General features: G+C 67.9%; 59 protein-coding genes and 1 pseudogene (1 of these 60 only partly in view). 28 read left to right on the forward strand and 32 right to left on the reverse strand.

What is annotated here, in order from left to right:
* Position 1: 1 nt before the first annotated feature.
* From ON37_RS23745 to ON37_RS23770, 6 genes are all read right to left on the reverse strand, one after another.
* Positions 2-229 carry a helix-turn-helix domain-containing protein gene (locus tag ON37_RS23745; protein ID WP_030516190.1) on the reverse strand — a complete coding sequence of 76 codons (228 nt, stop codon included), beginning with the start codon at positions 227-229 and terminating at the stop codon, positions 2-4.
* A 202-nt stretch (positions 230-431) separates the two neighbouring features.
* Complete coding sequence (proC, locus tag ON37_RS23750) at positions 432-1,250, reverse strand: pyrroline-5-carboxylate reductase (RefSeq protein ID WP_083893239.1); 819 nt, start codon at positions 1,248-1,250, stop codon at positions 432-434.
* A 72-nt stretch (positions 1,251-1,322) separates the two neighbouring features.
* Positions 1,323-2,150: a thioesterase family protein gene (locus ON37_RS23755; protein ID WP_040722513.1), complete on the reverse strand. Its 828-nt coding sequence runs from the start codon at positions 2,148-2,150 to the stop codon at positions 1,323-1,325.
* A gap of 230 nt (positions 2,151-2,380) precedes the next feature.
* On the reverse strand, positions 2,381-3,244 hold the full coding sequence (locus ON37_RS23760; RefSeq protein WP_051031975.1) for a sugar phosphate isomerase/epimerase family protein: 864 nt from the start codon (positions 3,242-3,244) through the stop codon (positions 2,381-2,383).
* Positions 3,245-3,293: 49 nt separating this feature from the next.
* Positions 3,294-4,886 carry an Rv0497 family membrane protein gene (locus ON37_RS33725; protein WP_051031971.1) on the reverse strand — a complete coding sequence of 531 codons (1,593 nt, stop codon included), beginning with the start codon at positions 4,884-4,886 and terminating at the stop codon, positions 3,294-3,296.
* Positions 4,887-4,923: 37 nt separating this feature from the next.
* A complete protein-coding gene (locus tag ON37_RS23770; RefSeq protein ID WP_051031976.1) occupies positions 4,924-5,919 on the reverse strand; it encodes a Ppx/GppA family phosphatase in 996 nt (331 codons plus the stop codon).
* 213 nt (positions 5,920-6,132) lie between these two features.
* Here ON37_RS23770 and ON37_RS23775 point away from each other — a divergent pair, with 213 nt between their 5' ends.
* From ON37_RS23775 to ON37_RS33730, 3 genes are all read left to right on the forward strand, one after another.
* Entirely contained in the window at positions 6,133-6,972 is an 840-nt protein-coding gene (locus ON37_RS23775) for a DUF3109 family protein (RefSeq protein WP_051031977.1), read from the forward strand.
* 129 nt (positions 6,973-7,101) lie between these two features.
* Positions 7,102-7,656: an NADPH-dependent FMN reductase gene (locus ON37_RS23780; protein ID WP_040722448.1), complete on the forward strand. Its 555-nt coding sequence runs from the start codon at positions 7,102-7,104 to the stop codon at positions 7,654-7,656.
* 63 nt (positions 7,657-7,719) lie between these two features.
* The gene (locus ON37_RS33730) at positions 7,720-8,049 is read left to right on the forward strand and encodes a hypothetical protein (RefSeq protein WP_040722450.1); all 330 of its coding nucleotides are present in this window, start codon (positions 7,720-7,722) and stop codon (positions 8,047-8,049) included.
* A gap of 102 nt (positions 8,050-8,151) precedes the next feature.
* Here ON37_RS33730 and ON37_RS23790 read toward each other — a convergent pair whose 3' ends face one another.
* The 7 genes from ON37_RS23790 to ON37_RS23820 all read right to left on the reverse strand — a co-directional run bounded on the left by ON37_RS23790 (position 8,152) and on the right by ON37_RS23820 (position 15,442).
* Positions 8,152-8,841 carry a response regulator gene (locus ON37_RS23790; RefSeq protein WP_030516181.1) on the reverse strand — a complete coding sequence of 230 codons (690 nt, stop codon included), beginning with the start codon at positions 8,839-8,841 and terminating at the stop codon, positions 8,152-8,154.
* Entirely contained in the window at positions 8,838-10,088 is a 1,251-nt protein-coding gene (locus ON37_RS23795) for a sensor histidine kinase (RefSeq protein ID WP_040722452.1), read from the reverse strand. The genes ON37_RS23790 and ON37_RS23795 overlap by 4 nt, the downstream gene beginning before the upstream one ends.
* Positions 10,089-10,374: 286 nt before the next feature.
* A complete protein-coding gene (locus tag ON37_RS23800) occupies positions 10,375-10,746 on the reverse strand; it encodes a hypothetical protein (RefSeq protein WP_157171565.1) in 372 nt (123 codons plus the stop codon).
* A gap of 131 nt (positions 10,747-10,877) precedes the next feature.
* Entirely contained in the window at positions 10,878-12,929 is a 2,052-nt protein-coding gene (locus ON37_RS23805) for a CocE/NonD family hydrolase (protein WP_040722456.1), read from the reverse strand.
* A 420-nt stretch (positions 12,930-13,349) separates the two neighbouring features.
* Complete coding sequence (locus ON37_RS23810) at positions 13,350-14,087, reverse strand: phosphoglyceromutase (protein WP_040722521.1); 738 nt, start codon at positions 14,085-14,087, stop codon at positions 13,350-13,352.
* A gap of 92 nt (positions 14,088-14,179) precedes the next feature.
* Positions 14,180-14,974 (reverse strand): RES domain-containing protein, encoded by a 795-nt coding sequence (locus tag ON37_RS23815; RefSeq protein ID WP_157171566.1) that lies wholly within the window; start codon positions 14,972-14,974, stop codon positions 14,180-14,182.
* 84 nt (positions 14,975-15,058) lie between these two features.
* Positions 15,059-15,442 carry a hypothetical protein gene (locus ON37_RS23820; protein ID WP_040722458.1) on the reverse strand — a complete coding sequence of 128 codons (384 nt, stop codon included), beginning with the start codon at positions 15,440-15,442 and terminating at the stop codon, positions 15,059-15,061.
* A 146-nt stretch (positions 15,443-15,588) separates the two neighbouring features.
* On the opposite strand from ON37_RS23820, the gene ON37_RS23825 reads away from it, so the two are divergent.
* From ON37_RS23825 to ON37_RS33105, 4 genes are all read left to right on the forward strand, one after another.
* On the forward strand, positions 15,589-16,122 hold the full coding sequence (locus tag ON37_RS23825) for an SLATT domain-containing protein (RefSeq protein WP_040722459.1): 534 nt from the start codon (positions 15,589-15,591) through the stop codon (positions 16,120-16,122).
* A 112-nt stretch (positions 16,123-16,234) separates the two neighbouring features.
* Positions 16,235-16,396 carry a hypothetical protein gene (locus tag ON37_RS33570; RefSeq protein WP_085997377.1) on the forward strand — a complete coding sequence of 54 codons (162 nt, stop codon included), beginning with the start codon at positions 16,235-16,237 and terminating at the stop codon, positions 16,394-16,396.
* Positions 16,397-16,400: 4 nt separating this feature from the next.
* Complete coding sequence (locus ON37_RS23830) at positions 16,401-17,507, forward strand: YeiH family protein (protein ID WP_040722460.1); 1,107 nt, start codon at positions 16,401-16,403, stop codon at positions 17,505-17,507.
* A 34-nt stretch (positions 17,508-17,541) separates the two neighbouring features.
* Positions 17,542-17,691 carry a hypothetical protein gene (locus tag ON37_RS33105; protein WP_157171567.1) on the forward strand — a complete coding sequence of 50 codons (150 nt, stop codon included), beginning with the start codon at positions 17,542-17,544 and terminating at the stop codon, positions 17,689-17,691.
* A gap of 98 nt (positions 17,692-17,789) precedes the next feature.
* Here the strand turns inward: ON37_RS33105 and ON37_RS23835 are convergent, their stop codons facing one another.
* The 4 genes from ON37_RS23835 to ON37_RS23850 all read right to left on the reverse strand — a co-directional run bounded on the left by ON37_RS23835 (position 17,790) and on the right by ON37_RS23850 (position 21,641).
* On the reverse strand, positions 17,790-18,716 hold the full coding sequence (locus ON37_RS23835) for an ROK family protein (RefSeq protein WP_040722522.1): 927 nt from the start codon (positions 18,714-18,716) through the stop codon (positions 17,790-17,792).
* Between the two features lie 85 nt (positions 18,717-18,801).
* A complete protein-coding gene (locus tag ON37_RS23840; RefSeq protein WP_373282080.1) occupies positions 18,802-19,305 on the reverse strand; it encodes a type III secretion system chaperone family protein in 504 nt (167 codons plus the stop codon).
* Complete coding sequence (gene mshA / locus ON37_RS23845) at positions 19,302-20,654, reverse strand: D-inositol-3-phosphate glycosyltransferase (RefSeq protein WP_040722461.1); 1,353 nt, start codon at positions 20,652-20,654, stop codon at positions 19,302-19,304. Before mshA ends, ON37_RS23840 begins: the two co-directional genes overlap by 4 nt.
* A 162-nt stretch (positions 20,655-20,816) precedes the next feature.
* Positions 20,817-21,641 carry an alpha/beta fold hydrolase gene (locus ON37_RS23850; protein ID WP_040722525.1) on the reverse strand — a complete coding sequence of 275 codons (825 nt, stop codon included), beginning with the start codon at positions 21,639-21,641 and terminating at the stop codon, positions 20,817-20,819.
* Positions 21,642-21,845: 204 nt separating this feature from the next.
* On the opposite strand from ON37_RS23850, the gene ON37_RS23855 reads away from it, so the two are divergent.
* On the forward strand, positions 21,846-22,586 hold the full coding sequence (locus ON37_RS23855; protein WP_040722462.1) for an SDR family NAD(P)-dependent oxidoreductase: 741 nt from the start codon (positions 21,846-21,848) through the stop codon (positions 22,584-22,586).
* 10 nt (positions 22,587-22,596) lie between these two features.
* Here ON37_RS23855 and ON37_RS23860 read toward each other — a convergent pair whose 3' ends face one another.
* On the reverse strand, positions 22,597-23,844 hold the full coding sequence (locus ON37_RS23860) for a L,D-transpeptidase (RefSeq protein ID WP_083893242.1): 1,248 nt from the start codon (positions 23,842-23,844) through the stop codon (positions 22,597-22,599).
* A 63-nt stretch (positions 23,845-23,907) separates the two neighbouring features.
* Complete coding sequence (locus tag ON37_RS23865; protein WP_040722528.1) at positions 23,908-24,981, reverse strand: UDP-N-acetylmuramate dehydrogenase; 1,074 nt, start codon at positions 24,979-24,981, stop codon at positions 23,908-23,910.
* A gap of 59 nt (positions 24,982-25,040) precedes the next feature.
* On the opposite strand from ON37_RS23865, the gene ON37_RS23870 reads away from it, so the two are divergent.
* The 3 genes from ON37_RS23870 (at position 25,041) to ON37_RS23880 (ending at position 26,938) form a co-directional block, all read left to right on the forward strand.
* Entirely contained in the window at positions 25,041-25,526 is a 486-nt protein-coding gene (locus ON37_RS23870) for a DUF2505 domain-containing protein (protein WP_040722463.1), read from the forward strand.
* 57 nt (positions 25,527-25,583) lie between these two features.
* Positions 25,584-26,099, forward strand: coding sequence for a DUF2505 domain-containing protein (locus ON37_RS23875; protein WP_040722465.1), 516 nt, complete (start codon positions 25,584-25,586; stop codon positions 26,097-26,099).
* 110 nt (positions 26,100-26,209) lie between these two features.
* A complete protein-coding gene (locus ON37_RS23880; RefSeq protein WP_245553401.1) occupies positions 26,210-26,938 on the forward strand; it encodes a class I SAM-dependent methyltransferase in 729 nt (242 codons plus the stop codon).
* A gap of 11 nt (positions 26,939-26,949) precedes the next feature.
* Here ON37_RS23880 and ON37_RS23885 read toward each other — a convergent pair whose 3' ends face one another.
* Complete coding sequence (locus tag ON37_RS23885) at positions 26,950-27,537, reverse strand: type IV toxin-antitoxin system AbiEi family antitoxin (protein ID WP_051031972.1); 588 nt, start codon at positions 27,535-27,537, stop codon at positions 26,950-26,952.
* A 116-nt stretch (positions 27,538-27,653) separates the two neighbouring features.
* Here ON37_RS23885 and ON37_RS23890 point away from each other — a divergent pair, with 116 nt between their 5' ends.
* Positions 27,654-28,403, forward strand: coding sequence for an LmeA family phospholipid-binding protein (locus ON37_RS23890; protein WP_083893244.1), 750 nt, complete (start codon positions 27,654-27,656; stop codon positions 28,401-28,403).
* Positions 28,404-28,410: 7 nt separating this feature from the next.
* On the opposite strand, the gene deoC is transcribed toward ON37_RS23890, so the two are convergent.
* On the reverse strand, positions 28,411-29,085 hold the full coding sequence (gene deoC / locus ON37_RS23895; RefSeq protein WP_040722535.1) for a deoxyribose-phosphate aldolase: 675 nt from the start codon (positions 29,083-29,085) through the stop codon (positions 28,411-28,413).
* Positions 29,086-29,122: 37 nt separating this feature from the next.
* Between deoC and purU the strand changes: the two genes are divergently transcribed.
* The gene (gene purU / locus ON37_RS23900; protein WP_040722467.1) at positions 29,123-30,010 is read left to right on the forward strand and encodes a formyltetrahydrofolate deformylase; all 888 of its coding nucleotides are present in this window, start codon (positions 29,123-29,125) and stop codon (positions 30,008-30,010) included.
* 217 nt (positions 30,011-30,227) lie between these two features.
* Here purU and ON37_RS23905 read toward each other — a convergent pair whose 3' ends face one another.
* The 6 genes and pseudogenes from ON37_RS23905 to ON37_RS23930 all read right to left on the reverse strand — a co-directional run bounded on the left by ON37_RS23905 (position 30,228) and on the right by ON37_RS23930 (position 35,803).
* Positions 30,228-31,244, reverse strand: coding sequence for an alpha/beta fold hydrolase (locus tag ON37_RS23905; protein ID WP_040722537.1), 1,017 nt, complete (start codon positions 31,242-31,244; stop codon positions 30,228-30,230).
* A gap of 256 nt (positions 31,245-31,500) precedes the next feature.
* Positions 31,501-32,529 carry an alpha/beta fold hydrolase gene (locus ON37_RS23910; protein ID WP_040722469.1) on the reverse strand — a complete coding sequence of 343 codons (1,029 nt, stop codon included), beginning with the start codon at positions 32,527-32,529 and terminating at the stop codon, positions 31,501-31,503.
* An 85-nt stretch (positions 32,530-32,614) separates the two neighbouring features.
* Positions 32,615-32,911 (reverse strand): DUF2516 family protein, encoded by a 297-nt coding sequence (locus ON37_RS23915; RefSeq protein ID WP_040722470.1) that lies wholly within the window; start codon positions 32,909-32,911, stop codon positions 32,615-32,617.
* 118 nt (positions 32,912-33,029) lie between these two features.
* On the reverse strand, positions 33,030-33,704 hold the full coding sequence (locus ON37_RS23920; RefSeq protein ID WP_040722471.1) for a heparin-binding hemagglutinin: 675 nt from the start codon (positions 33,702-33,704) through the stop codon (positions 33,030-33,032).
* A gap of 251 nt (positions 33,705-33,955) precedes the next feature.
* A pseudogene (locus ON37_RS23925) lies at positions 33,956-34,369 on the reverse strand (helix-turn-helix domain-containing protein); the annotation flags it as partial.
* Positions 34,370-34,546: 177 nt separating this feature from the next.
* Positions 34,547-35,803, reverse strand: coding sequence for a DUF445 domain-containing protein (locus tag ON37_RS23930; RefSeq protein WP_040722473.1), 1,257 nt, complete (start codon positions 35,801-35,803; stop codon positions 34,547-34,549).
* A gap of 318 nt (positions 35,804-36,121) precedes the next feature.
* On the opposite strand from ON37_RS23930, the gene ON37_RS23935 reads away from it, so the two are divergent.
* The 3 genes from ON37_RS23935 (at position 36,122) to ON37_RS23945 (ending at position 39,694) form a co-directional block, all read left to right on the forward strand.
* The gene (locus ON37_RS23935) at positions 36,122-36,853 is read left to right on the forward strand and encodes a TetR/AcrR family transcriptional regulator (protein ID WP_040722474.1); all 732 of its coding nucleotides are present in this window, start codon (positions 36,122-36,124) and stop codon (positions 36,851-36,853) included.
* A gap of 127 nt (positions 36,854-36,980) precedes the next feature.
* Positions 36,981-38,426, forward strand: a complete 1,446-nt coding sequence (locus ON37_RS23940; protein ID WP_040722475.1) for an ABC1 kinase family protein — start codon at positions 36,981-36,983, stop codon at positions 38,424-38,426.
* A 26-nt stretch (positions 38,427-38,452) separates the two neighbouring features.
* A complete protein-coding gene (locus tag ON37_RS23945; RefSeq protein WP_040722477.1) occupies positions 38,453-39,694 on the forward strand; it encodes a saccharopine dehydrogenase family protein in 1,242 nt (413 codons plus the stop codon).
* Positions 39,695-39,722: 28 nt separating this feature from the next.
* On the opposite strand, the gene ON37_RS23950 is transcribed toward ON37_RS23945, so the two are convergent.
* Positions 39,723-40,634, reverse strand: a complete 912-nt coding sequence (locus ON37_RS23950; RefSeq protein ID WP_083893248.1) for an AurF N-oxygenase family protein — start codon at positions 40,632-40,634, stop codon at positions 39,723-39,725.
* Between the two features lie 169 nt (positions 40,635-40,803).
* On the opposite strand from ON37_RS23950, the gene ON37_RS23955 reads away from it, so the two are divergent.
* The 7 genes from ON37_RS23955 to ON37_RS23985 all read left to right on the forward strand — a co-directional run bounded on the left by ON37_RS23955 (position 40,804) and on the right by ON37_RS23985 (position 45,471).
* A complete protein-coding gene (locus tag ON37_RS23955) occupies positions 40,804-41,127 on the forward strand; it encodes a DUF4873 domain-containing protein (protein WP_040722481.1) in 324 nt (107 codons plus the stop codon).
* Positions 41,128-41,387: 260 nt separating this feature from the next.
* Positions 41,388-41,780, forward strand: a complete 393-nt coding sequence (locus ON37_RS23960) for a hypothetical protein (RefSeq protein WP_210742417.1) — start codon at positions 41,388-41,390, stop codon at positions 41,778-41,780.
* The gene (locus tag ON37_RS23965; RefSeq protein WP_040722482.1) at positions 41,770-42,333 is read left to right on the forward strand and encodes a hypothetical protein; all 564 of its coding nucleotides are present in this window, start codon (positions 41,770-41,772) and stop codon (positions 42,331-42,333) included. The genes ON37_RS23960 and ON37_RS23965 overlap by 11 nt, the downstream gene beginning before the upstream one ends.
* Positions 42,330-43,055, forward strand: coding sequence for an ESX secretion-associated protein EspG (locus tag ON37_RS23970; RefSeq protein WP_040722483.1), 726 nt, complete (start codon positions 42,330-42,332; stop codon positions 43,053-43,055). Before ON37_RS23965 ends, ON37_RS23970 begins: the two co-directional genes overlap by 4 nt.
* Positions 43,056-43,087: 32 nt before the next feature.
* A complete protein-coding gene (locus ON37_RS23975) occupies positions 43,088-43,936 on the forward strand; it encodes a polyphosphate kinase 2 family protein (protein WP_040722484.1) in 849 nt (282 codons plus the stop codon).
* A gap of 186 nt (positions 43,937-44,122) precedes the next feature.
* Positions 44,123-44,908, forward strand: a complete 786-nt coding sequence (locus ON37_RS23980) for a DsbA family protein (protein WP_245553397.1) — start codon at positions 44,123-44,125, stop codon at positions 44,906-44,908.
* Positions 44,905-45,471: a vitamin K epoxide reductase family protein gene (locus tag ON37_RS23985; RefSeq protein WP_040722487.1), complete on the forward strand. Its 567-nt coding sequence runs from the start codon at positions 44,905-44,907 to the stop codon at positions 45,469-45,471. Before ON37_RS23980 ends, ON37_RS23985 begins: the two co-directional genes overlap by 4 nt.
* A gap of 33 nt (positions 45,472-45,504) precedes the next feature.
* On the opposite strand, the gene ON37_RS23990 is transcribed toward ON37_RS23985, so the two are convergent.
* Positions 45,505-46,617, reverse strand: coding sequence for a S1C family serine protease (locus ON37_RS23990; RefSeq protein WP_040722488.1), 1,113 nt, complete (start codon positions 46,615-46,617; stop codon positions 45,505-45,507).
* 80 nt (positions 46,618-46,697) lie between these two features.
* Entirely contained in the window at positions 46,698-47,429 is a 732-nt protein-coding gene (locus ON37_RS23995) for a ZIP family metal transporter (protein WP_040722541.1), read from the reverse strand.
* A 98-nt stretch (positions 47,430-47,527) separates the two neighbouring features.
* On the opposite strand from ON37_RS23995, the gene ON37_RS24000 reads away from it, so the two are divergent.
* On the forward strand, positions 47,528-48,580 hold the full coding sequence (locus ON37_RS24000; RefSeq protein ID WP_040722490.1) for an NAD(P)-dependent alcohol dehydrogenase: 1,053 nt from the start codon (positions 47,528-47,530) through the stop codon (positions 48,578-48,580).
* On the opposite strand, the gene ON37_RS24005 is transcribed toward ON37_RS24000, so the two are convergent.
* Positions 48,558-49,895, reverse strand: coding sequence for a phthiocerol/phthiodiolone dimycocerosyl transferase family protein (locus ON37_RS24005; RefSeq protein WP_040722492.1), 1,338 nt, complete (start codon positions 49,893-49,895; stop codon positions 48,558-48,560). The two genes, ON37_RS24000 and ON37_RS24005, sit on opposite strands and share 23 nt — an antisense overlap.
* A gap of 115 nt (positions 49,896-50,010) precedes the next feature.
* Between ON37_RS24005 and ON37_RS24010 the strand changes: the two genes are divergently transcribed.
* Together ON37_RS24010 and ON37_RS31970 are read left to right on the forward strand one after the other, a co-directional pair.
* Positions 50,011-50,571, forward strand: coding sequence for a TetR/AcrR family transcriptional regulator (locus ON37_RS24010; RefSeq protein WP_040722493.1), 561 nt, complete (start codon positions 50,011-50,013; stop codon positions 50,569-50,571).
* Between the two features lie 183 nt (positions 50,572-50,754).
* Positions 50,755-51,255: a hypothetical protein gene (locus tag ON37_RS31970; RefSeq protein ID WP_168441326.1), complete on the forward strand. Its 501-nt coding sequence runs from the start codon at positions 50,755-50,757 to the stop codon at positions 51,253-51,255.
* Between the two features lie 226 nt (positions 51,256-51,481).
* Here the strand turns inward: ON37_RS31970 and ON37_RS24020 are convergent, their stop codons facing one another.
* Positions 51,482-52,468 carry an SMP-30/gluconolactonase/LRE family protein gene (locus ON37_RS24020; protein WP_051031974.1) on the reverse strand — a complete coding sequence of 329 codons (987 nt, stop codon included), beginning with the start codon at positions 52,466-52,468 and terminating at the stop codon, positions 51,482-51,484.
* A gap of 428 nt (positions 52,469-52,896) precedes the next feature.
* Between ON37_RS24020 and ON37_RS24025 the strand changes: the two genes are divergently transcribed.
* Together ON37_RS24025 and ON37_RS24030 are read left to right on the forward strand one after the other, a co-directional pair.
* A complete protein-coding gene (locus ON37_RS24025; protein ID WP_040722495.1) occupies positions 52,897-54,528 on the forward strand; it encodes a GMC family oxidoreductase in 1,632 nt (543 codons plus the stop codon).
* Positions 54,525-55,749: the 5' portion of an aldehyde dehydrogenase family protein gene (locus ON37_RS24030; protein WP_040722497.1), read on the forward strand. It continues 275 nt past the right edge of the window; the window shows 1,225 of its 1,500 coding nt (coding positions 1-1,225); its start codon is at positions 54,525-54,527; its stop codon lies off the right edge, out of view. Before ON37_RS24025 ends, ON37_RS24030 begins: the two co-directional genes overlap by 4 nt.

Genomic DNA, 55,749 nt, shown 5'->3' on the forward strand with positions numbered 1-55,749 from the left:
GCTAGCCGGCGTCGAAGTAGGACGTCTGCAGGTAGTCGTGCACCGCCTTGGCGTGCACCCGGAACGACCGACCGACTCTGACAGCGGGTAGTTCTCCCGAATGCACCAGTCGATACACCGTCATCTTGGAAACCCGCATCAAATTCGCCACTTCGGCAACGGTGAGGAACTGTGTTCCTCCTCCGCCGATGACAGGACCGGAACTCGCAGAGCTGTTTCCAGACATCATTGCGCCACTGACCTCCGGCACGTCCGCGCCGCCGGCTTCCCCACCGGCGGAACAGACACGCACGTGCTCCCTCGAGCTTAGCGTGACCAGTGGGATTGCTGCGACGGGTGGGAGAAATAGCAGTGTCACCAGCGGATGTCACGTCACACGCCGGTGCCGCCGCGAGGTCGCACGCAACCGACATCCGGTCGCCACGGCACGGTTACTCGCCGGTCGACCCCTGTTCGACCGAACGGCGCTTGGCCGCGTGCAGCGCCTCCCAGAACGCCGAGCGCACCGCGCCCCGCTCCAGTTCGCGTACCGCCGCCGCTGTGGTACCCGCCGGGGAGGTCACCGCCGCCCGCAGTTCGGCGGCGTCCTGACCGGACTCCTCGAGCAGCGCCGCCGAGCCCAGCATGGTCTGGACCACCAGTTCGGTGGCCACGTCGCGGGTCAGGCCGAGGCCCACACCCGCCTCGACCATCGCCTCGACGACCAGGAAGAAATAGGCGGGGCCGGAACCGGATACGGCGGTCACCGCGTCCATCTGGCTCTCGGCGACGGTGACGACCTTGCCCACCGCGCCCAGCAACTCGGCGACGACATTCAGCTGCTCGGCCTTGGCGTACCGGCCCGCCGCGATCGCGCTCATCCCCTGGCCGACCAGCATCGGGGTATTCGGCATCACCCGCACGACCGGGAAGCCGGCCGGCAGTTTCGACTCCACCCGCGCGGTGGGCACACCGGCGGCCAGTGAAACCAGGATCTGGTCGCGGTCGTTGTCGAGTTCGAGTTTTCCGAGTTCCCCCAGCACGGCATCGACATCGTGCGGCTTCACCGCGACCACCAGCACATCGGATCCGGTGGCCGCCTCGGCCAGACTGTCGGTGACCCGGATACCGAACCGCTCACTCAACACCTGTGCGCGGGCCGGCACCGTCTCGACGACGACCAGATCCTTGGCCGGCCGCCCGGCCTCGAGCAGCCCGGCAATCAACGCCTCGCCGATCCGTCCGCCACCGATCACCGCAATTCTCGTCATGACGCCCAAGGCTATCCGGGCCGGGCGGCGGCTGCGGTGCAGGGGCGACCGGGCGGGCGATCGCCGAGGTAGTCAGCGCGGCAGCGGGATCAGCGCGAGCTGGCGTGTCTGGGCCACCACCGCACCCGTGCTGTCGAGGACCAGCTGATCCTCGTCGAACATGCGCTCACCGATCTCCTGGGCCGTCGCGATCACCCGCAACCAGCCGGGTGCGGGACGACGCCGCAGATAGGTGGTGAGTTGAACCGTCGGAGCCCAGCCGAATCGGCCCAGATTCATCGGAACCGGGGGGCTCATATCGCCGGCCATCATGGCGAAATAGGCGGCGATATCGGGATCGTTCTCGTCCGCGGCCCGCGGGCGAATCCACAGCCGCAGTCGCGGTTCGCCCGTTTCTCCGGCGAGAAAGCGCGCCCAGGACGGGTCGATGGCGACCGATGAGCCCTGAGCGACGTGGACCAGCCGGCCCATCGGCGAATCCGGTTCGTAGACCAGCGCGTCGGCGGGTGGTTCCGCGGGCATGTCGGTGACCTCCACGCGGCGATAGGCCGGTTCGGCATCGTCGAGATGGCCGAAGGTGAACGCGGAATGCACCAGCGTCCGGCCGCCCTGCACCAGATCCGCGTCCACCAGGCAGATCTGCCGGCCGGTCTTGCGGATCCGGACCTCGTATTCGACCGCACCCGGATCCGGAGCGCCCAGGAAATCGGTGCTGGCGGCGATCGCGAACATGTCGGCCAGATCCGGGTGCGCGGCGCGCAAGCGGGTGGTCGCGGCCGCGGCGGAGGTGGCGACCATGGTGCCGCCGTGCAGCTTCTTGCCGATCGTCCAGATCGGGTCGATCACCCCGCGGTACCGCGCGACCTCCCCGGAAACCTCCACCTCGGTGACCGCGCACACCTGGCCGAACGGTGCGTCGTCCAGCTCGGGCCGTCCTGTCTCGACCGCCAGTTCCGTCACCCGCCGCTCCTTCCGTCGTCCCCGACCGTCCCCGCCTCGTACGCCGTACAAGTCTGCCGGACCCGTCCGGGATTCCCTACCGGATGTGACGAACTACCGCCCCGTAACCGCCGCCTTCCATCGGCGGAGCGGAGACACGAGATACAAGGCCCGGCGAGCGGCGGCCGAACCTACTGCACTCCGGTCGGCTCGCGTCCCGGCACCGGCTGCAGGTTGTTCAGATGGGTGCGCGCGAATCGCAGTGCCCGCCCGAGCATGGCCGCGCGATCGGCGGTGGTGCGCGCGTTCTGAGTGTTCACCTCGATCACGGCATGGCCGCGAAAACCGTTGCGCACCAACGATTCGCACACTTCCACACACGGCTGCGCGCCGTCGCCGGGGACCAGGTGTTCGTCGTGGGCGGCACCCCGGCCGTCGGCCAGGTGCAGATGCGCGAGGCCGCTGCCCATCCGGGCCGCCAGCGTCAGCGGATCCATCCCGGCGGTCGCGGTATGCGACAGATCCAGGGTGTAGTGCCGGAATCCGGTATCGGTCGGATCGTAGGACGGGCTGAAGGCGGTCAGCGACAGCCCCGGGCCGCCCCGCCGTTCCAGCCGCCGCGCCGAACCCGAGCGGCGGCCGAACAGCGAATCGGCCCGCATCGGGAACATATTCTCCACCGCCACCACCACGTGACTGTCGTCTTCGAGCTCGGCGACCTGCGTGGCGAAGCCCTCGGCATAGCGGCGCTGCCAGCGGAACGGCGGATGGACGACCACGGTCGCCGCACCGAGTACTTCCGCGGTACGCACACTGCGTTCGAGTTTGGTTACCGGATCGGCGCCCCACACCCGCTGCGAGATCAGCAGACACGGCGCGTGCACGGCCAGTACCGGCACCGCGTAGCGGCGCACGTAGCCCTGGACGGTGGCGATGCTCTGGCTGGCCGGTTCGGCCCAAACCATCAATTCCACACCGTCGTAACCCAGGTCGGCCGCATACCGGAACGCCGCCTCGGTGTTCTCCGGATAGACCGATGCCGTCGACAAACCCACCTGAACGGTGGTCCCCACCTGACCGCTGTGCCCCACTGCTGCTCCCTGCTCAGTTCGTGCTGAGAAGAAAGGCTAGCGGCCCGAGCGTCACGAAGATGCCCACAACGACCGCGATCACAGTGCTGAGAATGTCGTCGGTGCGGCGCAGGACTCGCACCAAGGCCACCAATCCGAGGATGACCACCATCGCCAGCACCAGGGCGACGAACGGCATGATGTCCCACATCTGTTCGAAGCCCTTGAACAGCAACATTCCCGCGACCGCCGCGCCGACGGCCTGGCCGCCGAGGATCAGCCACTGCCGCCGGTTGATGTCCTCGACGCTGCGGCTCGCGGACGGGCGCGGCAGCGACAGCCGGCCGGCGAGCGGGAACTTACCGCTCAGGGCGAGCCGACGGGGTGCGGCCCGGCGCCGACGTGGCGCGCGGACCTCCTCCTCCTCGAATTCCTCGTCGTCGTACTCGTCCTCGGGTTCGTCGAGCTCGACCGGCGCGTAGTATTCGGTCCGCGCTTCGGCCGGGTCGAGCAGATCGATCACGCCGCGCCGCGGCAGATGATCACGGCGCGCATCCGCCCCGCGCCGTTCCGCGCGTTCGTCGGCGTCACGTAGCAGATCTCCGGCAACGGTCTGCCCGGAGAGCAGTTGTTGATCCCGCCCGGCAAGCGACCAGCCCGGCGATCGATCCTCGGCGGGTTCGTCCGAACGATCGTCGCGGGGAGAATCGTCGAAATCTCGGGGAGCAGAAGTAGGCGCCGGCGGCCGGCGGCGCGCAGACCAGGCGGGCAAACCGTTGCGAGCCGGCATATCTGTCGCATTGCGACCCAGAACTTCGGTGGCATGTGGTCCCGGGCGATCGAATCCGCTGCCGTCGGGGCCCGGCGGATAGCCCGGCGCGCCGAATTCGCGATCGACCGGAGCGCCGAATTCCCTTCGCGCAGAAGGCGATTCGGGCGGCACCCAGGCTGCCGTCGGCGGCATCGGATCGGCCGACGGCGCCGGCGCACCCGGATACGGCGGCACCATCATGGTGTTCTGCTCGTCGGGCTCGGGCCGGTGCCGACGGCCGGTCCGTCCCGAATCGATCGGCGCCTCGGGAGCGGCGAACGATCCGCCCGCCTCCCGTTCGGCCAGCGCCTCTCGCAGTTCTCGGCGGGCGCGGCGTCCCGAGGGGGCGGGGGCGGAATCGAGCCCGAACGGAGTCGGAGCACCGTCCGGCGCGGCATGCCGGGTCGCATCGGGGTCGAATGCGGGAGCTCCGCCGTAACCGCCGGCGGGTTCGAACGAGGACGGCCGGAAGGTGTTCGGCTCGTACCCCGGGGGCTCCCAGGACGTCGGCGCGCTCGGCGGCTCCGGGGCGGCTGCCAACGGATCGTAGAAGCTGATCGGCCCGGAGATCGGCGATTCGGTTTCGTATCCCGGCACCGAGAGCTGGAAGTCCGGCATCGGTTCCGGCGCCGGATCCGGCTCGGGCGCGGCATGCGAGGACGCGCCCTCGCGGACCGCCGGTAAGTCGCCGGTCAGGTCGGTTACCGCGATGCCGCGTCCGCCGCGTCGCCGCCGCCCACCGCCGGAAGCCGGAACACCCTGGCCGTTACGCGCCAGCAGTTCGGCGACCGACAGCTGCGTCGAATCCTCACTCATGCTGGGTCCTTTCCCACATGACCGGCTGCCGCATCGATCATCGCGATACGGATTCGGTCGGGCCCGGCACACCGATGGGCCGAGTACTACCCGCACCCGGGTCACTGCCCAGGTCGGTATCCAGTTTGCGCAGGATCAGTCCCTCGCGCAGCGCCCACGGGCAGATTTCGAGCGTATCCAGGGACAGCGCCCGCATACTCGCCTCCGCTACCAGTGCACCGGCCACCAATTGTTGTGACCTGTCGGAACTGACACCTTCCAATTCTGCGCGGTCGGCCGCGGTCATCCGGGAGATGAAGGCGATCAGCTGCCGCAGACCGGAACCGGTGAGGGTACGCCGCACCCGCGGACCGGCCGCCGATGGGGCGGCGCCGGTCAGCCGGGCCAGCGACCGGAAGGTTTTCGAGGTTCCCACCGCCAGGTCCGGGCGGCCGACTTCGAGTAGTTGTTTGGCCGGGACCACCAACTCCGCGTCGAGCCAGTCGCGCAACACCGCGACCCGCCGCTTGCCCGGCGGATCGTCGTGTAACCAGTCCCTTGTCAATCGCCCGGCACCGAGTTGCAAAGACAGTGCCGCGTCGGGAGCTTCGTCGCAGCCGTTGCTCATCTCGAGCGAACCGCCGCCGATATCCAGGTTGAGAATCCGTCCCGCGCTCCACCCGTACCAGCGACGCACGGCCAGGAAGGTCAGCCGCGCCTCGTCCACGCCCGAGAGCACCCGCAGATCGACGCCCGCCCGGTCCCGGATCTGTGCCAGCACGGCATCGGAATTGGCGGCCTCCCGCAGCGCCGAGGTGGCGAAGGGCATCAACTCCACGCAGCCGGAAGTCTTTGCGATGCTGGCGAATTCGCTGATCGTCTTGGTGAGCTTGGCCGCGCCCTCGGCAGTGATGCAACCGGCGTCGTCCATGTTCTCCGACAGCCGCAGGGTGGCTTTGGTAGAGCTCATCGGCATCGGGTGCCCACCCCGATGCGCGTCCACCACGAGCAGGTGGACGGTATTACTTCCCACATCGAGGACACCGAGCCGCACATGAATACGGTACCGGGGTCGGTCGCGACACCGGAGGACGAACCGGAACATCCCTGATCGACGGCGCCCGGCAACGGCCACGAATCCTCGTCCCGAGGGCTCGTCACCCGGCCCGGGACTGGGCCGCGACCGGGCGAACTGTTAGCGTCTGGCGATGTGACCGCAGGAGCATCCGCGCACGTCCCGCCCGCGCCCGAGACGGCCCCCGCCGGGCTGCGACCGGCTGCGAAGATCGATCCGGCGCCGGAGGTCGATCTCGACTTCCCGCGGGAGTGGATCGAATTCGTCGATCCGGCAAATGCCGAGCATGTGATCGCGGCCGATCTGACCTGGCTGCTGTCGCGCTGGACCTGTGTCTTCGGCACGCCCGCCTGTCAAGGGATCATCGAGGGCCGCCCGGACGACGGCTGCTGTTCGCACGGCGCGTTCCTCTGCGACGACGACGATCGCAAGAAGCTGGCCAAGGCCGTGAAGATGCTGACGCCGCAGGATTGGCAGCTGATGGACGAGGCGCGCGACCGCGACGGCAAGGTGCGCAAGAAGCTGTATCTGGAGGAGGACGAACTCGACGACGAGCCCGCCATCCGGACCCGCCGCTACGAGGGCGCGTGCATCTTCCTCAACCGCCCCGGCTTCGCCGGCGGCATCGGCTGTGCCCTGCACACGATGGCCCTGCGCAAGGGCATCGAGCCGCTCACGGTGAAGCCGGAGGTCTGCTGGCAGCTGCCGATCCGGCGCACCCAGGATTGGGTCGATCGCCCGGACGGGGAACAGATCCTGCGCACCACGATCACCGAATACGACCGGCGGGGCTGGGGTCCCGGCGGACTGGATCTGCACTGGTACTGCTCGGGTTCGCCCGATGCGCATGTCGGCAGCCGTCCGGTGTGGCAGTCCTACGCACCGGAGTTGATCGAGCTGATCGGACAGCCGGCCTACGACGAACTGGCCCGGCACTGCCGGCGCCGCGAAGGGCTGGGCTTGATCGCGGTGCATCCGGCCACCACCGCCGCCCGCGAGCGGACCGAGAACGATCCGGCCGGGAATATCTGATCCGCCAACCCATTTCGTAGGTTTATGGATATCACGCCGGGCACACCGGCATCGGAGCCCCCTGCCGGCGCGCGCGGGGGCACCCCGGGAACAACAGCCGAACCCTCCGGACCGGATTCCGGTCCCGCCTTGCGCACCACCCGGATCCTACTCGTCTCCGGCAGTACCCGGCCGGGTTCCACCAATACCGCCGCCTTGCGTACCTTCGCCGACATCACCGGACCGACCGTCGCGGCGGAATTGTTCACCGGGTTGGCCGATATCCCGGCTTTCGTCCCCGGAGATCAGCCGGCCCCACCGGCGGTCGGTGAGCTGCGCGAACGGCTCGCGGCCGCCGATGCCGTCGTGTTCTGCGCACCCGAATACGCGGGTTTGCTGCCCGGCAGTCTGAAGAATCTGCTGGAGTGGACGGTCGGCAACGCCGATCTGCACGAGAAACCGGTGGCCTGGATTTCGGTGGCGGCGCCGGGCCGCGGTGAGGGCGCCGTGCAGTCGTTGCGCACGGTCCTCGGATACGTCGGCGCGGTGGAAATCGAATCCGCCTGCCGCTGGATCCCGGTCACGGGCGCGATGGTCGAAGCCGACGGGACGGTCGCCGATGCGGCGGTGCGGGCGGCGCTGGCCGAATCGGCGACCGCGATCAGCACATATCTGGCGACGGCCGGATCGTCGCCGGGATTGTGAAGCGCCGATGTACGGTCACCGGCTCGCCATGCGCGCTTCACGTACCCGTGATAGGTGTAAGTCATGATGAGGAAACTCTTGGCTACCGCAGCTCTCGCCGCCGGCGCGGCCCTGGCCCTGGCTCCCGCCGCTCAGGCCGATCCGGCCACCGATCCCGCTCACTACTCGCTGCAGAACGATCAGTTCGTCGTGTACACCGACCCGGCCGCCCTGCAGGCGCAGCAGAACGGCAAGCAGGTCATCGTGAGCCCCTACGGCACGTCCAAGCCGATCGCCTGCCGCGACAACACCGCGCCGCTGGACGACTGCTGGCAGCGCGACGATTTCGGCTGGTTCCCGCTGCAGAAGCAGGAACTGCCCCAGATCGGCACCGCATGGGTGCACGTCGTCTGACCGAATCGTTTCCCAGGCCTCTCCGGTATCGAAAGAAGAGCAGATATCGAAAAAGCCGCGAAGTCCGCTCGGACCTCGCGGCTTTTTGCTGCCCGGACTCCGTCAGGCCTCGAGCTTGTAGCCCAATCCGCGGACGGTGACCAGGTGCTCCGGCTTGGCCGGATCGGCCTCGATCTTCGAGCGCAACCGCTTGACGTGCACGTCGAGGGTTTTGGTGTCACCGACGTAATCGGCGCCCCACACCCGATCGATCAACTGGCCGCGGGTGAGGACCCGGCCGGAATTGCGCAGCAGATATTCGAGCAGATCGAATTCCTTCAACGGCAGCGTCACCGACTTCCCGTTGACCTGAACGGTGTGGCGATCCACATCCATCCGCACCGGGCCGGCCTCGAGCACACCGCTCTCGCCGGAGCCGTCCATCTCCTCACCGGCGCCGCGGCGCAGCACCGCGCGGATGCGGGCGATCAGCTCGCGTGAGGAATAGGGCTTCGTGACATAGTCGTCGGCGCCCAGTTCCAGCCCGACGACCTTGTCGATTTCGCTGTCGCGTGCGGTCACCATGATCACCGGCACACTGCTGCGGGTGCGCAGTTGTTTGCACACGTCGGTGCCGCTCATTCCGGGCAGCATCAGATCCAGCAGCACGATGTCGGCGCCGGAGCGGTCGAACTCCGACAGCGCGGATGGCCCGTCGCCGACGACCGTTACCTCGAAGCCCTCCTTGCGCAGCAGGAATGCGAGCGGATCGGCCAGCGACTCCTCGTCCTCGACGATCAACACACTGGTCATCGGGTTGCCTCCACACCGTTTTGTCCGGCCCGCCGGCGCGGACCGTCGTCGTTCCTACCCACCCCGATTGCGGTGGGGTTCTTCCTCTCCGCCGCGGGGGCGGAATTCTGGTTGCCGGATTCGACCGCAGGAATGCGCAGGGTGAAGGTGGAGCCGGTACCCAATTTGCTCCACAGCGTGATTTCCCCGTTGTGATTGGCGGCAACATGTTTGACGATAGCCAGCCCCAGTCCCGTTCCGCCGGTGGCGCGCGAGCGCGCCTTGTCGGCTCGGAAGAACCGCTCGAAGACCCGTTCCTGGTCTTCCTTCGCGATTCCGATTCCGCGGTCGGTGACGGCGATGTTGACGTGGCCGTTGCGCAGCGACCGGCTCACCGAGACGTGCGAGCCCTTCGGCGAGTAGTTGATCGCGTTCTCGACCAGATTCGACAGCGCCGTCACCAGCAGAGTCTCATCCCCCAGGATTTCCAGCCCGCTGTTGGCATCGGTGCTGACCGTGATGCCGGCGGCCTCGGCGGCGGTCCGGGACCGTTCGATGGCCGCGTTGACCACGGTGTCGACATCGACCGCCTCGAGCTGTGGCAGCTTCTCCGCACCTTGTAGCCGGGACAGGGCGATCAATTCGGTGACCATCTTGCCCATCCGGTTCGACTCGGCGAGCAGACGGCGACCGAAGTGCCGCACCGAGTCGGGGTCGTCGGCCGATTCCAGCATCGCCTCGGCCAGCAGGCTCATCGCCCCGACGGGGGTTTTGAGTTCGTGGCTGACATTGGCGACGAAATCGCGGCGGGTGGCCTCCATGCGGGCCTGTTCGGAATCGTCGTCGGCGAACAGCACCACGAAGTTGGATTCGCCGCGCGAGAGCGGGCGGGCCACGCCGCGCACGGCGATCCGGCTCCGGCCCGGCAGGGGATTCTTCAAGGTCTGATCGAATTCGACGTCCTCACCGGTGGCGATCACCTTCTCCACCGCCGCCCAGGCGCGCTCGTCGAGCAGCCGGTTGCGGACCAGACCCAGTTCCTCGGCGCGGGGATTCACCAGGACGACGTCGCGGTACTCGTCGACCACCGCGATGCCACTTTCCGAGGCCAGCACGATCAGGTCCAGCACCTGGGACATGGTGAGCCCCGATTCGGCCTGCCGGCGCTGCGCCTGCCGGGCGTTCACATAGGGGATGACCAACCCGCCCACGGCCAGACCGACGACGGCCGCGAGGACTGCCAGCAGCACGGCCTGGGGAACGCTCACATCAAGAATCGTACGGTCGCGCGCACGTACACCAAACCCGGGTTGACGAAGTTTCGCGCAGGTCACGGGTGATTCCGCGGTCGTTGGCCGGGTGTTCACACAAAGTTGGCCGGCACGAGGATTGGTTCCGAACGGCGGTTTTCGGCCGTCCGACCGGGGGTGTTCGTCCACATTTCGTTGCGCCGCCGGGCATCTGGAGAGACCGCGCGGTCCGTGTTCGCGCCGCGCGCCGCCCCGGTGGAATATGTCGCATCAACAGTTCCGGACGGCAGATGTGAACTCCGCCTCAACGCCGGGCCGCGCGGATCCGCCGGAACGCGAATGCCACCGCCAGGGTCCCGACGTATGCCAGGCACAGCGCGATCACCGCGATGAACACGCGGGTGCAGAACTCCTGGAACCCGCCGTGGTCACCGCCCTCGTAGAGCGTGGCGCCCAACAGCGACCAGAACCAGCCCTGCGCCGCCAACGAGGTGAACACGATCGCGGGCGGGATGTCGGAGAACTTGTCGGCGGCGAACGATTCGTTCCGCGGCCCGGTCAGGTTCGGCTCGATCCGGCCGAGCAGCACCCCGAGCCAGTAGAACAGCACCGCGATCAGGCCGAGGGTGAACAGCACGGTCGGGAAAGCGATTGTGGCCCTGACGAATCCGCTCATCCGATACCCCTCCCTGACATTCTCGGGCCAGTGTATCGCCGTCCGTCCGGGCCGGCCTTCGCCGGGAACGAAAAGTCCCGGGTACGTACGCCGTTGTACGTTCCCGGGACAGTCGGGGAGCACCTACTGGGTCACCAGCCGGAATCTCCCTTGACCGGGATGTTCACGAAGCTCGGGGCATTCGGGTCCAGTTGCACATGTTCGGGCTTCAGGCCGGTGTCGACGAGCATGGGCGCGATCGGCAGCCCCTTGGGGAAGTTGCCGGCGTAGACGTCGACCCGCAGCCGGTGACCGGGGGCGAGGACCGCCTGCGTGGCGGGTAGCGCGATGTTCAGCTCGGTCGCCTCGCCGGGAACCGTCGGCTGCCGCTTGTCCAGCGAGGTGTAGGCGCGTGGATCGGTGTAGTCGCCGTTCTCGGACCGGCTGCTGTTCGCCTCGTCGACCTCGCGCAGCGAGGCCATCAGCTGTCCGGAGGACAGGACGGTCGACTGCCCGTCCGGCGCGACATCGTTCACGGTCACGGTCCAGTAGCCGTCGGCGGCGTCCTGAACGGTGTTGAGCCGCACCGCGATCGGGCCGGAGATCGTGGTCTCCCCCGCGACCGGTGCGCTGGTGAAGGTCAGCGCGTTGGTCTCCGCGACGCGCGAATCCTTACCGCACCCGTCGATGATCGCCAGCACACCGGCGGTGGCCTGCGCGGCATCGTTCGAGCACACCGTGGTCAACCCGGGCGCCACCGTCAACCGGGCCGGCGCACCGGTGAATTCGGCGGTCAACGACCCGTCGTAGACACTGGTGGCGGTACCGCTGCGATCGGCGGACAGATACATGCGCCGGTACTTCGCCGCCTCCTCGGCGGGCGCCGACGGCCCGAATCCGCCCTGGGTGATCCAGCCACCGCCCTGCTGTCGCAGTGTCACCGGGCCGTAGGTGTCGATCCCGTTGTCGATTCCCTTGAGCCACTTGTCGAACCACGCGCGCTGCAGCACATCCAGCCGCGGCGGCAGGCCCGGCTTGCCGTATTCGTTGCCCGAGTTGAGGTGGTAGGTGTTGCCCATGAACAGCTGCTTCTGCCCGGGCGGCAGCGGAATGGCGTTGTAGATCTTGGATTCCGAATAGGTGAACAGATCGTGCCAGCCGCCGGTGACGAAGGTCGGCACCTGAATGCGACTCGGATCGCCGAGCCAGGCCTGCCGCTCCGACGACATGTCGTTCAGCATGTTCTTCACCCGCGGATCCAGGGTGTTCATATCGGTATTGGTGTAGGCGTTCAGCAGAACGTCCATGTAGGTGTACGGGTCGCTGATCCGGTCGTCCAGCCATCGGTTGTCGAACTTGCCGGTCAGGATCGACTGCACGTCCGGCACCCATTTCAAGGTGTTGATCGCGGTCAGCCACAGCGGAATGAAATTGAAGCCGAAGCCGCCGCCGGGCGCGAGCACATCGTCGACCAGATCACTGCCGGGCACCACCGGGAAGATGGCCTTCAGCGCGGCCGGCCGCTTTTCCGCGGCCTGCACCTGATTGATTCCGGAGTAGGAAATGCCGGTCATGCCGACCTTGCCGTCCGACCACGGCTGCTGCGCGGCCCAGTCGATCACCTCGACGGTGTCCTGTTGTTCGCGCTGCCGCAACATATCCCATTCACCCTGGGAGAAGCCGGTACCGCGCACATCGACCACGACCTGGGTGTAACCGCTCTTCACCAATTGCCGGTCGACGGAGAAGTTGCGCAGTTCGCCGCCGCCGAACGCTTTGGTCAGGTCGGTCACTCCGGACAGCGGGGTACCGCTCAAGTCGATCTGGCGGAACAGGTTCAGCAGTGCGTCGGACAGGCCCGGAATCGATCCGGCGTGATCGGCCAGATTCGACACCAGTTTGGTGTACGGGGTCATGTTCACGATGACCGGCGTGCGGGTGTCGACCGGACGACTCGCGGCGTCGGCGGGCCGATACACATTGCCCTTCAGCACCGTGCCGTCGCTCATCGTGATCGGCACATCCCAGTCGATGTGGATGTTCGGATACTGCTGCGGGCCGTCTTCGGTGGCGGTCCACGCGGCACCCGCGGTGCCGCCGTCCGGGCCGGCCGCCACGGGCCCGGCCTGCGCCGGGGTGGCGAAGAATGGAACTGTCACCGCGGCGGCGACGGCCGCAACTGTGGCGCGCAACGCGTACTTCATCGGACGTGATCCGCCTCTCGAAATGGTCGAACGACCGAGAGTGTATCTACCGCCGAGTAAGTTGCAAACCATCGGTTACAACTTCTGCAAGGAAAATCTCTCAACTTCTCAGCCTCTCGCCCGGCTCGGATGACCAGCAGAAAACCGACCGATTCACCTACCGAAAGTTATCCACACCACTCCCCACCGGCCCGAACGCCACTACCGCGGACACCCCACGGATGCGGCACCCCGGGTAGAGCAATTCCATAGCAATACCGAGATGGGAGAGATGTAGGTCACAAAATGCAGAGTATGGCACAGCGAGAGCCGATTCCGGCCGAACCCGCGATATCGGAATCCGCTCCCGCCCAGCATGTTCGAGAGACGAAAAACGCGCCGCGGTCGACGACCGCGGCGCGCAGGATTTTCGGATTCGGTTTATTTCCCGCCCTGGCTCGCCACCGCGGCCGCACCCGCCGCGGCGGCCTCCGGATCCAGATACGCCGCCGGACCGACCGGACGCAGGTTCTCGTCCAGTTCGTACCGCAACGGAATTCCGGTGGGAATGTTCAGTCCGGCGATATCCTCGTCGGAGATTCCGTCCAGATGCTTCACCAGTGCGCGCAGCGAATTACCGTGCGCCGCAACGAGAACGGTCTTGCCGGCCAGCAGGTCGCGCGAAATCGTCGACTCCCAATACGGAACCATGCGGGCGACGACATCCTTCAGGCATTCCGTCGCCGGCACGTCGATCCCCGCATACCGCGGATCACCGTTCTGGCTGTATTCGCTGTCGGCCTCGATCGGCGGGGGCGGGGTGTCGTAGCTGCGGCGCCACATCATGAATTGGTCGTCGCCGTACCGGTCGCGGATCTGCGCCTTGTTCTTACCCTGTAGCGCACCGTAGTGCCGCTCGTTGAGCCGCCAGTCCCGAACCACCGGAATCCAATGCCGATCCGCGGCGTCGAGGGCGATATTCGCGGTGCTGATCGCCCGGCGCAGCAGCGAGGTGTAGACGATATCCGGCAGAATGCCGTGCTCGGCCAGCAGTTCACCGGCCCGCTTGCCCTCGGCGACACCCTTGTCGGTCAGGTGCACATCCACCCAGCCGGTGAACAGATTGAGAGCATTCCATTCGCTTTCGCCGTGGCGCAGCAACACGAGGGTGTACGTCATGCGGGCCATGCTAGTAGTTGCCCACTTTCCCACCGTGTGCGCGCTCCCGGTGGGCGAGCGGCCACGCCCCCGCCGATGAACGCGCGCGGGACCTACCAGCTCACGGTCAGGTCGTAGGCGGTCAGGATTTCCTGCAGCGCGGGGTTGATCTCGGGCGGCAGGACCTCCACCCCGGCATCGGCGGAGGTGGCCAGGCCGTTGGCGGTGTGGGCGGGTCCGGTCCGGCGCAGCCAGACGGCCCAGCAATCCCATTCACTGCCGTGGCGTGACCCGTAGAGGATGCCGTGCGCCAGGGTGTCGTCGTCGAGGGTCAGCTGCCAGATCCGGGTGGCGATCGCCGTGGTGAGCCAGCGCTGATCGCCGCGGAGCTCGGCCACGGTGATCTCTTGTAAACCCCGCTCCACCAGTGCGATCGGAGCAGCCTTCGCGATGGCCGACAGACTCGCCGCCGCCTCGATATCGACGAACCACCCGCGGGCCGGCAGGGTCAGGTGGTAGAGCCGATATTCGCTGAGCCACATCATGTTCAGCTCACGTGGTGGCCGATGCCCGGCGTTGCGCCACTCCTCCTTGATCAGTGATTCGAGTTCGTCGTCGGAGGCCACATCGTCGAAGAACAGCGATGCGCGCACGGGGAGTTTCGGTTTGAGCGGGGCGAGCAGCTCGCCGTAGGCGCCCTGTTCGGTACTGGCGGCGTACACGGTCTTCTGACCGGCGACGTCGTAGCGATTCCACTCGTCGCGCGGCTCCTCGCTGGACAGCCCACGCTGGAGCGGATTGAGCGGACCGTACGAGGGTTTCGCCAAACGGTAGACCTCGCGGCAGGCGGCGGGGACGAGCGCGAATCCGGTTTTGGCGCAACGCCGAGCACTTCGGGTCTTGCGCACGGACACGGATCTCCCTCTTCCGACGGCTCAGCGTGGAAGAAGCTTATCGAAAGAGGGAGTAACGCCGAAGACGGGTACCGCCGGTCAGTTGTCGCTGCTGTCGACGAATGCTACTGCGGCAGCGATGGTCTCGCGGAAACGGTCCGCCCGGATGGCCAGCGCCGGCGACTCCTCGCCCAACCGCGGGTTCGCCCCGATGAACCACGACCGCGCGATATCGCTGCCCTCGGAGGTGGCGAGAATGATCCAGCAGCGATGCGCGACCTGCAACCGGGCCAGCGCCGCGTCGCGCGGTGTCGGACCCTCGGCATGTGACCACTTGTGCGGCAGCTTGCGGTCGCGCACCCCGGCGATCAACGCCACCAGGGTCGGCCCCAGATGCTGAACGAGCTGCCGCGCCAACTCGGCGGGGCGTAGCCGCGCGGTATCGATATGGCTGGTGATGGCGACGTCGTTCACAGCGGTCATCACTTCACACCTCCTGCGCACGAGTCTGCCACTGCAGAGCAGATAACCAAGTGTAGCTGCTTATGCCACCAAAATGCAACCGTTTCTGCTACCGTAACCATCCGTCCGGAATGTCGATCGCCTGGTAGGAAGCCTGCTCCTTGCGAATGCCCCGCCGCCCGAACGGAAGCCGCTCCTCCGGCCTGCACAGCCCGCCGTCCCCGGCCGCGGACGCCGATGCCCTGACCGTCAGCCTGCACTACCTGGTCTACTACCGGGACGAATACGAACGCGCCCGCCTCGTCGTCAAGACCCGAGCCAAGCGGGTCGTGGTCTGGACGGCGGTCGCGAACGGTGTGATCGCGGTTCTGGGTACCGCGGTGGCGGTCTTCCAGGCGCCGTGGATCGGATTGCTCAGCACCGCGCTGGCGGCGTCCATCGGGGTGGTCACCGCGTGGGACGGTCTGTACCGGCATCGCGAGATGTGGATTCAGCGCAGCGTCGTCCTCGGCCAATTGCAGGCACTGTTACGCGGGGTGGAATTACGCCGGGCCCAGCACGAGGACCCCGAACTGCTCGCTCGCGAGACCATGATCCAGCTCAACGCGCTGCTGGAGGAAGATCTGGAGGCGTGGACATCGCTGCGCCGCACCCAACCGCTGGCCCGGGACAGCGGCGAGGCGAACACCGAGGACGGATAGCGCACCCCCTCGAATCAGGCTGATCCGATTGATTCCCCGCCGGCGCGGCCGACCCGACAATGGCGCTGACCGCCGGATCGCACGGTGGCCAGCCGCGATGAGGGAGTCGGCCATGACCGAAACGGGCGCAGCGCCCAATCCACAGGACCCGGGGACGACGCCCCCGGAAACCTCGATATTCCGGCGCGTCGGTGTCGACTGGTGGGCGGTGATCGTCGCGGGCATCTTCGTCCTGCTCGCCGTCGCCGATGCCCTGCCGAAGATTTCGTGGTGATCCGATGGCTACCGAAACCACCACCGCGGCAACCGAACCCGCCGAGTCGCGGAACGCGCTGACCTACCTGCCGGGTATCGCACTGCTGATCGCGGTCGGGCTCCTCGGCAAATACACCCAGATCTGGGTGAACGACCTGGCCCACGATCACCACTGGCGTTTCCCCGATATCGAATACGTGCTCTGGGCCATCGTTTTCGGCCTGATCATCGCCAATACAGTTGGGGTGCCGAAGATCTTCCGGCCGGGCATCGGCACCTACGAATTCTGGCTGAAGGTCGGCATCGTGGCGCTGGGATCCCGATTCGTCCTCGGCGACGTCGCGAAACTGGGCGGGACCAGCTTCGTGTTGATCCTGATCGATATGACGGTGGCCGGCGCGATCATTCTCACCGTGGCACGGCTGCTCGGTCTGTCCGGCAAGCTGGGTTCGCTCCTGGCCGTGGGTACTTCGATCTGCGGTGTGTCGGCGATCGTGGCCGCGCGTGGCGCGATCCGGGCTCGCAATGCGGAGGTCGGCTACGCGATCGCGGCGATTCTCACTCTCGGCGCGGTTTCGCTGTTCGCCCTGCCGGCGATCGGACACGGCTTGGGGCTGACCGATCACGAATTCGGCCTCTGGGCGGGCCTGGCGGTGGACAACACCGCCGAAACCACCGCCACCGGCTACGCCTACTCCGATCCGGCCGGCAAGCTGGCGGTGCTGGTCAAATCGACGCGCAATGCCCTGATCGGATTCGTGGTGCTTGGCTTCGGCCTGTACTGGGCCGCGCGCGGCGAGGCCGACACCATCGCTCCCGGCCTGCGCGCCAAGGCGGCCTTCGTCTGGGCGAAGTTTCCCAAGTTCGTCCTCGGCTTCCTCGCGGTCTCCGCGCTGGCGACCGCGCATTGGATCGACAAGGCGCAGTTGACGAATCTGGCCAACCTGTCGAAATGGGCCTTTCTGCTCACCTTCGCCGGGGTCGGCCTCAACACCGATTTCCGCGAACTCGGGCGCAACGGATGGCGTCCGCTGGCGGTCGCGGTGATCGGGCTGGTCGCGGTCGCCACCGTCTCCCTGGGGCTGGTGCTGTTCACCGTGCGCGTGCTGCATTGGGGAGTGGTCGACTGAGTAGTACTGCGGACGCACCACCCATCCGAATCTCGTGTCGGCGCCGAATAACCAGGGCTCGGTATCGGAACGCACTGCTCGAGAGAAAGGAACGCCGGTGGTCAACGGAATCATCGCGGTTGTCGGAACCCTCGCCTCGAACCTCGGCACGATCATCACGGGCCTGATCAACCTGCTGCTCTGAGCGATATCGGCCCCGGCACAGCCGAACGGACGCGCCGGGGCCTGCCGCTTCCCTCGGCACCAGGACGCATCGGCCCGGATCGGCGGAACGCGAAAGCCTCACTCGGTGGCCAGCGCCGCCGCGCCCACCAGGGTGGCGCCCGCGGTGATCGGTGATTTCAGTACCCGCAGGTCGCGGATGAAGCCGAGACGCGCATGCTTGTCCACTGCCGCGAGCAGCGGATCCCAGAGCGGAGCTCCGGATTCGGCGAAGCCGCCGCCGATCACCACCCGATCGATGTCCAGCGTCGCGGCCGCCGACGAAATAGCCTGTCCCAGTGCGGTTCCCGCGCGCGCCAGCGCCGCCGAGGCGATCGGGTCACCGGCTGCGGCGGACCGGGCCAGATCCACTCCGGAGGCACCCTGCCAGCCTTGTTCGCGCGCCCAGCGGACCGACGACATACCGCTCGCAACGGCCTCCACACAGCCGACTCCGCCGCAGGCACACGGCACATCCCACCCCGGCACCACGATATGTCCGACGTGACCGGCATTTCCGGTCCGCCCGACCACGACCCGGCCGTCACTGACGATGCCGCCGCCGATGCCGGAGGAGACCGTCATCGCCAGACCCGAACGCACACCGCGCAAGCCACCGACTCGATACTCGGCCAACGCCAACGCGGCGCCATCGATGGCGAATCGGATATCGGCGCGCGGGAACAGCTCCCGGACGGCGGCCACGATCGGAAAGCCCGCCCGCCACTCCGGGATGTTCAACGGGGCGGTCGTCCCCGCATGCACGTCGACCGGACCCGCTGCCGCGATACCGAGCGCCGACACCTCGAATCCGGCACCGCCCGCAGCCGTGACCACCTCTGCCAGAAGCCCCCGGCAAACCTCCCACACCCCGCTCGCCGGCACCTCGGCCCGGCGGATATGCCGTAGGGGCAGCGAATCCGACTCCGCGGTGGGGCGGGCGTCCCGATTCGGTGATACCGCCGCCGCGAACTTGGTGGCACCGATATCCAGCGCGAGCACTCCCACGTCGACACCGCCTTCTCGGACATCCAGCTCGGGCGCGGTGAACGCTACCGCGTCGGGCGCGCTCGAGCATCGCACCCGCGGCCGCTCAGGAGTCCTCGGTGTCCACCAGATGTTCGAAGGCGCGCAGATTCTTCAACGACTCGCCGCGCGAGACCCGCCACTTCCATTCGCGCCGAATGGATTCCGCGAAACCGAGCTCCAGCAGAACATTGAAATCGCCGTCGACGGCTTCGAGGATCTGACCGAAGACGCGATCCAGTTCGTCCGGCGTGACGGCGTGCGTGGCGATGCGCCCGACCAGGTAGATGTCGCCGACGCGATCCAGCGTGTAAGCCACCCCGTAGAGGCGACGGTTGCGGCGCAACAGATATTTGTACACACCCTCGAAGTTCTCGTCGGGCTTGCGGCAGACGAAACATTCGAACCGGACGCCGTGCTTGCCGACGGTCAACATCACCGTCGTCTTCAGCTTCCGCTCACCGGGCAACACCACGACGAAGGTATCGACACCCTCACGGGTGTAATCGATCTCCCGCTCGCGGACGGTGTCGTCGATCAACTGCGCGGTCTCGGCGATGGTGTCACTCACCGGCGTACCACTCCCATCCGGCGCCGCCACAGCGCCCGCGACCTGGCCTGACTGCCCTCTGTCAGCAACGTACCCGGCATCCGCGACCGCACACCTCGCTGTCCGCTCACAGCCTCGGCGTAGCAGTCCAGCAAGCCCTCGGCGGTGTGTTCCCAGGAGAATCCGGCCGCATGGTCCACAGCGGCGGCCCCCATCCGGCGCAGCCGCTCCGGATCGTCGAGTAGAGCGCGTAACGCCGCCGCCCACTCGTCGGCCCGATGCCCCGACACCAACGTGCCCGAAACCCCGTCCCGCACAGCGGTACTCAAGCCGCCGACATCGGCGGCCAGTACCGGGGTGCCACTGGCCTGCGCCTCGATCGCGACCAACCCGAACGATTCGTTGTAGCTGGGCACCGCGACCAGATCCGCCGCCCGATACACCTGGACCAGGCGATGCGGCGGCTGCGGCGGCAGGAAGGTCACCCGCTCGGAGATGCCGAGTGTGGCGGCCAATTCGATCAGGGCGTCGGGCCGCTCCAGACCGGTACCGGACGGGCCGCCGACGATCAGCACCCGCAGCTTCCGATCCGGCTCGGCGCGCAACACCTCCGCGGCCGCGAATATCAGCACATCCGGCGCCTTCAACGGCTGGATCCGGCCGACGAAGGCGACCACCTGCTCATCGGGCGCGATCCCGAATTCGGCCCGCGCCGCAGCGCGATCACCGGGACGGTAGCGGGCCAGATCCGCGCCGGGCGGCACCACATCGATGCGATCCGAATCCGCGCCGTACAGTTCGACCAGCTGGCGGGCCTCCTCGGCGGTATTGGCGACCAGCCGATCCGATTCCGCGATGATCTGCTTCTCCCCCACCACCCGCGACAGCGGCTCCGGCGTATCGCCCTCGGCCAGGAAGGCGTTCTTCACCGCCGCCAGGGTGTGCGCGGTATGCACCAGCGGCACCCGCCAGCGGTCCCGGGCCAGCCATCCGACCTGTCCCGACAACCAGTAGTGGGAATGGATCAGGTCGTAGTAACCCGGCTGCTGGCGGGCCTCCTGACGCAGCACCTCCGCCGCGAAGGGACACAACTGGGTCGGCAGATCGTGCTTGTCCAAACCCTCGAACGGGCCGGCCACCACGTGCCGCACCAACACCCCCGGCGCGGCCTCGACCACTGGCTCATCGTTCGACGACGTCGCTCGGGTGAAGATCTCCACCTCCACGCCCCGGCGCGCCAGCTGGACCGCCGACTGCAGCACGTAGACGTTCATTCCGCCCGCATCGCCGGTACCCGGCTGCGCGAGCGGAGAGGTGTGCACCGACAACACCGCGATCCGATGCGGACGTTGTTCCGGGCGATAACTCACACACTCCAGTGTGCACGCACAGGTCTCCGGGGCGGCACGCGCTCCGTCGACGAGTGAGCGCTCTCACAGTGCCGTCGACGGCCCCTCGCCGCGGCGGATCTCGGCGTTCGTCGAGATCCAGCGGGAGAGCTCCGCGGTGCTCGAGGGGACCAGTTCCGGGAATCAGTTCAGCGAGTCGACGAATTCGGTGAGTTCGGCGGCGAAGCGGTCCGGGTCCTCCACGAACAGGCCGTGCTGGGCGCCCTCCCAGTACGAGGTGCGGGCGGTCGGCGCCTGGGCGGCAATGTAGCGGCCGTTGTCCACGGGGACGACCGGGTCCGCGGTCCCGTGCATGACGAACACCGGAACATCCAGGGCGCGAAGGGTTTCCGTGTTGTCCACGGTGCGGTAGAACAGCGCTTTGCGGACCCGGGGCGGGGTGGCCAGACTGCCGCCGAACAGGCGCTGGGCATCCTCGCCCTTGTCCCGGCCGGGGCCGGTGTTGGCGTTGCCGAAGGCGGCGAACCCGCGCATCGCCCAGCCCGCACTCTCCTCGAAGACGTCGGGAATCGCCTGCTGCATCGCCGGGCCCGGCTGGGCGCCCGCCACCTCGCGGCCGATACCGGCCTGCGATCCGCAGTAGACGACCCCGGCCAGGGCGCCGGTACCGTAGGCGGTCAGATAGTCGCTGAGCACGATGCCGCCGTAGGACCAGCCCAGCAACACCGCGCCGGCGGAAATACTCTCCGCCGCCAGCACCGCGGCCACATCGGCGGCCCAGTTCGCGGGATCGTCGTATCCCTGCTCGGGGGCATCGGAGTACCCGTGCCCGCGCAGATCCACGGCGATCACCCGGAAGCGCTCGGCCAGAATCTCCGCCGCCCGACCCCAACACCGCAACGTGCCCGCCCAGCCGTGCAACAACACCAGCGGCCGTCCCTGCTCCGGCCCCGAGACCCGATACACGATGGTGGTGCCGTCCTTGCTGACTACTTCCCGAATCGCCATGTTCGCCAGGCTAACGGTCGGCGACATGGGCACGTCGCGGCCGGTAGCTCCGATGGCGATGTCCGCACGCCCCTGCGCGGTTACGCAAGCTGCCGTCTCCGGGCCGTGCTCCCACCGCTGTGCCGATGGCGGTGTCCGCACACCCCTGCGCGGTTACGCAAGCTGCCGTCTCCGGGCCGTGCTCCCACCGCTAGGCTCGGGCGCATGAGCACTCGTCATGCCGTCGTCACCGGAGCGAGCTCGGGAATCGGCGAAGCGACCGCCCGTGAGCTCGCGAAGCAGGGCTATCACGTGTATGTGGGGGCGCGCCGGGTGGATCGGCTGCGGGCACTGGCCGACGAGATCGGCGGTACCGCAATCGAACTCGACGTCACCGACGAGGATTCGGTGCGGCGGTTCACCGATGCGGTCGAGCGGGTCGACGTGCTGGTCAACAATGCCGGCGGGGCCAAGGGCCTGGCTCCGGTCGCGGAGGCCGACCTCGACGACTGGCGCTGGATGTGGGAAACCAACGTGCTGGGCACGTTGCGCGTCACCAAGGCGCTGCTGCCGAAACTGATCGACTCCGGCGACGGCCTGATCGTCACCATCACCTCGGTCGCGGCCTTCACCGCCTACGACAACGGCTCCGGCTACACCTCGGCCAAACACGCCCAGGCGGTGCTGCACCGCACGCTGCGCGGCGAGCTGCTCGGTAAGCCGGTGCGGCTCACCGAGATCGCACCGGGTGCGGTGGAGACCGAATTCTCCCTGGTCCGCTTCGCCGGCGATGCCGAGCGCGCGGCGAAGGTCTACGAGGGTATCGACCCGCTGGTGGCCGCCGATATCGCCGAAATCGTCGGCTTCGTCGCGAGCCGCCCCCCGCACGTCAACCTGGACACGATCGTCGTGAAGCCGCGCGACCAGGCCGATGCCGGCCGCTTCGCGCGCCGGACCGCACAGTGAACCGATCGAGCTAACTTCCGCCGCGCACCGGGCCGGGCGGCACCGGCGTCGCCGACACGACCGGGGACGGCTGTCCGTGGAGGGCCGACATGGTCTTCCAGGTTTCCCAGTCGATGGTCCAGTCGTAGATGTCGCCGTCGGCGGCGGACAGGGCGATGGACGTGCCGGTCACCTCGACCGGGTCGCCGTAGAGTGCCGTCGGGAAGTACTGCTGGGCGTCGCTGGTGCTCAGGTTGATGCAGCCGTTGGTGACGTTCGTATTGCCCTGTGCCGATGCCGATTCCGGGTTCGCGTGGATGAATTCGCCGTTGTTGGAGATGCGTACGGCCCAGCGTTCGCGAACGTTGGTGTAGTACGGCGGATTCGACATCAGGAAGTCCTCGTACTTCTCGGTCACCACGTGAATGCCCGAACGAGTCACGTTCCGCGCCTCGTTGCCCTCGCCGTAACTGCACGGGAAGTCGAACAGCGTCGAACCGTCGCGGATCACCTGCACCCGGTGGCTGGGCGCGTACCCCTTCACGATCTGACTGCGACCGATGGTGAACTGCGAGGACAGATCGGAATTGCCGTAGGCGCCGTCGCCGAGCTCGAGTCCGTACAGCTTCGCGGTGAAATGGACCGCCGTGCCCGGGGCCCAGTAGTTGCGTGGCCGCCAGTGCGCGCGGGAACCGCCGTTCTCGTCCGGCAACCAGGCCCAGCCACCCTCCGTCTCCGGCGTGGTGGTGACCGTCAGCGCCTTCTCGACCGCTTCCTTGTTCTCGATGTGCTTCTTGAACTGCAGAATGATCGGCGCCGCGATACCGACCTCCTGCCCGTCGCCGATATTGACGGTGGCGGGCACGGTCTGCTTGGGCGCGAGCGTGGTGAACTTGCCGTCGATCGGAACCGGCTTGCCGTCGGTGCCGACCGCGGTCCCCGACCAGGTGTAGGTGACGCCGTAGCCGAGCGGCTCGTTGATCGTGAAGCTGCTCTTGTCGGGCGACAGCGTGCCGGTGACCTGCTTGCCGTCCGGATTGGTCAGGGCCACCTGGTCGATGCGGCCGCTGGTGACGGTCACCGATATCGGGGCGACCGGGTTGATGTCGGCGGCGCCGTTACCGGGCTCGAATTTCACCTTCGCCACGGGTCCGGAATCCTTCGGCGCGGCCGTACCGCTCCCGCCGCCGTTGGAACATCCGGCCACCAGCGCGGCCACCGCCAGCTGGCCGGCCCCGACCAGTACGGCTCGGCGGCCGGTAATTCCTCGAATGCTCACTTCCGCGAATTTACCGCGCGGCTCGGACCCGACGAACCGATCGAGACGTGGCGCCCGCCACCTCTACAGCTCGAGGCCGACCGTCACCGGCTCGGGTTCCAGGTGGATTCCGAAGCGCTGTTCCACACCGGCTCGGACCGTGCGGGCGAGCTCGACCAGATCGGCGGCGGTGGCCGCACCCCTGTTGGTCAGGGCCAGCGTATGTTTCGTGGACAACCGGACCGGGGACTCCGGACCGGGGAATCCCTTGCCGAAACCCGCACGCTCGATCAACCATCCCGCGGAGAACTTCACCCCGCCGACCGCAGGATAGGTCGGAATAGTGATATCTCCCACATGTTCCCGGATCGCCGCCGTCACCTCCGGCACCCGCTCGTCGGCGACCACCGGATTGGTGAAGAAGGAACCGGCACTCCAGGTGTCGTGATCGGCCGGGTCGAGCACCATGCCCTTACCGGCCCGCAGTCGCAGCACCGCGGCGCGCACGGCGGCGGCGGGGCGCGATTCACCCTCGGCCGCATCGAAGGCGCGGGCCAATTCCCCGTAGCGCAGCGGCGCGCTGGAACCGTCGGCACGGACCCCGAATTCCACCGCCAGCACCACGGCCCGATCGGAATGTTTGAGAATCGAGGTGCGGTAACCGAAGCCGAGCTCTTGCGGTGCGGCCCAACGGATTTCACCGCTGCGGCGATCCAGCAGGCGTACCCGGCGCAGCACCTGGGCCACCTCCACACCGTAGGCGCCGACGTTCTGCACCGGCGTCGCCCCGGCGGAACCGGGGATGCCGGACAGACATTCCAGGCCGCCGAGACCGGCGGCGACCGTCGCCGCCACCACTCCGTCCCAGTCCGCACCCGCCTCGGCGGTGACCAGATCCGACCCGATCGCCACCTCGCCGGTGGCGATGCGGACCACGACCCCCTCGAAGCCCGCGTCGGCGACCAGCAGATTCGAACCACCGGCGAGCAGCAGCACCGGAACCCCGGCAGCATCGAGGGTGCGCACCGTCGCGACGAGCGATTCGGTGGTGGTGCACTCGGCCACGGTCGCGGGACCGCCCACCCGCAGCGTGGTCAGCTCCGCCAGCGGCACGGCGTCCCGGACGCGCGCGCCGGTCGCGCTCAGCAACTCACGCACGTTGTCGAATGCCACCACTCGAGAAGTCTGCACATCGAAAGACGGTAGCGTGTCACACCATGGCGACACCCCTGGCGTACACAGCTCACTACGCGCATCCCGCTGCCGCGGTGCGTGCGGCGCTCGCCGACGAGCAGTACTGGAAGGACCGCATCGCGGAGGTCGGTGGCCCCGGTGCGCGACTGGACGGGTTCACTGCCGACGGAGACCGGCTGCGCGCCGAGATGGTACAGACCATTCCCGCCTCGGAACTGCCCGCAGCGATCACCTCGGTGCGCCCGGGTGACCTGATCATCCCGCGCACGGAAACCTACGAGGGTTTCGCGGGCATCTTCGAAGCGCATGTCGAGGGCGCGCCGGCGAAGGTGCGCGGCACGGTGACCCTGACCGGGAACGACACCTCCGCACAGGCCGTCGTGGACGGGACGGTCGAGGTCGCGGTTCCGTTGTTCGGCAAGAAGATCGAGGCCGTCGTCGCGGAGAAGCTGCTCGAGCTGCTGGCCGCCGAAACCGATTTCACCAACACCTGGATCTCGAATCACTGACCGGCGCGACCGGGCGAGCGATCGGGCGCCGAGCGGCGACCAGTAACCTGGTCCCCCATGGCCCGCCGACTCGACTACTCAGCTCGATACCCGCTGCACACCACGAAAGAGGTGTACGCGGCGCTGTCCGACCGCGCCTACTGGGACGCGCGGATGGAGGAGATGCGCAAGCACTCGCCGAACGAAGTGGTCCACCTGCAGGCCGACGGCAACGGTATCGAGTTGGAGGTCCGGCACATCCTGCCGCGCGACATGTTGCCCGAGATCGCGCAGACGGTGATCCGCAAGGACATGGTGATCACCCGTAAGGAGAGCTACGGCCCGTTCGGACCGGAGGTGGAGGGCGAGTTCAGCGCCTCGATCCCGGCCGGGCCGGGCACCCTCACCGGCACCATGCGGCTGTTTCCCACCGACACCGGGTGCACCCTGCGCACCTCGCCGGTGGCCAAGGTATTCATTCCGATGCTCGGCCCCAAGCTCGAGCAGATGATGTTGATCAATCTCGTGGACCTGTTCCGCGCCGAAGCGGAATTCACCCAGCAGTGGCTGGAACAGCAGCACCCGACCGCCTGACCGGCGGTGCCGCCGTGCGGGCGGGCGGCACCGGAATCACGCATCGAAGCGTCGTTTCCCGGCCGGGCCCGGTCAAGCCGCTGGGCACCATCACGCGCGGAAGGACGGGCATCAATCGGCTGCGTCGCAGCGACCGCTGGCTGAGCCACGACGCGCTGGTGGTCGACCGGCTGCGGGCGGCCGCCGACCCCCTCGTGGTCGACCTCGGCTACGGCGCGAGCCCGGTCACCACGCTCGAACTGGCGGGCCGGCTGCGGCGGATCCGAGCCGACCTCCGGGTGGTCGGACTGGAGATCGATCCCGCGCGGGTGGTACCCGATCGGGACGGAGTGCGTTTCGCCCGCGGCGGGTTCGAATTGGCGGGTCTGCGTCCGATCCTGGTGCGGGCCTTCAACGTGCTGCGGCAGTACGACGAGAGCCGGGTCGCGCAGGCGTGGTCGACGATGCTGTCCGGACTGGCGCCCGAGGGCCTGCTGGTCGACGGCACCTGTGATGAGCTGGGCCGTCGTTGCGCGTGGATTCTGCTCGACCGCACCGGCCCCCGCTCGCTCACCCTGGCCTGGGATCCCTTCACCGTCGACCGGCCATCGGATATCGCCGAGCGACTGCCGAAAGCGTTGATCCACCGCAACATTCCCGGCGAACGGGTGCACACGTTGCTCACCGCCGCCGACCGCGCCTGGGCGCATGCCGCACCGCTGGCCGTGTACGGGCCACGGATGCGCTGGCGAGTCGCCGCGGATCTGTTGCGGGAGCAGGGTTTTCCGGTCCGGCAGTATAGGCGCCGGATGCGCGACTGCGTGCTGTCGGTGCCGTGGGAGTGCGTGCGGCCGAACTGACCGGGAACCGGTCAGGCCGCGGCCAGCGCCCGGCGCACCCGGGCGGCCGTGCGGGGCGGCAGAGTCGCGGTGGCCGAAGCGATTTCGTGCGGAATGCAGCGATGGATCGCGACCGCGTCGGCGACCACCTCGTCCAGGGCGCCCTGGCCGATCCCGGTCTCGGCGAGGTCGAGAACGGTCCGCACCGGGGTGGTGACCAGGAACGCCCCGGCCGATTCGACATCGTCGCGGCGGAGGTCGCGACGCAACACCACCAACCGCGGCGCGCTGGGCGGTCGCCCGGCACCGGCCGACAGATGGAGATAACGCGGTCGCAGCCGCCCCAACCCGTGCAATTCCGCGGCGCTGTGATGCGAGACCGCGGCCGCCCCGTCGAACCAGGCCGACCACATGGCGTACTCGTCGAGCGGGCCGTCCGGCCAATCGGCCATGCGCAGAATGCCGAGGCCCGCGCGGATCACCGATCCGTCGGCGAGCGCACCGCGGATGCGCCGCTCACAGCCCGCACGCAACACCACCCGGGTGGTGAAATATCCGGCGTGCCGATCGGCCAGCTGCCGCAACACCCACCAGCCCTGTTCCGAATCGTGCGCGGACATGGGAACCAGGCTACGCCGAGTGACTGTGCCACATGTCACAATCGAGCTCGTCTTTGCATGACAAGCCTCACCGGCTCCACAGAGCGGGCTCAGAAAGCTCGGGAAGAATCGGTGCCATGAGTTCTCCAGACATCGCGGCCCCCGCCCCCGCTCCCGCGGGTCCGCCGAAACGCCGCAACGGGCGGCGGATCGCGCTGATCGTCGGACTCGTCGTCCTGTTGGCGCTGGTCGGCACCGCGGCCGGGGCGGAAACCTACGTCCGGCACAAGAACCAGCAGTGCATCGCCTCACAGGTGGAAAAGGAGCTGGGTTCCAAGGTCGACGTCGGCTTCGGCCCGAAACCGTTGCTGCTCACCGCGGTCGACCACGAGGTCCAATACGTGACCGTGGACAGCGACGACACCAAATTCGGACCGGCCGTGGATATGAAGGTCCACGCCAAGCTCAACGACATCGAACTGATCGACGGCGGGCGTGGCGGCGCCAAGATCGGCAGCAGTTCGGCGGACGCGACCTGGAGCAACGAGGGCATCGCCCAGACCCTGCAGGGTCTGGTCTCCGGAGTGGAGTCCGATCCCGCGAGCAGCACCCTGGACGTGAAGGTGCTGGGTGGACTGGCCGATCTGAGGTTGCAGCCGCATATCGTCGACGGCCGGATCGAGGTCAGCACCCAGTCGGCGCAGCTGCTCGGCCTGGGCCTGCCCACCGATCTCGTCGACGGCATCGTGCAGATGATGACCGAAAGCCTGCAGAACTACCCGATGGGGCTGCAGCCCACCGACGTCAAGGTCACCGACAACGGCATCGCGGTCGCGCTGCGCGGCGGTCCGACCACCCTCCAGGGCGGCGGCGAGGCCACCTGCTGAGCCGGACCTACTCCGGGAAGCCCGCGAGGACCTCGGCCGACCGGGACAGCCCGAGCCGGGTCGCCCCCGCGGCGATGAGCTCGGCCGCCGCGGCCGCGGTGCGGATGCCGCCGCTCGCCTTGATCCCCAATCGCCCGCCGACGGTCTCGGCCATCAGCCGTACCGCGCGCACATCGGCGCCACCGGCCGGATGAAAACCGGTGGAGGTCTTCACGAAATCGGCCCCGGCGCGTTCGGCGACCCGGCACACCTCGACGATCGTGTCGTCGGACAGGGCCGCCGATTCGATGATCACCTTGAGCACCGCGCGGTCCTCGATCGCCTCGCGCACGGTCACGATATCGGCCAGCACGGCGTTGTAATCGCCGGCCACGGCCGCGCCGATATCGATGACCATATCGATCTCGGCGGCGCCCTGATCGACCGCGAACCGGGCCTCGGTGCCCTTGACCAGCGAATGGTGTTTACCGGAGGGGAAACCCGCAACAGTGGCGACAGCCAGACCGGGCGCGCGCACCGGCAGCATGGACGGGGACAGGCAGACGGCGTAGACGCCGAGCTCACGCGCCGTCTCGACAGTCGCCGCGACATCCGCCGGCGTGGCCTCCGGGGCGAGCAGGGTGTGGTCGATCATCGACGCCACCTGGGCGCGGGACAGCGATGCGGGAACGGTGTCAGCCATGATCACACAGTCTGGCACGCATGGAAGGATCGTCGCCATGAGTGGTACTGCGTCGGACGACGATCGTCGCTTCGTCCTGAGTCTGGGTTGTCCCGACCGGCCGGGCATCATCGCCCGCATCACCTCGTTCATCGCCGAATTCGGCGGCTCGATCATGGAGGCCGGTTATCACTCGGACCCCGATTCCGGCTGGTTCTTCACCCGCCAGGCGATCAAGGCGGCCACCGTGCCGTTCGGACTGGACGAACTGCGGCAGCGGTTCACCGCGGTGACCGACGAGCTGGGGCCGCAGACCGACTGGCAGCTGTTGGATTCCGGACATCGCCGCCGCGCGGTGCTACTGGTCAGCCGGGACGGTCACTGCCTGCACGATCTGCTCGGCCGCGCGGCCAGCGGTGAACTGCCCGCCACCATCGAGGCGGTGATCGGCAATCATCCCGATCTCGGCGAGATGACCCGGGCACACGGCATTCCGTTCCATCACGTCCCGTTTCCCGCCGATCCCGCCGACCGCGGCCCCGCCTTCGAGAAGGTGCGTGAACTCACCGACGCCTTCGATCCGCATGCGGTGGTGCTGGCGCGATTCATGCAGGTGCTACCCGCCGAACTGTGCGAGCACTGGGCCGGCCGGGCGATCAACATCCATCACAGCTTCCTGCCCTCGTTCGTCGGCGCCCGGCCCTATCACCAGGCCTTCGCGCGCGGGGTCAAGTTGATCGGGGCGACCTGCCATTACGTCACACCGGAATTGGATGCCGGACCGATCATCGAGCAGGACGTGATCCGCATCGACCACGCGGATACCGTGCACGACATGGTGCGTCAGGGCCGCGATATCGAACGGGTGGTCCTCGCGCGCGGTCTGCGCTGGCATCTGGAGGGGCGGGTGCTCGTCCACGGACGCCGCACCGTGGTGTTCTCCTGATCGCGATCATGCGGCGGGCCAAGACCGGGCGCCCTTGACCGGCCTTGGCGGACAACACGATTCAGCGTCGTGTTGCCGTCCTCACCGCGCGGGAGCCGAGCGGGCGGCTCCGCGGCGACAGGTCTCGATGGCGACTCCCCGATCCGAACGTGGGTCATCAGGATGCACCCGCGATCGCGGGTACGTCCAGACCTCGGCGCGGGTTGCCGCGTGCCGCTCAGCCGGCGGCGGCGCGGCGGCCGCGCCGGGCGACCTCGATCAGCCTGCGAAGTTCGGCGTTGAATTCCGCACTGGCCTCGATATTCGCCAGATGTCCGGTGGCGAAGACCGAGTACCGATCCAGATTGCCCGCTGCCTCGAGTTCGTCGGCGATCTTGCGGGACATGCTCTCCGGCAGCAGGTTGTCGTAGGCGCCGGCGACCACGCTGGTCGGGACACAGAGATCGGCTGCGGCGCCGTGAATTTCGAGCTCGATCAGGGCGAGCGCGTATTTGGCGCGCACCAGCGGCCGGCAGGAACGCACGATGGACAGCCCGAAGTCGACCTGATCGGGCGTGGCGTGCCGATTCATGATGCGCGCCTTGAAGATTCCCCGGACCGGCGAACCGGCCGGGAACGGGACCGGCTGACCGAACAATGCGCGCCCGAGCCAGTTGGGGGCGGGAATGATGTCGTTGAAGATCGGCAGCACGCGGGTTTCGGCGGCGATATCGCCCGCGGTCGTGGTGAGCAGCAACGCCGCGCTCGCCCGCCGAGCGACCTGCTCCGGATGGAACTTCGCCCAGGCCTGAATCGTGATGCCGCCCATGCTGTGCCCGACCAGTACGGCCTTGCGCCCCACCGGCACCACGGCATCGAGAACCGCGCACAGATCGTCGGCGAGTTGTTCGGCGTCGAACCGCCCGCTACCCAGCGTGCTGGCGCCGTGGCCGCGCTGATCGTAGGCGACCACCCGATGATCGCGAGCGAACGTGTTGATCTGCGGGTTCCAGTATTCGAGACAGCAGGACCAGCCGTGCACGAAAACGATGATGTCGCCGTCGGCCGGGCCGTAGGCGTGTACTCGCAACCGTGCACCATCGGTGGTCGTGACCGAGACGACCTCGGGATCCGGCGCGCAGTTCAGTTCGGCCGTGCGGTATGTGCGCGAACGCATCTTCGCGCGATAGCCGCCGGTCAGCGCCCCGACGCCGGTCCGCAGATCGGCGATGTTCTCGGGCAGGTTCACCAGCATGAGCACTCCTTTGTGTCCTACCGCACGTTACCGCGCTAGCAGCGGTGCTTGCTAGTGCAAGCAGTGAAGAATTTCCGGATTCGCACCCACTTCTCCACGATGCGCGCCTGCGCGCCGCCCACCTCCCCGCATCGGACGAATACCCATTCCGCCCAACGATATTCGGATTCGTCGACGGCGACGTCTCACTATCAGTGCTATCGTCCGGCGGCGCCGAAGTGCTACGGAAGATTTGCCGAATGATTGCCGGGCCGCGTCAGGCGCTTGCTTCCCGCCACCGCGGCGCCGCATAGGTCTCGGCCAGGACCTCGGCTAGTTCGGCGTTGAAGGCCTCGGATGCCTCGACATTGCCGAGATGCCCAGTCGGGAGTTCGACCAACTTGCGGAACGCACCGACCGCGCGCAGCTCCTCGGCCAGTCGCTCGGAGTGCACCGGCGGTGTCATATCGTCCGCGGAACCGGCGATCACCGTGGTCGGGACGGTCACACAGCGAGTGCAGCTCTGCAACGCCAGCTCCGCCAGCAGGAAACCGAAGCGGGAACGAACCATCGCCGGGCAGGACCGGACGATCGCGAGCGCGAAATCGACGACCTCACCGGTGGCGGCGAGACTCATGATCTGGCGCCGGAAAAGCCACTTCACCGGCGCGATCGGCGGGAACACCACCGGCATGCCGAGACCGAGCCGGCCGACCGGGAAGGGCAGCGCCATCGGCCCTCGGTTGAAGCGCGGCACCACCGTGGTCTCGGCGATGAGGTCCCCGGAGGCGGTATTGGCGAGCACCACCGCGTCGGCGCGCTGGGCAACCTGTTTCGGATACCGCCCGGCCCAGGCCTGAATGGTCATCCCGCCCAGGCTGTGGCCCACCAGCACCGCGCGCTGGCCCGGCCGCAGCGTCGCGTCGAGCACGGCGGCGAGGTCGTCGGCGAGGAGGTCGGTGGTGAGCGGGGCGGTACCGGATTCGCTCTCGCCGTGACCGCGCTGGTCGTAGGCGATGACCCGGAAGTCACCGGCGAACGCGTTGATCTGCGGGTTCCAGTACTCGATGCAGCAGGTCCAGCCGTGCGCCAGCACGATCGCCTCGCCGTCGGCGGGGCCGTAGCTGTGCACCCGCAGCCGGGCGCCGTCGGAGGCGGTCACGGTGGTCACCTCACACGGCACCGCGGGGCGATTCAGCGCGGGCAGCTGGTACGACCGGTTGCGCAGTGCGGCGCGGTGAGCAGCCGGCAGCCCGCGGATCCGCTCCACGATCCCCGCCACCGAGCCGGGCAACGTTGCCTGCATAGGAACCACTCCTTTGTGTGTTACTGATCGATACAGTAACCCGAAGGAGGGGGTGCTTGCTAGTGCAAGCGCTCGGCGTGTGCGCCTACCAGCGCGGACCGCGTTGGATCTCGTCGACCTTCGGCCGGACATCGGCCAGATAGACGCCGGTGGCGATCACCGCGGCGATACCCAGCAGCCCGACCGGCGTGCGGGCCAGCAGCAGAAATCCGAGCGCGACCGCGAGGATCGACACCCAGATCGGTTTGGTGAGCTTGTCCACGGCCGTGAACGCGTCGGCACGCTGGCGAATCGCGTGCACCAGCGCGAAGATGGTCGCTGCCATCGCGGCGAGCCAGAGCAGCCACAGGATTGCACTAGTCAGCTGGTACACAGCACCCATGATAGGAGCAACGCCCGCATGCGGCAGTGCGCATGCAGGCGTTGCGGGGTTTCCGGTTCACCCGGATCCGCCGGGCGGATCGGAGTACCCCTCGGCCGGATTCTTCCCTCCGGCCGGATTACTTCTTGGCCGGAGTGGTCTTCTTCGCGGCGGCCGGCTTCGCCGGCGCCTTCTTGGCGGGAGCCTTCTTCGCCGGCGCCTTCTTGGCCGGTGCGGCGGACTCCTCGGAGGTGGCTTCGGTGGTCACGGCGACCACCTCGGCGTCGACCACGGCGGCGGCCTGCTCGGCCTCGTCGGCGGCCTTGCCCAGCAGGCCGCGGGCCTGGCCGGACACCTTGTTCAACACATCCTCGGCGCGGGTGACGACATCGCTGTAGATGCCCTCGACCTTGTCGAAACGCTCGTCGAAGCCCGGGTTGGAACGCAGGCGGTCGACGGTCTCCTCACCGCGAACGGCGAGATCGGAGTACAGATCCACCAGCTGGCGGTAGTACTGGTCGACCAGCTTGCGCAGTTCCTCGGGGGTGAACTTCTCGCGCAGCTCGGCCAGGTCGTCCGGCAGTTCGGACGGCAGGCCGGAGAGGCGGCCGCGCAGCGTCTCGATCTGGTCCTGCACATCGGCCGGCAGATTCGACAGGCGCTCGCGAGCCTCCTCCACCCGGGCGTTCACATCGACAGTGGCGGCGCGATCGCGGACGCGGTCGACGATGTCGTTGACCGCGGCGTAGAGCGCGTCACCGGCTCCGACGGTCGCGTAGATCGGCTTGGTGACAGTGACGTTGGGCTGGGTCATATTTGTTCGTTCTCCTGGCGTGGCGGAACTTCGGTAGTGCTGCCATCGGTGGCATGGTGCGGAACCTCGTTGTCCCTGGAGTTCGAATTCGTGCCGTTCGAACTCCTGGGCCCGATGTCTCCGACGGAGACTCCGGGCTCGGAAACGCTGCCCCGACTCGCGGGTGCACCGCCCCTGCTCCCCCCGGGAACGCCCCCCTCGGATTCCCCCTGAACGGATTCCGAGACGTCCCCTCCGAGGTCGTTCCCCCCGTTTTCCCGGCGGAACGATTCGTAGATGTCCAGGAGCACCTGCTTCTGCCGCTCGGTGATACCGGTATCGGCCAGCAATGCATCCCGGACCGGGCTGTGCTCCCTCTGTTCGAGGTAGCCGGCCCGGACGTACAAGACCTCCGAGGAAACCCGCAGACCCTTCGCGATCTGAGCGAGCACCTCGGCGGACGGGTTACGCAACCCGCGCTCGATCTGACTCAGGTACGGGTTGCTCACCCCCGCCAGCTGTGCGAGCTGACGCAGGGAGACCTGAGCGGCCTCGCGCTGCGCCCGGATGAAGCCTCCGATGTCGTGCGCCGCGTTGGCTACGCGGCCCACCCGGTCTCCGGGACCCGCAGACGTCTCTGCGGTTTCCCCGGTGTTCTGGTCGGAAACCTCTGGTTCCTGTGCCATCACACTGCTCACCTTCCGGCGGTTGTACGGTCGATTCTAAATGAGGGTGCTAACTCTTGCAAGCACCCTGTTAGCACCATTTGCTGTAAAAATTCCGGCATTCGCGTGCCCACCCACGGTGACGCACCCTGCGGTCAGCGCGCTCGCGAATGTCGGGCTAACTTCCGGCAGCAGCCGTCAGAAGCCAGGGAACAGTAAATGCGATACGGCGTAAATCGCCAGGCCGGCGAGCGATCCGACCACGGTTCCATTGATGCGGATGAATTGCAGATCGCGCCCCGCCTGCAATTCGATCTTGCGACTCGCCTCGTCGGCGTCCCACCGGGCAACCGTATCGCTGATCAGCGCCGCGATCTCCGAGCCGTAGTTGGCGACGAGATATCGCACCCCGCGTTCAACCCAAGCGTCCACTTGTTTTCTGAGTTGCGGCTCGTCGACCAGACGCTGACCGAGCTGCTGCACATTCTCGGAGATCTTGCGGCGCAACGTGCTGTTCGGATCGTCGGCCGATTCCAGGATCATCCGCTTGGCCGCACGCCAGGTCGCCTGTGCCATTCCGGTTATTTCCTCGCGGCCCATGATCTCGGCCTTGACCCGCTCCGCCTTGGCGATCATGGCGTCGTCGTACTGCAGGTCCCGGGCGAAATCCTCGAGAAAACGGTTCGCGGCCAGCCGCACCTCGTGATCGGGCTGGGAACGAATCTTCCAGGTGAATTCCACCAATTCCCGGTAGATCTTCTCCGAAAGCAGGATGTTGGCGAATTTCGGCGCCCACGACGGCGCATCCCGCATGACGATGCGGTCCAGGGTCTCCTGACTGCCGAGCGCCCACTGGTGCGCACGTTCGGCCAGTAGGTCCAGCAGCGGCGCCTGCCGGTTCTCGGCCAGCAGCTCGGCCAGCACCCGCCCGATCGGCGGACCCCACTGCGGTTCGGCGATCCGCTTCACGATCGTCTGATCGATGACCTGTTCCACATCCGCGTCGCGCAACGCGCCGATCACCGCGCGCAGAATCGTCGACGACTCCTCCGACACCCGCGCGGCATGCTGCGGATCGGCCATCCAGGTACCCAGGCGCAGCGATATCTGCGCCGAATTCACCTTGGTCGCCACCGTATCGGGGGACAGGAAATTGGTGCGGACGAAATCGCCGAGGCTGGTGCCCAGCTGATCCTTCTTCTTCCGGATGATCGCCGTGTGCGGAATCGGCAGGCCGAGCGGATGCCGGAACAGCGCGGTGACCGCGAACCAGTCCGCCAGCGCGCCCACCATTCCGGCCTCCGAGGCCGCTCGCACGTAGCCGACCCAACCGCCCCCCAGCTCGCGCGAACCGAGCCAGCAACAGACGAGATAGACGATCGTGGCGGCCACCAGGAACCCGGTCGCGACCATCTTCATCTTGCGCAGGTCGCGCCGTTTCCCGGATTCGTCCATCAGGTCGGCGAACGAGGACGGCGGTTGGGGTGCGCCCCGGGCCGGTGAGCCTGTGGTATTTCCCACTCCCGCTGGTGTCACGGGACGGGCGTTCGCTTCCGCCAGGACGGGGGCGCTGCCGGCAGATTGCTCCATAAACCCATTCTGGCTGGAATATCGGCGTTGCCACCGTGCCGCCGCTCACCCCGGCCTCGCCACGCGCCCGCCGCGCGGCACGCGCCGGGTGGGGCCGCCGCCTCGACGAACCGCGACCATCACCTCGGCGAAGGACTTAAGCTGGGGGTGCCATTGTCCCCAAAATCAGGAGTCCACTCGAGCATGACCACACATCGTGCCGCGAGCGCTGCCGTCGACACCCCCGCGGTGCGCCCCGGCCGGGTGGACGGTCGCAAGCGGCGCTGGCACCAGCACAAGATCGATCGGCGGGAAGAACTCGTCGACGGCACCCTCGCCGCCATTCGCAAACGCGGCGGGGATGTCGGAATGGACGAGATCGCCGCCGAGATCGGCGTCTCCAAAACCGTCCTGTACCGATATTTCTCGGATAAATCCGATCTGACGCGCGCCACCATGGAGCGCTTCATCGAGACCACGCTGATGCCGCGCATCTACGAGGCGATCAGCGATGACGCCGACGAATATCAGCTGGTCCGCAACACCCTCGCCGCCTATGTGCACACCGTCGACGCCGATATCGACGTCTACCGCTTCATCATGGGCAACGGGTCGACCACGGACAAGTCCAGCCTCGCCGATTTCGAGAAGCTGTTCGCCGACGTGGTGTCGGTGGTGGTGCAGACCAAGGCATTCGACCGCGGCGTCGACACCGAGGGTGTGCTGCTGTATTCCTACGTGATCGTCGGCGGTGTCCAACTGGCCACCGACTGGTGGATCAGCAACCGCTCGATGACGGCCGATCGCATGCTCGACCACCTGGCCATGATGGTCTGGAGCGCGATCGAGGGCATGGTCCGCGCAGGCGGTTCGCCGGAGAAGTTCAACTCCGTGCCGCACGAACTTCCCGAACCTCCCGAGCCCGGCCTGGGCTGACACCCCCGCGGTGGATCGTCCACCGCGGCACCTGTGCCCCCGGGCCCGGCTTGGTTACTCTGAAGACCGGCCAGGCGGGGTGGGCGCCCGCAGCTGCCGTGTGTGCCGGCACCAACGGAGGTCATCAATGGCGAAAGAGCTGCCGACATCGCGGCTGGCGCGGGGGACGAAGTTGGGCGTGGCCGTCGCCGGCAACGTGATTCGCGCCCAGAAGACCCGCCGCTCGATGCGCGGACGCTCCGAGGCGGTGCGGGAGCGGATGGCCGAGGAATCGATGATCCGCGCCACCGAGCAGATGGTCATGGTGCTGGGCACCATGAAGGGCGTCGCGATGAAGCTCGGCCAGATGCTGTCGGTGCTGGATCTCGATCTGGTTCCGCCGGAACATCGGGAACGGTTCCAGCGCCGGCTCGCGGTGCTGCGCGACAGCGCACCGAAGGTCTCCTTCGACACCATGCGCGGGGTCATCGAAAAGGACTTCGGCCGCGGCCTCGCGGAACTGTTCGCCGAATTCGATCCCGAACCGATTGCCGCGGCCTCCATCGGCCAGGTGTACCGGGCGCGCTTGCACGACGGCCGGGAGGTCGCGGTGAAGGTGCAGTATCCGGGTATCGACACCGCCGTACGCGCCGATCTGAAGAATCTGGCGATGTTCCGCCGCGTCCTGCAGTCGGCCATGCCGTGGGTGACGCCCGCGGTCCTCGACGAACTGCGCCTGAACCTGGAGAGCGAACTCGACTACGTGGCCGAGGCGCTGACCCAGCGCGAGGTCGCGGAGCTGTTCGCCGACCACCCGTTCATCGTGGTACCGGCCACCATGCCGGAGTTGTCGAGTACCCATGTGCTGGTCAGCGAGTTCTTCCCCGGGCGGGGCTTCGAGGAGATCCGGCAGCTGCCCGAGGCCGAACGCAACCGGGTCGGCGAGATCATCTACCGCTTCTACGTCGGTTCGCTGTTCACGTTCAACGAGTTCTGCGGTGATCCGCATCCGGGAAATCTGTTGCTGGGGGCGGACGGCCGGGTGGCCTTCCTCGATTTCGGCCTGTTCAACCGGATGGATCCGGAGCATGTCCGGTTCGAGGCGACCTGCATCCGCGCCGCCGCCGAGGAACGCGCGGAAGATCTGCGGCAGTTGATGATCGAGCACGGCATCATCGAATCGCCGGAGGAGATCACCCCCGAGGATTGCCTCGAGTATGTGCTCGCAGCCTGCGAATGGGCACTGATCGACCAGGAACTGACGATCACTCCCGAACTGGCCAGCGGCGCCTTCGTGCTGGCGGTCGATCCGCGCGCCAGTGAGTACGCCGGGATGAAACAACAGAACCTGCCGCCGGAGCACCTGTTCTCCCGGCGCGCGGATTTTCTGACCTTCGGGGTACTCGGGCAGTTGGAAGCCACCGCGAACTGGCATCGGATCGCGCGCGAATGGCTCTACGGCGACGAACCGGTGACCGAACTCGGCAAACAGCACCACGCCTGGCTGGCCCGGCGCGGCCTGCCCGGCAAGCCCGCCCGGCGCACCCCGCGGCGGAAGCAGACGACCACCGGAAAACGCTCCGGCGCACGGTAATTCGTGCCGTACAAGATGGGAATGGCATGGCAGACAGGGAATTCGACCTCGTACTGTTCGGCGCGACGGGTTTCGTCGGCAGGCTGACCGCGCAGTATCTGGCCGAGGCCGCTCCGGCGGGCGCACGCATCGCGCTCGCGGGCCGATCGCTGGAGAAGCTGACCGCGGTGCGCGACGAACTCGATGGGGCCGCGGCGATCTGGCCGTTGCTGGTCGCCGACTCCTCCGATCAGGCGGCACTGGATGCGCTGGCGGCCCGCACCAAGGTCGTGGTCACGACCGTCGGCCCGTACCTGCGCTACGGCCTGCCGCTGGTGCAGGCCTGCGCGGAGAACGGCACCCACTACGCGGATCTGACCGGTGAGCCGCTGTTCATCCGGGAATGCATCGATCGGTACGGCGAGCGGGCCGCCGAAACCGGCGCGAAGATCGTGAATTCCTGTGGCTACGACTCGATTCCGTCGGATCTGAGCGTGTATCAGCTGTACCGCCGGTCGGTCGCGGACAACACCGGCGAACTGACCGACACCACGCTGGTGGCCTCGCTGTCCGGTGGTGTCAGCGGCGGCACGATCGATTCCGGCCGCGCCATGATGGAGGCTATCGCCGCCGATCCGGCGAAGGGTTCGGTGCTGTCGCACCCGTATTCGCTGAGCCCGGACAAGACGATGGAACCCGATGTCGGCCGGCAGTCCGACCAGGCGCTCTCCCGGGCCTCGGCCATCGATCCGAGTCTCGACGGCTGGGTCGCCACCTTCGTCATGGCCGCGCACAACACCAAGATCGTGCGCCGCAGCAACGGCCTGCTGGGCTGGGTCTACGGAAAGAACTTCCGCTACCGCGAGGTGATGAGCGCCGGTAAGTCGGCGGTGGCGCCGCTGGTCGCGGCCGGAATGGCGGGCGGCATCGTCGCCACCATGACCGCCGGCGCGCTGCTGTCCCGGGTTTCGGCCGGACGTCGGCTGCTCGATCGGGTGCTGCCCAAGCCCGGGACCGGGCCCAGCGAACAGTCCCGCCGCAACGGCTGGTTCACGATGAAGACCTTCGCCCACACCACCTCGGGCGCGAAATACGTCTGCACCTTCGCCGGCCAGGGCGATCCCGGCTACCAGGCCACCTCCGTGATGCTCGGCGAGGCGGGGTTGTGCCTGGCCTTCGACGATCTGCCGGAGCTGGCGGGCATTCTCACCCCGGCCTCGGCCATGGGTGATCCGCTCACCGAACGGCTGCGCCGGGCGGGGCTGACGATCGAGGTCGAGCGCGCCTGAGCGATGCCCAGCGCCGGCGTCGGCCGGTTCACAGATCCTCGGGCAGTGATCGGGTCAACCGCCACAGCGCGTGCACAGCCGCACCGTCGAGCATGCCCACCTCGTCGAAATAGCGCAGCATCGGCTCGGACAGGAACCGGATGGTCTCCCGGTACTGCGGGCCGGTGAAGGCGGCCGCGAACCCGCGCCGCGGGTCGATGCCGACCGCGCGATACACCTGCGGATTGATCAGCATCGGGTAGACGACCAGCGCGAAGTAGGCCAACAGCAGTTGATGCGGCAGCCGCTGCCATCGCGAGCGCCGAGCCATCCCCCGCGCCAGGGCATCACGGGCGAAGCTGATGTGGCGGGCCTCCTCCAGCACGTGAATGCGCATCAGCTGACGCACGTGCGGCTGAATGCGACTGTCCGCCATCGCTTCTCGCTGTCCGCGGTCCAGAATCTCCTCGATCAGCAGGGTGCCGGCGTAGACGACCGGGCCGATCGGGAAGTGTTCGGCGACGCGCAGTTGCGCCCGGTTGAGCAGTATCGGGCGGTAGGGCGGGATCCCGGTCTTGTCGATCAGCCGCGCGAACATCGTCGAGTGGCGTGCCTCTTCGGCCAGTTCGGTCAGTGCGTACATGGCGTGCTGCGAGGTCGGATCCCGCTCCACGATGCGCAGCAGATATTTGCTGAGCAGGCCCTCCGCGACGATGCCGAACGAGAGCAGGCTCACCAGTTCATGTTTGCCGAGGTCGATCCGCTGCTGCGGGGCAAGCCGATCCCACAGCGGTGTGCCGTAGAGCGAGATGCGGTGCTCGGGCAACCAGGCCTTGTCCGGCTGCCACGGCTGCTCCCAGTCGATATCGATGTCGGCATCGTAGAAATGTTCGGCCGAGGAGCGCAGCAAGCGCTGCGCGACGCGTTCGCGTCCTTCCCGGCCGTCGATGTGATGCGTCATCGCACTCACCGTCCCTGCCGTCCCGGTCGCGACGCGGCCGGTGTCGATCCGGTTCGCTCACACCGCGCAGTTGCCGGGCGGTGTGAGCGGTGGCACACTCGATATTACCTATAACTCTTCGTCACGGCTACGGCGTTCACCAGCCGAGGCGATACCGGCAGGTACGACCATGAGACACCCCGAAGCGGACTATCACGGACCGGCGGTCGTCGTGCTCGCCGGCCACGAATATCCGGTACACGTCCGGCTCAACGGCCATCACCAGCCGATCGACGGCGTCTACCGCTGGTACGGCCGGATCGACCCGGACCCGGCGCTCGATGCCGCAACCGGCTCCCGCAAACATCGCGTGGAAATTCGCACCCCCGAAGGGAAGGCCGCGGCGGCTCTGGGTGATCGCGACTTCTGGGGACGACTACGCATCACCGGCCGTAGTGTCCCGCCGTACCGGATCCCGACGGCCGAGGACGTCGAGCCGAGGGCAGCGCGGTGAATCCGACGCGCGGCATCAGGTATCCGAGCCACCGACCGCGGCGGCGAAGACGACCCGGTGCGCGAATCACGATCACCACCAGCCCTCGCCCCGGCCCGCTCCGACCCGCTAGCCCGGATGGGACGAAAGTTGCCACGCCCCAGGGAATTACAAGTTTTTCAGGTCTCGAGATGTGCGGATTCACAACGTCGGCGTCGCTTGCGCTCCGGTAAAGTTCTGCGGGGGGACTTTTCGGGCGGAAGGGGATCATCGAGGTGCCGATGCCGGATACCGGTCAGCGCGTCGCCCGCGAATTGTACGCCGCGGCAACAGGTTCCGACCGCACTTCCTTCTCGATCGCCGAGGACACCGCGCGCAATCTCGCCGCCGCCTGCGATCGACTGGTCGAGGACCTGCACGCCGCGCACGCCGCCTCGGCGCCGTTGGCCGAGGTACGCGGCTTCGGCGAATTGCCCTCCGGACAGGCGCTGGCCCGCGGATTCTCCGCCAAGGGCAGGGAATTCGCCGACACCGTCGCCTCGTTCCAGCAGACCGCGCTGCTGTTCAAGGCCGCCTACCTTGCCGCGGGCAAACACTTCGAGGAGGCCGAGGCGGCCAATCGCGCGGCCCTGGCGCTCGATCGCCCCGACCCGGAAACCCCCGATGGGCACTGAGCCGCAGTTCGATCCGCCCTATGTCGCCGATCGTGAGGTCTACGGTTCGTACAGCCATCGCGACCTCTGGGAACAGGTGCACGAGACCCTCGACCCGACCGCGCTCGGCGACGCCGCGGCGGCGTGGCGACAGCAGGCGACCATGGTGGCCGCGGCCTTTCGCACCTTCGCCGATGCCGCGCGCGTGGAATTCGAAGCCTGGTCCGGGCAGGCCCGTGCCGCCGCCGTCGCCGCGACCGAGGCCTTCGTCGACCGGGGCGCCGCGGTGGCCGAGACCTGCCTCGAACTGCACCGGCTTCTGGACGCCGATGCCGAAGCGGCACAATCGATTCGGGATGCACTGCCCGAGCCGCTCGAGTACGTCCCGCTGGCGGATCCGGTGGCCGAAGTCGTCCACGGCGGCGCCCGCCGGATGAGCCACGACATCGCCGCGGCCGCGGCGTTGGCCGAGGCCCGCGACGTGCTGACCTTCCGGTACAACACCACCCTCGCCGCCTCCGGCGACCGGGTGCCACGCTTCGCCCCGGATTCGGGTGGGGGTCGCCGGTTGTGAAGTGGGTGCTGACTCCCGACGAGTTCGCCCACGTCTGGGCCACCGAAACCGATCTCGACCGCCGCCCCTATCCGGTGAACATGATTCCGGAATCGACCGTGCGCACCGAATCCCAATATGCCGCACTGCGATTGCCGTCCCGCTACGCCCGCAACACCGATCCCGATCTCACCGCGGCCCTGCTGCTGTGCACTCGGCCCGATGCCACCACCTTCACCGTCTCCGGCCGGCGCGGACTACCCGGAACCGAGGCCGAACAGATCCTGGCCTTCGCCGCGGTCGTCCACCGGCATGCCGCGCTGCTGGTCGCGCGTCCCGACGCGGTCAGCGTGACCGTCTGCCACGCCCGCGGGGTGGGCGAGCGCCTGGTCGCCGCGATCGGGTCGGCTCCTGCCGGAAAGGCCGGTCCGATGCGTGAACCCCAGGACGCGGTGCTGGACCCGGCCACCGATGCCGGAACCGACGGCGATATCACCGCGCCCCGGCGCCCGGGTGCGGCCCGGTTCCGCCGCACATTGCGCGCGCCCGTCGATTCGCGCGGTTTCATCACCGTCACCGTCGCTCCCGACAATCCGATGTCGCCGCCGACCCGCCACCGCACCTGGCTCGACATCACCGGTGACGGACGCTATCTGCTGAGCACCGCGGCCGAACTGACCCTGACGCCGGTCGGCGACGCCGAATTCGCCGCCGTCCTGCTGCGGCTGGCCGGAATCGGCTGACATCCGGCCGCGCGGGACCATACTCGACGGTTATGGCGAAATCTCCGTGGGCCGAACCGGCCGGCACCGCATTACGAGCCGCGGGAGTCCGGCTCGACTCCTACGATCCCGCGGCCACCCCCGGCTTCACCGGCGGCAAGAAGCTCGGCGAGCAACTGCTCGGCAAGCGGGGCCGGGTGCTCTCGGAACTCCAGGAGATGCTGTTCGCCAACGGCCGCTCCGGTGATCACCGCAATCTGCTGCTGGTGCTGCAGGGCATGGACACCGCCGGCAAGGGCGGAGTGGTCCGACATGTGATCGGCATGGTCGATCCCCAGGGTGTCCGGCACGCCGCCTTCGGCGTCCCGACCGAGGAGGAACGCCGCCATCACTATCTGTGGCGGGTCCGGCGCCGACTGCCCGGTGCCGGCCAGATCGGCGTCTTCGACCGCTCCCACTACGAGGACGTGCTGGTGGTGCGAGTGCAGAAACTGGTTCCGCAAGCGGAGTGGGAGCAGCGCTTCGACGAGATCAACCGATTCGAGCGCGAGGTCGTCGACGCGGGTACGACGATCGTCAAGGTCGCGATGTTCGTCTCCCTCGAGGAACAGAAGCGCAGGCTCGCCGAACGGCTCGAGCGACCGGACAAGTACTGGAAATACGATCCCAGCGATATCGACGACCGCGCCCGCTGGCCGGAATATCAGCAGGCCTATCAGGATGTGCTCGATCGCACCGACACCGACCACGCGCCCTGGTACGTGGTACCGGCCGATCGCAAGTGGTTCGCCCGCCTGGCCATCACCGAACTGCTCGTCGACGCGCTGACCGGCCTGAAGCTGACCTGGCCCGCCCCGCATTTCGACATCGAGACCGAGAAGGCCAAGCTGGCCGCCGGCTGATCGCGGCTGCGACCGAGGTCACCGATACCGGCGATTTCCGTCCCGGTCTCGGGGATCTCTCAGGTTCACCGGGAATCATGTGGGCCGAATGTGCCGTCGGCGGCGTCGCGACGGCGCACCGGGCGGCCCGTACGATCGCAAGCGGCGTCGATATCGCTTGTCCACACGAAACACAGGAAAGGCGTGGTGAACTCCGAGGTGAGCAAGAATCCGCGTGGGAAGAACTCGCTGACGGCGGTGCGTGGCGGAGACCGCACGCGCACGATCCTGATTCAGGTGGGCGTCGCAGCCGTGCTGATCGCGCTCATCGCGGCCATCGGCATCAGCATCGCGGTCAAACAGTCGAAGAAGAACGACGTCGGCCCGGTGCCCTCGGTCACCGCGCAGCCGGCCTCCGCCGACGCGGTGACCGGTTCGATCACCGATCAGGGTGAGATCAAGATCGGCAAGCCCGGCGCCAAGGCCGACATCCGAGTTGTCGCCGACCTGCAGTGCCCCGCCTGCAAGATGTTCGAAGGCGCCAACACCAAGGCCATCGAGGATGCGGTGAACGCCGGCACCGCGAGCGTGCGCTACAACATCATCGCGTTCCTGGACCAGTCCTCGGGCGGGACCCGCTACTCCTCGCGCGCGGCCAACGCCGCCTACTGCGTCGCCGATTCCGACCCGACGAAATTCCTGCCGTGGCTGAGCAGCATGTACGAGCAGCAGCCGCCGGAGGGCGGCACCGGCCTGCCGGACGAGAAGCTGGTCCAGATCGCACAGGCCGCCGGCTACACCGACCCCGCCGTGGCCGAGTGCATCACCTCGGACAAGTACGACAAGTACGTGCAGAAGACCACCAAGGACGTGCTGAACAGCGGCATCAAGTCCACCCCGACCGTCTTCGTGAACGGTAAGCAGATCACCGGCTCGCAGCAGCTGATGCAGCCCGACGGCCTGCGCGCCACGATCGAGGCCGCGGCGAAGTGATCACCGCACGACCGCGCGCGGCGTGGCTGCTGCTGGCCGGCACCCTGCTGGGCTGGCTGGCGGCGGTCACCCTGACCATCGACGACTTCAAACTGCTGAAGGATCCCTCCTACCGCCCGTCGTGCAGTATCAACCCGATCCTGTCCTGCGGTTCGGTGATGGCGACCCATCAGGCCTCGGTCTTCGGATTCCCCAATCCGATCATCGGCGTGGTGGGGTTCTCGGTGGCGGTCACGATCGCGGTGCTCGCGGTGGCGGGCATCGCGCTGCCGCGATGGTTCTGGGGCGGGCTGTGGATCGGCCTGATCGCCGGGATGGGTTTCGTCTTCTGGCTCATCTTCCAGAGCCTCTACCGGATCGGCGCGCTGTGCCCCTACTGCATGGTGGTGTGGGCGTTCACCCCGGTCTGCCTGGCGGTAGTCACCGATCAGTTGTGGGGCGGTGCCCGCGGCATCCTCGGCATCATCGCGCAATGGCGCTGGACCGTCGTGGTCGTCTATTACGCGGTCGTGCTGCTGCTGGTGTTCCTGCGCTTCCAGGACTACTGGCTGTCGCTGTTCTGACCGGGTCACCGGGCCCGGCGGCCCGGTCCCGGCTCAATTCGGCGGACCACTGGCCAGGGTGACGGCCACGTGCCGGTGGGACCCGTCGGGCGCGAGCAGCTCGAGATGGACCACATCGTCGGGCTTGCGCACATTGAGCGCGGCCTTCAGGTTCTGCGCCGAACCGATCGGCCGGCCGTCGACGGCGACGATGACCTCACCGGAATCGACACCGGCGGCGAAGGCCGGCATCCCGTACACCGCCACGTCCACGCGCGCGCCGGTCGGCTTGGCGTCGGAGGTCAGCACGCCCAGGGTGGCGGTCGGGCCGACGTGCACGGTGTCGGTCGGCACTCCGGCTCGAATCTGGCGCACCACCGCCAGCGCGCGGTCGATCGGGACCGCGTAGCCGCTGGCCCGCCCCTCCGATCGGGACAGCTCACCGGATGCGGCGGTGACCACGCCGATCACGGCACCGGCCCGGTCGACGAGGGCGCCGCCGGACTGTCCGGAGACCACCGGCGCCGCGACCTCGATCATTCCGATCAGCGCCTTGCGGGTGAGGTCGGCGGTATCGCGCGCCACGATCGAGGCGTCCAACGCGGTCACCGTGCCGGGCGTCGCCGTCGGTGAACCGGTGCCGCCGGCGTTGCCGATGGCCAGCACCTGATCACCGATCCGCACGCCGGCCGAACTTCCGATCCGCGCCACCGCCAGCGCCGCGGCACCGGTGAGCGACAACAGCGCGATATCGGCCTCGGAGTCGTAACCGAGCACGGTTGCCGGATAGCGCGACCCGTTGCCGATATCGCCGACCGTAATGGTCTCGGCTCCCTTCACCACGTGGTGGCTGGTGAGGATTTCGCCGTCCGGGCTCAGCACGATGCCCGATCCGGCGGCGCCCATCCCGCTCGGCCGGATCGAGACGTTGATGTTGACCAGTTCGGGTTCGACCGCCGCGGCGACCGCCGTCGGATCCATCGGGGGCAGCGGCGGCCCGAACAATGCCGAGGAGGTCCGGCTCGCCGGCAGTGCCCAGCGGGGCAGATCACCGTGATATCCGAGGAATGCGGTCCCCACCAGGGCCATGACGAGCACGAACACGGCCGTCGACAGCCATCCCCCGCGAGCCGCACGCGGATGCCGGCCCGGATGCTGGTCGTCCATCGCCGCTCCCGATTCTGCGTGCCCGGTGGGCTGGCGGAGTTCGTGATCTCATGTGTACCAAATCGGCGTGGCGCGCGACATCAGTCCTGCAGAGCCGCGACCCCGAACATCGCCGCCGCCCCGGCGATCGTGCAGAACAGCACCGTGCGCGAGGGCCGGCCCGAATGTGCTTCCGGCAGAATGTCACTCGTCGCCAGATACAGCAGGAAGCCGGCGAAATATCCCAGGTACAACCCGGCCACGTGCGGGGGCACCCGGATCACGGTCCCGATCACGGCACCGGCCACCGGCGCCAGCGCGTCCAGGATCAGCAGGGTCAGTGCCCGGCGCCGGGCACTGCCGTAGAGGGTCGGGATCGTGAAGGCGTTGAATCCGTCGGCGAAATCGTGCGAAATCACCGCGATCGCGACCGAGATCCCGAGCGCGGATCCGGCCTGGAAGCCGACGCCGATACTGAGCCCGTCCAGCATGCTGTGGAAAATCAGCCCGGCGGTGGCGAGCAGTCCGACCGATTGGAAATCGTGCGTGTGGCGGCCGAAGTCCTGTTCGTGGCCGACGTGGATCGCCATTTCCCGTTCGATGATGTGGATGGTGAAGAAGCCGATCACCGCGGCCACCAGCGCTCCCGGCACCCCGGCGACGACCTGATCGGATTCGGCCAGCGCGTCGGGGATCAGGTCGAAGGCGACCACGCCGAGCATGATCCCGGCGGCCAGGCCGAGTACCAGCCGCTTGCGCTCACCGATTCGTGCGGCGACCAAACCGCCCACCAGCGTCGAACACATGGATATCAGCGCCAGCACGATCGCCACCGGATCAGCATCCGGTATCGGCACCACAGCGGCACGCACATCCGATCGGCGAGTCACCGCGTTTGCGTCCGCAACCATGCGGGAGTAGGCATGAACGCATGACCACAGCTGCCGCGTATTCCGTTTCCGCACCCGACGGCCGGTTCACCAAAACCACCATCGAGCGTCGCGAGCTCGGCCCGCACGACGTGCTGATCGACATCAAGTACGCCGGCATCTGCCACTCCGACATCCACACCGCCCGCAACGAATGGCACGGCACCGCCTATCCGTGCGTCCCGGGCCACGAGATCGCCGGACTGGTCGCCGCCGTCGGTTCCGAAGTGAAGAAGTTCCGGGTGGGCGATCGGGTCGGTGTCGGCTGTATGGTCGATTCCTGCGGCGAATGCGAGCCCTGTCTGGCCGGTGAGCAACAGTACTGCGAACGCGGGGCGACCATGACCTACAACGGCCGGGTGCCCGAGGAGATCCAGGCCGGCGGCTACACCTTCGGCGGATACTCCACGCAGATCGTGGTGACCGAGGGTTTCGTGGTCGGCATTCCGGAGGGCATCGGCCTCGACGAGGCAGCGCCGCTCCTGTGCGCGGGCATCACCCTCTATTCGCCGCTGCGGCACTGGAATGCCGGACCCGGCAAGCAGGTGGCCATCATCGGAATGGGTGGGCTCGGCCACGTCGGGGTGAAGATCGCCGCGGCCCTGGGAGCCGAGGTGACGGTGCTGAGCCATTCCCTGAGCAAGCAGGACGACGGCCGCCGCTTCGGCGCACACCACTACTACGCCACCAGCGACCGGGAGATTTTCCGGCAACTGCGCAACCGTTTCGATCTGATCATCAACACCGTCTCGGCCGATCTGCCGATCGACACCTACATGCGGCTGCTGAAGCTCGACGGGACGCTGGTCATGCTGGGTCTGCCGGACCAGCCGCTGGCGGTGCGGCCGTTCACTCTGACGGGAAACCGGCGATCGCTGGCGGGTTCCAATATCGGCGGCATTCCGCAAACCCAGGAGATGCTCGATTTCTGCGCCGAGCACGGCATCGGCGCCGAAATCGAGGTCATCTCCGCCGACCGGATCGACGAGGCCTACGAGCGCGTGGTCGCCAGCGATGTGCGCTACCGCTTCGTCATCGACGCCGCCACCATGTGAATTTCGCCGCGTCCCCGGCCGGTGCCCCCACCGGGTCGGGTAGGCGCGCGTCGGCCGCGCTGCGCCGCAGCAGCTCGGCCAGATGCCGGCGAATCCGGCCCATCTGCGCGCGGCTGTGGTCCCGGGTGTCGTATTCGACCTGCACCGTGAGCCGGTCGCCCAGGGTGAAGGCGGTCACCTTGGGCGGCATGCCGGGCCCCATCGCGAGCAGATTGTCGCGAATCGGCCGAAGCTCCGCCGGGAGAACGTGAGCGGGCACCCGGCCGATATTCGACAGCGCGATACTCGGCTGCCCGGCGAGCAGGGCCGCGGTGGTCTCGTCGCGAATATGCCTGCCCGCCAAGGAAAGCCGCGCCGGATCGCCGCGATCCAGTGCCGCCCGCACGTCGTCGTGCACGACCCGGCCGAGTTCGAACGGATCCGCGGCCGGGGATACCGTGAGCAGGGTGCCCCACCCCGAGGCGCAGTTGAGGACGATGTCCTCCGACAACCACGGTTGCACCGCCGCGCGCAGATCGGCCGCGTACCCGCACACCATCGGCAGCGGGTCGGCCCCGCCCAGTTCGGCCCGTACCGCTACCAGCGCACACCCGCTCAGCAGGCCGTTGACCCCGATACCGGCGGCCCGCGCGGCCGCGGCGAAGCCGGCGGTCGTCGCCGCGTCCAGTTCGATGCGCTCCGCGGCGAACAGCCCACGCTCGGCGCCGGCAGCGCCATCGCACACCAGCCGGGCCGGGGCCTGCGTCATCATGGCGCGCATACGATCCAGCAGGTCGAGGACCTCGGCCTCGGCGACGGACCGGGCCAGGCGTTCGTCGATCGCCTGCGGTAGTTCCCGATTCGCGGCCACCGACATGGGCGCACCGCGCCGGTGCGCGGTGTAGCGCCGCCACATCCGATCCAGGAGCGCGAAACCCGAACGGCCATCGGCTATTCCGTGGTGAACGACGAGGACGATCCGGCTCTCGGCACCGTCGCGGAACACGTGCCCGAAGAACAGTCCGCGCCGCCAATCCTGTGGGCGGTTGACGAAGTCGACGTATTCGATTTCGCCGCCGGGACTTTCGGTGAGTTCGGGCCGGTGGTCGTCGACCCGGCGCAGCATCGGCACCTCGCCGTCGACGGGCAGACAGCTGAGTAGCGGGTGTTCGGCGGCCAATTCGGCCAGCACCGTGCGCAGCACGTCGACGTCGAGCTCACCCTCGACCGTCGACCCGATGAACAGCGCCATGCCGCCGACCGGCACGGACCCGAAACTGGCGCCGACCCGGAAGTAGCCGGACTCGAAGGGGGATATGGGGCGTTGCGTGACCATCTGGCACCTCTCGAACGACTCGGAGATCACACCTCGAACCATACATATGTTTAAAACACTTGTCACAAACATTTGTTTGAAACATGCGTCAGTCGCCGCTTGCTACCCTGCCGACGTGGGAACACGTGAGGATCTTCTGGCCGCCGCCAAGCACTGCCTGGCCGAACGCGGCTACGCCCGGACGACCGTGCGCGATATCGTCGCCGCATCGGGGAGCAACCTGGCCGCGATCAACTACCACTTCGGAACCCGGGACGCTTTGCTCGGCCAGGCCATGATCGAGTCGACCAGCGAGGCCGTGCAGCAGATCCTCGACGCCCTCGCCGAGAGCAACGAAGCGCAACCAGCCGAGCGGCTGCTCACCTTCCTCCGACGCCTCATCGCCACCTTCACCGAGGAGCGTGCGCTGTGGGCGGCCAACATCGAAAGCTTCGCGCAGGCATTGCATTCCGGCGAGGTGCAGGCCGACATATCCGCGAAGCTGCACGAGGGCCGGGCCGCGCTGACTCGAATGTTGTTGCCCGACAACAGCGATGCGGCCGACGGCGGCGCGATCGGCGCGCTGCTGTGGACCCTGCTGGACGGCCTGCTCGTACAGTGGCTGCTCGACCCGCCGTCCGCCCCCTCCGCCGAGCAGATCGTGGCCGGATTGCGCATCCTGGCACCGCTGCTGTAATCGGCGCGCCGCATCGGCTTTTTCCACTGTGACCTCCGCCACCCCAGTTGGCAATACCGCGCGCGATCAATTAAGAATATGTGCGTTCGAATCACGTGAAATCAGACGTCGATTCGCCCGGGGGGGTCATCGAGCGTGTGGGGATCAGCCGTGGGGGAATCGTTCGTCGGGGAGGAATTCATCATGTTCCGTCGTTCCATGAAAAATGTCGGTCGCACACTGATCGTCGGGGCGCTGCCGATCGCGGTGGCCACCGCGTTCGCCGGTGCCGGGATCGCCCAGGCCGACACCGCCCCCGCGGCGCCGGTGGTACACACCGTCGCGGCCCCGGTCGCCCCGGCACCGGTCGCGTTCCAGCAGCCCGAGATCACCGCCGACGCGGCACCCGCCGCGCCGGCCGCCACCGCCGCTCCCGTCGCCGCTGCCGCGGCGAAGGCGCAGGACATCGCCACCGATCCGGCCGCGCAGGACCACGACCCGGTGCACAACGGCGCGGCCGCGGGCGCCGGTCTCGGCGCGGTGCTGGGCGGCGTGGGCGGGGCGGTCTCCGGCCTGCCGCTGTTCGTCATCGGAGCGTTGCCGCTCGGCGTCGTCGGCGCGATCGGCGGCGCCATCAGCGGTGCGGTCATCGGTGCGATCGTCGGGACGGTTTCGCCCGACGTGGTCCCGCAGGTGCTGCCCTGATCCGATAATTCGCGGGGCCGGGCGGGGCAATTCACAGCGCACCCGCCCGCTTCCCGGAATCGGATTTTTCCTTCGAAAAGACTGCCCGAAAAACCGGATATCGCCGGACCGGTATTCGGGCCGGGATGCCGGGCGGTTGCCGACCGAACAGCACACCGGCCGGTCACATTTCTCGACAGCTGTATTTCCGAGCGGCGGATATTCGGAAATCGCCGCCCGCACCGGGCTACCGAATCCGCAGCACGGCCCCGGTTGCGGTGCTGACCAGCAGCGATCGCTCATCGCCGGGAACGGTCACGACCGAGGTCACCGGGACGCCCAGGTCGGCGACGGTACAGATTTCGCCGCCGCCCGCAGGATCGATGCGGACCACCCGGCCGGTCGTGGTGGCGTCGTAGAGCATGCCGTCCGAGCCGACGGTGAGATCGTCCGGAAGCGCGGTGAGCGGCAGTGCGCCGAGGGTGACCTCGGCGATCGTCGTCTGTGCCCGGGGCGCCCCGAGCGGTATCCGGACGATCCGGCCGGTGGCGCTCCGGTAGAGCGTCACGTAGATCGAATCACCGTGATACGCAATGCCGTTGGCCCCGTCCGCGGTGGCGCCACCGGTCCACTCCGGATCGATCGATCCGTCGCGGCGGACTCGCACCACGCCGTGCGCGGTATCGGCGACGTAGAGATCGCCGGCATCGTCGAATGCCGCGCCGTTTGCCATGCCCAGCCCGGTTACGAACGGCTGCGGGACGGGCCCATCGGCGTCGGGGTCGAATCGAACGATCCCGCTCCCGTGCGCTCCCTGCAACAGTCCCGCCGAGGAGTCGCCGTACACGACGTACAGCGCGCCGTCGGGGCCGAGCCGGATCGCACCCGGCGCGTCGATCGCCACCTCGGCCGTCACGCGGCCCGCGGAATCGTAACGCTGCACCACATTCCGGAAGACCCGCGACACCCAGAGGTTGCCGTGCGCGTCGAAGCCCAGATTCTCCGCGAAATCCAGGGGCGTCGAGGCGGGCAGGACCGGTTGCACCGACGCCGCGCGACAGTCCGGCGCGTCGGCGCCCGCCGGAGCGAGGCCGGTGGGAAGCAGGGCCGGCGTCCCGACACACAGTGCCGCGAGCGCACCGATGAGCGCCGAGCGAGCGACGACCGTCGTGCCGGACTCACCCGCCCGAGCGAACCGCCGACCCCTGCGCACACCCCCGCTGAACGATCTCATCACGGCCTCCTGCCGATCGCCTGCGACATCCGTCCGGCGGCGCCGATGCCGCCGGCCCGGTCAACCGGTTCCGGCCGGAATCCTACGGCCCGCGCACCGGCCGTGCGCCCGGTCGGCACTTGCGTGCCGCAGCGCTCGATGTGCCCGCGACGAACACCCGGAGGCAGTCATTCCCGCAGGTAACGGTCGGAACCCTGTAACTCGTTGCACCACTTGACCTTCGGCTCCGCGATGCCGCCCGTACCCCGGTACGTGGCCGCGGTACACGGCATCGGGACGACACCCCTTCGCCGAACTGCGCCGCCGACCTTCCGGTACGGCGTAAGGTCGGTCCCGGAACCGTTCCCCGGACCGCCCCTGCGGGAAAAACCGCAGGTCGGCTCGCCGGTTCCGCGTCGGTGTTCGACAACCATGCTGGAGGTCTCCTCGTGCCCGACCGGGAATCGTTCGACTACATCGTCATCGGGGCGGGCAGCGCGGGCTGCGTCCTCGCCCACCGTCTCACCGAGGATCCGCAGGTCTCGGTCCTGCTGTTGGAGGCCGGCCCGGAGGATACGGCCGACGAGATCAAGATACCCGCGGCGTGGGGGAAACTGATTCGCACGCAATGGGATTGGCGATACGAGACGACACCGCAGAAGCATCTCGGTGGTCAGCGCGCCTACTGGCCGCGGATGAAGGCGCTCGGCGGCTGCTCGTCGATGAACGCGATGATCTTCATTCGCGGCAATCGTGCCGACTACGACGGCTGGCGGCGTGACTTCGGGGCGGTCGGCTGGAGTTACGACGAGGTGTTGCCGTATTTCGTCCGGTCCGAGACCAATACCGGGATCCGATCGCAGTTCCACGGCACCGACGGCCCCCTGCACGTGGAGGATCGCCGGTTCACCCACGAGCTGACCGATGCCTGGATCGCGGCGGCCGCCGCCGCGGGCCTGCCCCGCAACGAGGATTTCAACGGAGCCGCCCAGGAGGGGGTCGGCCGCTACCAGGTCACCCATCGCCACGGCCGCCGCTGGTCCACCGCGGACGGCTATCTCCGGCCCGCGCTGAGCCGGCCGAATCTCACGGTCCGCACCGAGGCGCACGCGACCTCGCTGGTCTTCGACGGCACCCGGGCGATCGGCGTCACCTACCGCCGGCACGGCAGCGAGCACACCGTGCACGCCGAGGCGGAGATCCTGCTGTCCGGTGGCGCGATCAATTCGCCGCACCTGCTGCTGCTGTCGGGGATCGGACCGGCCGCCCACCTGCGTGAGTTCGGTATCGACGTGGTCGCCGACCTGCCGGGAGTCGGGGAGAATCTGCACGACCATCCGGTGACCCCGATCCTGTGGCGCACCCGCGGCGTCTCCGATCTCGCCGATTTCGAGACTCCGCTGCGGCTGGCGCAGTGGCAGGCCCTCGGTCGTGGCCCGCTGACCTCGAACGTCGGTGAGGGTGGCGGTTTCGTGCACACTCGCGACGGCCTGGAGGGCCCGGACATCCAATACCACGTCGCCCCGACCGCCTTCTACGACAACGGTTTTCACGAGAACATCGCGCCGATGTTCACCGCGGGGCCGACGCTGGTCGATGTGCACAGCCGCGGCCGGCTGCGATTGCGCTCGGCGGATCCGATGTGGAAGCCGGAATTGGATCCGGCCTACTTCAGCGACCCGCGCGATATGGACGCGCTGCTCGCGGGTTGCCGGCAATTGATCGAGATCGCGAACCGGCTGCCGCTGGCGAAATATCTGGATCGACCCTATCTGCCCGAACGCGCCGACCAGCTCGACGAGGACGGCTGGCGCGCGCACGTCGAACGCTGGACCCAGACCCTGTTCCACCCGGTCGGCACCTGCGCGATGGGCACCGGGGAGGCGGCGGTGGTCGATCCCGAACTGCGCGTCCACGGTGTCGACGGCCTGCGGGTGGTCGACGCCTCGGTCATGCCGCGGATCGTGCGCGGTAACACCAACGCCCCCACGGTGATGATCGGCGAGAAGGCGGCCGACCTGATCCGCGGGCGCACCCCGTCGTCCACATCCGGCAGCGCGGCGAAGGAGGCCACCCGATGACGACCGTGAACGAGATCGGCGAACTCGATACCCGTCGCACCTTCGAGGTGCGCGATCCGGGCACCGGAGATGTGGTGGCCGACTATCCGATTCACACCGCGGCCGATGTCGCCGAGACCGTGGCGCGGGCGCGGGTGGCCTTCGAGTGGTGGTCGACGCTGGGCCACGCCGAGCGTGCCCGGCGGCTGGCCGGTTTCGCCGGCCTGCTGGCGCGCCGGATGCGGCAGCTGGCGGCGGTGATCCACGACGAGACCGGCAAACCGTATTCCGACGGCGCGCTCGAGGTCGCGCTGAGCCTCGACCATCTGAAGTGGGCGGGCAAGAATGCGCCGAAGGTGTTGGGACGCAAGTCCGCCCGGGTCGGCCTGCTCACCGTGAACCAGGCGGCATCGGTGGAGTACAAGCCGCTCGGGGTGGTCGGCGTGATCGGGCCGTGGAATTATCCGGTCTTCACCCCGCTCGGTTCGATCGTGTACGCGTTGGCGGCCGGCAATGCCGTGGTGTTCAAACCGAGCGAATACTCCCCCGGCGTCGGCCGCTGGCTGGTGGACATGTTCGCCGAGGTGGTCCCCGAGCAGCCCGTGCTGCAACTGATCACCGGCGACGGCGAAACCGGTGCGGCGCTGTGCCGTTCGGGGGTGGACAAGATCGCGTTCACCGGCTCCACCGCGACCGCGAAGAAGGTCATGGCGACCTGCGCCGAAACCCTCACTCCGCTGGTCGCCGAATGCGGCGGCAAGGATGTGCTGCTGGTCGACGCCGATGCCGATCTCGAGGCGGCCGCGGACGCCGCGCTGTGGGCCGGCATGGCCAATGCCGGCCAGTCGTGTATCGGCACCGAACGGGTCTACGTCCACGAACGGGTCTACGACGCCTTCACCGAAATTCTGGTGACCAAGGCGAAACAGCTGCGCGCCGGCATCGATTCGGGTGCGAAGATCGGTCCGATCACGATGCCGAAACAGCTCGACGTGATCCGCCGGCATATCGAGGATGCGATCGCACGCGGCGGGCGGGCGCTGACCGGGGGCGCGGACACCATCGTCGGCCAGGTGGTGCAACCGACGATCCTCGTCGACGTCCCCGAGGACGCGCCGGCGGTGACCGAGGAAACGTTCGGGCCGACGCTCACCGTGGCGAAGGTGCCGGATATGGACACCGCGATCATCCGCGCGAACGACAGCCGGTACGGGCTGTCGGCCGCCGTGTTCTCGAAGGCGC

Origin of the sequence: Nocardia veterana NBRC 100344 (assembly GCF_000308855.1) — a bacterium.
Lineage (GTDB): Bacteria > Actinomycetota > Actinomycetes > Mycobacteriales > Mycobacteriaceae > Nocardia > Nocardia veterana.

Bases quoted from the DNA above. Each gene is read 5' to 3' on its own strand.
- ON37_RS23745 (WP_030516190.1), bottom strand. From the start codon at position 229: ATGATGTCTGGAAACAGCTCTGCGAGTTCCGGTCCTGTCATCGGCGGA.
- proC (WP_083893239.1), bottom strand. From the start codon at position 1,250: ATGACGAGAATTGCGGTGATCGGTGGCGGACGGATCGGCGAGGCGTTG.
- ON37_RS33725 (WP_051031971.1), bottom strand. From the start codon at position 4,886: ATGAGTGAGGATTCGACGCAGCTGTCGGTCGCCGAACTGCTGGCGCGT.
- ON37_RS33730 (WP_040722450.1), top strand. From the start codon at position 7,720: ATGATGAGGAAACTCTTGGCTACCGCAGCTCTCGCCGCCGGCGCGGCC.
- ON37_RS23790 (WP_030516181.1), bottom strand. From the start codon at position 8,841: ATGACCAGTGTGTTGATCGTCGAGGACGAGGAGTCGCTGGCCGATCCG.
- ON37_RS23800 (WP_157171565.1), bottom strand. From the start codon at position 10,746: ATGAGCGGATTCGTCAGGGCCACAATCGCTTTCCCGACCGTGCTGTTC.
- ON37_RS23805 (WP_040722456.1), bottom strand. From the start codon at position 12,929: ATGAAGTACGCGTTGCGCGCCACAGTTGCGGCCGTCGCCGCCGCGGTG.
- ON37_RS23810 (WP_040722521.1), bottom strand. From the start codon at position 14,087: ATGACGTACACCCTCGTGTTGCTGCGCCACGGCGAAAGCGAATGGAAT.
- ON37_RS23820 (WP_040722458.1), bottom strand. From the start codon at position 15,442: ATGACCGCTGTGAACGACGTCGCCATCACCAGCCATATCGATACCGCG.
- ON37_RS23825 (WP_040722459.1), top strand. From the start codon at position 15,589: ATGCCCCGCCGCCCGAACGGAAGCCGCTCCTCCGGCCTGCACAGCCCG.
- ON37_RS33570 (WP_085997377.1), top strand. From the start codon at position 16,235: ATGACCGAAACGGGCGCAGCGCCCAATCCACAGGACCCGGGGACGACG.
- ON37_RS23830 (WP_040722460.1), top strand. From the start codon at position 16,401: ATGGCTACCGAAACCACCACCGCGGCAACCGAACCCGCCGAGTCGCGG.
- ON37_RS23850 (WP_040722525.1), bottom strand. From the start codon at position 21,641: ATGGCGATTCGGGAAGTAGTCAGCAAGGACGGCACCACCATCGTGTAT.
- ON37_RS23855 (WP_040722462.1), top strand. From the start codon at position 21,846: ATGAGCACTCGTCATGCCGTCGTCACCGGAGCGAGCTCGGGAATCGGC.
- ON37_RS23870 (WP_040722463.1), top strand. From the start codon at position 25,041: ATGGCGACACCCCTGGCGTACACAGCTCACTACGCGCATCCCGCTGCC.
- ON37_RS23875 (WP_040722465.1), top strand. From the start codon at position 25,584: ATGGCCCGCCGACTCGACTACTCAGCTCGATACCCGCTGCACACCACG.
- ON37_RS23885 (WP_051031972.1), bottom strand. From the start codon at position 27,537: ATGTCCGCGCACGATTCGGAACAGGGCTGGTGGGTGTTGCGGCAGCTG.
- ON37_RS23890 (WP_083893244.1), top strand. From the start codon at position 27,654: ATGAGTTCTCCAGACATCGCGGCCCCCGCCCCCGCTCCCGCGGGTCCG.
- deoC (WP_040722535.1), bottom strand. From the start codon at position 29,085: ATGGCTGACACCGTTCCCGCATCGCTGTCCCGCGCCCAGGTGGCGTCG.
- purU (WP_040722467.1), top strand. From the start codon at position 29,123: ATGAGTGGTACTGCGTCGGACGACGATCGTCGCTTCGTCCTGAGTCTG.
- ON37_RS23905 (WP_040722537.1), bottom strand. From the start codon at position 31,244: ATGCTGGTGAACCTGCCCGAGAACATCGCCGATCTGCGGACCGGCGTC.
- ON37_RS23910 (WP_040722469.1), bottom strand. From the start codon at position 32,529: ATGCAGGCAACGTTGCCCGGCTCGGTGGCGGGGATCGTGGAGCGGATC.
- ON37_RS23915 (WP_040722470.1), bottom strand. From the start codon at position 32,911: ATGGGTGCTGTGTACCAGCTGACTAGTGCAATCCTGTGGCTGCTCTGG.
- ON37_RS23920 (WP_040722471.1), bottom strand. From the start codon at position 33,704: ATGACCCAGCCCAACGTCACTGTCACCAAGCCGATCTACGCGACCGTC.
- ON37_RS23930 (WP_040722473.1), bottom strand. From the start codon at position 35,803: ATGGACGAATCCGGGAAACGGCGCGACCTGCGCAAGATGAAGATGGTC.
- ON37_RS23935 (WP_040722474.1), top strand. From the start codon at position 36,122: ATGACCACACATCGTGCCGCGAGCGCTGCCGTCGACACCCCCGCGGTG.
- ON37_RS23940 (WP_040722475.1), top strand. From the start codon at position 36,981: ATGGCGAAAGAGCTGCCGACATCGCGGCTGGCGCGGGGGACGAAGTTG.
- ON37_RS23945 (WP_040722477.1), top strand. From the start codon at position 38,453: ATGGCAGACAGGGAATTCGACCTCGTACTGTTCGGCGCGACGGGTTTC.
- ON37_RS23950 (WP_083893248.1), bottom strand. From the start codon at position 40,634: ATGACGCATCACATCGACGGCCGGGAAGGACGCGAACGCGTCGCGCAG.
- ON37_RS23955 (WP_040722481.1), top strand. From the start codon at position 40,804: ATGAGACACCCCGAAGCGGACTATCACGGACCGGCGGTCGTCGTGCTC.
- ON37_RS23960 (WP_210742417.1), top strand. From the start codon at position 41,388: ATGCCGGATACCGGTCAGCGCGTCGCCCGCGAATTGTACGCCGCGGCA.
- ON37_RS23965 (WP_040722482.1), top strand. From the start codon at position 41,770: ATGGGCACTGAGCCGCAGTTCGATCCGCCCTATGTCGCCGATCGTGAG.
- ON37_RS23975 (WP_040722484.1), top strand. From the start codon at position 43,088: ATGGCGAAATCTCCGTGGGCCGAACCGGCCGGCACCGCATTACGAGCC.
- ON37_RS23990 (WP_040722488.1), bottom strand. From the start codon at position 46,617: ATGGACGACCAGCATCCGGGCCGGCATCCGCGTGCGGCTCGCGGGGGA.
- ON37_RS24000 (WP_040722490.1), top strand. From the start codon at position 47,528: ATGACCACAGCTGCCGCGTATTCCGTTTCCGCACCCGACGGCCGGTTC.
- ON37_RS24005 (WP_040722492.1), bottom strand. From the start codon at position 49,895: ATGGTCACGCAACGCCCCATATCCCCCTTCGAGTCCGGCTACTTCCGG.
- ON37_RS31970 (WP_168441326.1), top strand. From the start codon at position 50,755: ATGTTCCGTCGTTCCATGAAAAATGTCGGTCGCACACTGATCGTCGGG.
- ON37_RS24020 (WP_051031974.1), bottom strand. From the start codon at position 52,468: ATGAGATCGTTCAGCGGGGGTGTGCGCAGGGGTCGGCGGTTCGCTCGG.